Annotated in this window: 50 protein-coding genes (1 of these 50 running past the window's edge); 29 read left to right on the forward strand and 21 right to left on the reverse strand. The window is 68.4% G+C overall.

Annotated elements, in window-relative coordinates; all coding sequences use genetic code 11:
- On the forward strand, positions 1-1,295 hold a 1,295-nt coding region (locus V6D00_02925), incomplete at its 5' end, for a DEAD/DEAH box helicase (protein HEY9898114.1).
- A 24-nt stretch (positions 1,296-1,319) separates the two neighbouring features.
- A complete protein-coding gene (locus tag V6D00_02930; GenBank protein HEY9898115.1) occupies positions 1,320-2,603 on the forward strand; it encodes a S8 family serine peptidase in 1,284 nt (427 codons plus the stop codon).
- Here the strand turns inward: V6D00_02930 and V6D00_02935 are convergent.
- Positions 2,600-3,394, reverse strand: coding sequence for a Cof-type HAD-IIB family hydrolase (locus V6D00_02935; protein HEY9898116.1), 795 nt, complete (start codon positions 3,392-3,394; stop codon positions 2,600-2,602). The two genes, V6D00_02930 and V6D00_02935, sit on opposite strands and share 4 nt — an antisense overlap.
- A gap of 169 nt (positions 3,395-3,563) precedes the next feature.
- Here V6D00_02935 and rapZ point away from each other — a divergent pair, with 169 nt between their 5' ends.
- Genes rapZ through V6D00_02960 form a run of 5 tightly spaced genes read left to right on the forward strand, consistent with a single transcriptional unit; the run spans position 3,564 to position 9,600 of the window.
- The gene (gene rapZ / locus V6D00_02940; GenBank protein HEY9898117.1) at positions 3,564-4,472 is read left to right on the forward strand and encodes an RNase adapter RapZ; all 909 of its coding nucleotides are present in this window, start codon (positions 3,564-3,566) and stop codon (positions 4,470-4,472) included.
- Between the two features lie 7 nt (positions 4,473-4,479).
- Entirely contained in the window at positions 4,480-5,796 is a 1,317-nt protein-coding gene (locus V6D00_02945) for a gluconeogenesis factor YvcK family protein (GenBank protein HEY9898118.1), read from the forward strand.
- Entirely contained in the window at positions 5,793-6,704 is a 912-nt protein-coding gene (gene whiA, locus V6D00_02950) for a DNA-binding protein WhiA (protein ID HEY9898119.1), read from the forward strand. The genes V6D00_02945 and whiA overlap by 4 nt, the downstream gene beginning before the upstream one ends.
- Before the next feature lie 15 nt (positions 6,705-6,719).
- The gene (locus V6D00_02955; protein HEY9898120.1) at positions 6,720-8,168 is read left to right on the forward strand and encodes a tetratricopeptide repeat protein; all 1,449 of its coding nucleotides are present in this window, start codon (positions 6,720-6,722) and stop codon (positions 8,166-8,168) included.
- Positions 8,169-8,175: 7 nt separating this feature from the next.
- Positions 8,176-9,600: a tetratricopeptide repeat protein gene (locus V6D00_02960; protein HEY9898121.1), complete on the forward strand. Its 1,425-nt coding sequence runs from the start codon at positions 8,176-8,178 to the stop codon at positions 9,598-9,600.
- A gap of 4 nt (positions 9,601-9,604) precedes the next feature.
- On the opposite strand, the gene V6D00_02965 is transcribed toward V6D00_02960, so the two are convergent.
- The 6 genes from V6D00_02965 to rpmE all read right to left on the reverse strand — a co-directional run bounded on the left by V6D00_02965 (position 9,605) and on the right by rpmE (position 15,738).
- Positions 9,605-10,351 carry a 16S rRNA (uracil(1498)-N(3))-methyltransferase gene (locus V6D00_02965; GenBank protein HEY9898122.1) on the reverse strand — a complete coding sequence of 249 codons (747 nt, stop codon included), beginning with the start codon at positions 10,349-10,351 and terminating at the stop codon, positions 9,605-9,607.
- Positions 10,352-10,362: 11 nt separating this feature from the next.
- Positions 10,363-11,628, reverse strand: a complete 1,266-nt coding sequence (locus tag V6D00_02970; protein ID HEY9898123.1) for an HD domain-containing phosphohydrolase — start codon at positions 11,626-11,628, stop codon at positions 10,363-10,365.
- Between the two features lie 38 nt (positions 11,629-11,666).
- Complete coding sequence (locus V6D00_02975) at positions 11,667-12,026, reverse strand: hypothetical protein (GenBank protein ID HEY9898124.1); 360 nt, start codon at positions 12,024-12,026, stop codon at positions 11,667-11,669.
- 2 nt (positions 12,027-12,028) lie between these two features.
- Entirely contained in the window at positions 12,029-12,922 is an 894-nt protein-coding gene (gene thyX / locus V6D00_02980) for an FAD-dependent thymidylate synthase (protein HEY9898125.1), read from the reverse strand.
- 91 nt (positions 12,923-13,013) lie between these two features.
- Complete coding sequence (locus tag V6D00_02985) at positions 13,014-15,356, reverse strand: arylsulfatase (GenBank protein ID HEY9898126.1); 2,343 nt, start codon at positions 15,354-15,356, stop codon at positions 13,014-13,016.
- Between the two features lie 175 nt (positions 15,357-15,531).
- Positions 15,532-15,738, reverse strand: a complete 207-nt coding sequence (rpmE, locus tag V6D00_02990) for a 50S ribosomal protein L31 (GenBank protein ID HEY9898127.1) — start codon at positions 15,736-15,738, stop codon at positions 15,532-15,534.
- 284 nt (positions 15,739-16,022) lie between these two features.
- Between rpmE and secA the strand changes: the two genes are divergently transcribed.
- The 10 genes from secA to V6D00_03040 all read left to right on the forward strand — a co-directional run bounded on the left by secA (position 16,023) and on the right by V6D00_03040 (position 26,605).
- A complete protein-coding gene (gene secA / locus V6D00_02995) occupies positions 16,023-18,623 on the forward strand; it encodes a preprotein translocase subunit SecA (GenBank protein HEY9898128.1) in 2,601 nt (866 codons plus the stop codon).
- Positions 18,624-18,708: 85 nt separating this feature from the next.
- Positions 18,709-19,779: a peptide chain release factor 2 gene (gene prfB / locus V6D00_03000; protein ID HEY9898129.1), complete on the forward strand. Its 1,071-nt coding sequence runs from the start codon at positions 18,709-18,711 to the stop codon at positions 19,777-19,779.
- 22 nt (positions 19,780-19,801) lie between these two features.
- The gene (locus V6D00_03005; GenBank protein HEY9898130.1) at positions 19,802-20,824 is read left to right on the forward strand and encodes a PfkB family carbohydrate kinase; all 1,023 of its coding nucleotides are present in this window, start codon (positions 19,802-19,804) and stop codon (positions 20,822-20,824) included.
- A 5-nt stretch (positions 20,825-20,829) separates the two neighbouring features.
- Complete coding sequence (gene rfaE2 / locus V6D00_03010) at positions 20,830-21,300, forward strand: D-glycero-beta-D-manno-heptose 1-phosphate adenylyltransferase (protein ID HEY9898131.1); 471 nt, start codon at positions 20,830-20,832, stop codon at positions 21,298-21,300.
- 33 nt (positions 21,301-21,333) lie between these two features.
- Positions 21,334-21,846: a DUF4330 domain-containing protein gene (locus V6D00_03015; protein HEY9898132.1), complete on the forward strand. Its 513-nt coding sequence runs from the start codon at positions 21,334-21,336 to the stop codon at positions 21,844-21,846.
- Between the two features lie 4 nt (positions 21,847-21,850).
- Positions 21,851-23,299, forward strand: a complete 1,449-nt coding sequence (locus V6D00_03020; GenBank protein HEY9898133.1) for an O-antigen ligase family protein — start codon at positions 21,851-21,853, stop codon at positions 23,297-23,299.
- Positions 23,296-24,396, forward strand: a complete 1,101-nt coding sequence (locus V6D00_03025; protein ID HEY9898134.1) for a glycosyltransferase family 9 protein — start codon at positions 23,296-23,298, stop codon at positions 24,394-24,396. Before V6D00_03020 ends, V6D00_03025 begins: the two co-directional genes overlap by 4 nt.
- The gene (locus V6D00_03030) at positions 24,368-24,889 is read left to right on the forward strand and encodes a DUF3806 domain-containing protein (protein ID HEY9898135.1); all 522 of its coding nucleotides are present in this window, start codon (positions 24,368-24,370) and stop codon (positions 24,887-24,889) included. Before V6D00_03025 ends, V6D00_03030 begins: the two co-directional genes overlap by 29 nt.
- Positions 24,890-24,980: 91 nt before the next feature.
- Positions 24,981-25,115: a hypothetical protein gene (locus V6D00_03035; protein ID HEY9898136.1), complete on the forward strand. Its 135-nt coding sequence runs from the start codon at positions 24,981-24,983 to the stop codon at positions 25,113-25,115.
- Positions 25,116-25,222: 107 nt separating this feature from the next.
- A complete protein-coding gene (locus V6D00_03040) occupies positions 25,223-26,605 on the forward strand; it encodes a phosphodiester glycosidase family protein (GenBank protein ID HEY9898137.1) in 1,383 nt (460 codons plus the stop codon).
- A 57-nt stretch (positions 26,606-26,662) separates the two neighbouring features.
- Here V6D00_03040 and V6D00_03045 read toward each other — a convergent pair whose 3' ends face one another.
- From V6D00_03045 to V6D00_03055, 3 genes are all read right to left on the reverse strand, one after another.
- Complete coding sequence (locus tag V6D00_03045) at positions 26,663-27,349, reverse strand: hypothetical protein (protein HEY9898138.1); 687 nt, start codon at positions 27,347-27,349, stop codon at positions 26,663-26,665.
- Between the two features lie 376 nt (positions 27,350-27,725).
- Complete coding sequence (locus tag V6D00_03050) at positions 27,726-28,118, reverse strand: hypothetical protein (protein ID HEY9898139.1); 393 nt, start codon at positions 28,116-28,118, stop codon at positions 27,726-27,728.
- 105 nt (positions 28,119-28,223) lie between these two features.
- On the reverse strand, positions 28,224-28,835 hold the full coding sequence (locus V6D00_03055) for a hypothetical protein (protein HEY9898140.1): 612 nt from the start codon (positions 28,833-28,835) through the stop codon (positions 28,224-28,226).
- A 278-nt stretch (positions 28,836-29,113) separates the two neighbouring features.
- Here V6D00_03055 and V6D00_03060 point away from each other — a divergent pair, with 278 nt between their 5' ends.
- The 8 genes from V6D00_03060 to V6D00_03095 all read left to right on the forward strand — a co-directional run bounded on the left by V6D00_03060 (position 29,114) and on the right by V6D00_03095 (position 36,086).
- Positions 29,114-29,509 carry a cobalamin B12-binding domain-containing protein gene (locus V6D00_03060; GenBank protein ID HEY9898141.1) on the forward strand — a complete coding sequence of 132 codons (396 nt, stop codon included), beginning with the start codon at positions 29,114-29,116 and terminating at the stop codon, positions 29,507-29,509.
- A gap of 4 nt (positions 29,510-29,513) precedes the next feature.
- On the forward strand, positions 29,514-29,807 hold the full coding sequence (locus V6D00_03065) for a DUF503 domain-containing protein (GenBank protein ID HEY9898142.1): 294 nt from the start codon (positions 29,514-29,516) through the stop codon (positions 29,805-29,807).
- Positions 29,808-29,916: 109 nt separating this feature from the next.
- Complete coding sequence (locus V6D00_03070) at positions 29,917-30,852, forward strand: serine/threonine-protein kinase (GenBank protein ID HEY9898143.1); 936 nt, start codon at positions 29,917-29,919, stop codon at positions 30,850-30,852.
- 46 nt (positions 30,853-30,898) lie between these two features.
- Complete coding sequence (locus V6D00_03075) at positions 30,899-32,155, forward strand: methionine gamma-lyase family protein (GenBank protein ID HEY9898144.1); 1,257 nt, start codon at positions 30,899-30,901, stop codon at positions 32,153-32,155.
- The gene (locus V6D00_03080) at positions 32,152-32,604 is read left to right on the forward strand and encodes an NUDIX hydrolase (protein ID HEY9898145.1); all 453 of its coding nucleotides are present in this window, start codon (positions 32,152-32,154) and stop codon (positions 32,602-32,604) included. The genes V6D00_03075 and V6D00_03080 overlap by 4 nt, the downstream gene beginning before the upstream one ends.
- A gap of 234 nt (positions 32,605-32,838) precedes the next feature.
- Positions 32,839-34,884, forward strand: a complete 2,046-nt coding sequence (locus V6D00_03085) for a methyl-accepting chemotaxis protein (GenBank protein HEY9898146.1) — start codon at positions 32,839-32,841, stop codon at positions 34,882-34,884.
- A gap of 130 nt (positions 34,885-35,014) precedes the next feature.
- Entirely contained in the window at positions 35,015-35,467 is a 453-nt protein-coding gene (locus tag V6D00_03090) for a helix-turn-helix domain-containing protein (protein HEY9898147.1), read from the forward strand.
- Positions 35,468-35,471: 4 nt separating this feature from the next.
- Positions 35,472-36,086, forward strand: a complete 615-nt coding sequence (locus V6D00_03095) for a YceI family protein (GenBank protein ID HEY9898148.1) — start codon at positions 35,472-35,474, stop codon at positions 36,084-36,086.
- Positions 36,087-36,117: 31 nt separating this feature from the next.
- On the opposite strand, the gene V6D00_03100 is transcribed toward V6D00_03095, so the two are convergent.
- The 5 genes from V6D00_03100 to V6D00_03120 are packed head-to-tail and all read right to left on the reverse strand — an operon-like array spanning position 36,118 to position 43,718.
- Complete coding sequence (locus tag V6D00_03100; protein ID HEY9898149.1) at positions 36,118-37,335, reverse strand: MFS transporter; 1,218 nt, start codon at positions 37,333-37,335, stop codon at positions 36,118-36,120.
- Positions 37,319-40,042: an acyl-CoA reductase gene (locus V6D00_03105; protein ID HEY9898150.1), complete on the reverse strand. Its 2,724-nt coding sequence runs from the start codon at positions 40,040-40,042 to the stop codon at positions 37,319-37,321. The genes V6D00_03100 and V6D00_03105 overlap by 17 nt, the downstream gene beginning before the upstream one ends.
- Positions 40,043-40,051: 9 nt before the next feature.
- Positions 40,052-41,188: a hypothetical protein gene (locus V6D00_03110; protein ID HEY9898151.1), complete on the reverse strand. Its 1,137-nt coding sequence runs from the start codon at positions 41,186-41,188 to the stop codon at positions 40,052-40,054.
- 23 nt (positions 41,189-41,211) lie between these two features.
- Complete coding sequence (locus tag V6D00_03115; GenBank protein ID HEY9898152.1) at positions 41,212-42,549, reverse strand: hypothetical protein; 1,338 nt, start codon at positions 42,547-42,549, stop codon at positions 41,212-41,214.
- On the reverse strand, positions 42,546-43,718 hold the full coding sequence (locus V6D00_03120; GenBank protein HEY9898153.1) for a GNAT family N-acetyltransferase: 1,173 nt from the start codon (positions 43,716-43,718) through the stop codon (positions 42,546-42,548). Before V6D00_03120 ends, V6D00_03115 begins: the two co-directional genes overlap by 4 nt.
- A 188-nt stretch (positions 43,719-43,906) precedes the next feature.
- On the opposite strand from V6D00_03120, the gene V6D00_03125 reads away from it, so the two are divergent.
- Positions 43,907-44,965 (forward strand): C39 family peptidase, encoded by a 1,059-nt coding sequence (locus V6D00_03125; GenBank protein HEY9898154.1) that lies wholly within the window; start codon positions 43,907-43,909, stop codon positions 44,963-44,965.
- Between the two features lie 40 nt (positions 44,966-45,005).
- Positions 45,006-49,058: an adenylate/guanylate cyclase domain-containing protein gene (locus V6D00_03130; GenBank protein ID HEY9898155.1), complete on the forward strand. Its 4,053-nt coding sequence runs from the start codon at positions 45,006-45,008 to the stop codon at positions 49,056-49,058.
- Between the two features lie 46 nt (positions 49,059-49,104).
- Here V6D00_03130 and V6D00_03135 read toward each other — a convergent pair whose 3' ends face one another.
- Both V6D00_03135 and V6D00_03140 read right to left on the reverse strand, forming a co-directional pair.
- A complete protein-coding gene (locus V6D00_03135; protein HEY9898156.1) occupies positions 49,105-50,409 on the reverse strand; it encodes a pitrilysin family protein in 1,305 nt (434 codons plus the stop codon).
- On the reverse strand, positions 50,402-51,688 hold the full coding sequence (locus V6D00_03140) for a pitrilysin family protein (protein ID HEY9898157.1): 1,287 nt from the start codon (positions 51,686-51,688) through the stop codon (positions 50,402-50,404). Before V6D00_03140 ends, V6D00_03135 begins: the two co-directional genes overlap by 8 nt.
- A 131-nt stretch (positions 51,689-51,819) precedes the next feature.
- Here V6D00_03140 and V6D00_03145 point away from each other — a divergent pair, with 131 nt between their 5' ends.
- Positions 51,820-52,800 carry a ferritin-like domain-containing protein gene (locus tag V6D00_03145; GenBank protein ID HEY9898158.1) on the forward strand — a complete coding sequence of 327 codons (981 nt, stop codon included), beginning with the start codon at positions 51,820-51,822 and terminating at the stop codon, positions 52,798-52,800.
- Here V6D00_03145 and V6D00_03150 read toward each other — a convergent pair.
- Positions 52,763-53,707 carry a LysR substrate-binding domain-containing protein gene (locus V6D00_03150; GenBank protein HEY9898159.1) on the reverse strand — a complete coding sequence of 315 codons (945 nt, stop codon included), beginning with the start codon at positions 53,705-53,707 and terminating at the stop codon, positions 52,763-52,765. The two genes, V6D00_03145 and V6D00_03150, sit on opposite strands and share 38 nt — an antisense overlap.
- Positions 53,708-53,830: 123 nt before the next feature.
- Here V6D00_03150 and V6D00_03155 point away from each other — a divergent pair, with 123 nt between their 5' ends.
- Positions 53,831-54,760 carry a DMT family transporter gene (locus V6D00_03155; protein ID HEY9898160.1) on the forward strand — a complete coding sequence of 310 codons (930 nt, stop codon included), beginning with the start codon at positions 53,831-53,833 and terminating at the stop codon, positions 54,758-54,760.
- Positions 54,761-54,762: 2 nt separating this feature from the next.
- On the opposite strand, the gene V6D00_03160 is transcribed toward V6D00_03155, so the two are convergent.
- The 3 genes from V6D00_03160 to hppD form a co-directional block, all read right to left on the reverse strand.
- Positions 54,763-55,530, reverse strand: coding sequence for a TrmJ/YjtD family RNA methyltransferase (locus tag V6D00_03160; protein HEY9898161.1), 768 nt, complete (start codon positions 55,528-55,530; stop codon positions 54,763-54,765).
- A 61-nt stretch (positions 55,531-55,591) separates the two neighbouring features.
- Complete coding sequence (gene infA, locus V6D00_03165; GenBank protein HEY9898162.1) at positions 55,592-55,813, reverse strand: translation initiation factor IF-1; 222 nt, start codon at positions 55,811-55,813, stop codon at positions 55,592-55,594.
- A gap of 94 nt (positions 55,814-55,907) precedes the next feature.
- On the reverse strand, positions 55,908-56,834 hold the 3' portion of the coding sequence (gene hppD, locus V6D00_03170; GenBank protein ID HEY9898163.1) for a 4-hydroxyphenylpyruvate dioxygenase. 186 nt of this gene lie beyond the right edge of the window; only the last 927 of its 1,113 coding nucleotides appear in the window; its start codon lies off the right edge, out of view; its stop codon occupies positions 55,908-55,910.

The following is a 56,834-nucleotide window of genomic DNA, read 5'->3' on the forward strand; positions in this document are numbered from 1 at the left end:
TGACCCCATCCCCCCCCGGCTTCGAGACGCTCGGCCTGCGGCCCGAGTTGCTCGCCGGCCTCGCGCGGCTCGGCTTCGAACACCCCACCCCCGTCCAGGCCGCCAGCATCCCGGCCCTGCTCGCGGGCCGCGACGCCGTGATCCAGGCCGAGACCGGCACCGGCAAGACCCTCGCCTACGGACTTCCTCTGCTGAACGCCATCGCCGGCACCCCCCTTCGCCCCCGGGCCATGGTCCTGGTGCCCACCCGCGAGCTCGCCCTGCAGGTGCGCGACGTGCTGCGGGAGGCGGCGCGCAAGTGGCGCCCCTCGATCCACGCGCTGGTCGGCGGCGAGGCCATCGAGCCCCAGTTCAAGGTCATCGAAAAGGGGATCGCCGTGCTGGTGGGGACGCCCGGCCGGGTCCACGACCTGGTGCGCCGCGACGCGCTGATGCTCAAGCACTGCCGCACCGTCGTCCTCGACGAGGCCGACGAGATGCTGCTGCGCGGCTTCAAGCACGACCTGGACGGCATCCTCTCGGCGCTGCCGAGCGATCGCCAGACCATCCTGGTCTCCGCCACGGTCGGCCCCGAGGTCAAGGCCTACGCGGCCTCGACCATGAAGGAGCAGGAAGGCGCCGACCCGGCCATGCCGAGCGCCACGGCCAAGACCCTCACGCACCAGCACGTGGCGGCCCCCAAGGACCAGAAGCTGCCCATCTTGATCCGGCTCTTGCAGGACGAGCCGGGCCAGGCCATCGTCTTCGTCCGGCTCAAGGAGGACACCAAGCGGGTCGCCATGCGCCTGCGCCAGGCGGGGATCGCCGCGGCCTACCTCAGCGGCGATCTGCCGCAGGTCAACCGCAACGAGACCATGGCGCGCTTCCGCGACGGCCTCTACCGGATCCTGGTCGCCACCGACGTGGCCTCGCGCGGGCTCGACATCCCCGAGGTGGACCTGGTGGTCAACTACGCGGTGCCGCCCGACGTGGACCAATACGTTCACCGCGCGGGCCGCTCGGGCCGCGCGGGCAGAGCGGGCCGGGCCGTGACCCTCAGCTACCGCGAGGAGTTCGACGCCCTCAAGCGGCTGCGCGCCGAGTTGCCGCTCGAGCCCCTCAAGGTCGCCCCCGCGCGCAGCGGCACGGGAGAGCCCGTTCGCGCGTGGCGACCTCCCGCCGAGGCGATCGCGCCGAGCGAAAGCCCACAGAGACGCACGAGCGAGAAGCCCGAAAAGCCGCCAAAGGGCAAGATCTCGCGCCACCTGGACTGGCACGAGGACCGGCCCGATCGAAGGGATCGACGCAAGCCCTGAGGCCCCGCGAGCGACAACTCATGCATGAGGATTCGTCGCTCGTTTTTGATCCTTTTGGCTCTCTTGCCGGCAACCGCTGCCTGCCAAGCTCCCCTTGCGGCCACGCTCAGCGTGACCACGGGCGATCGCTTCGGCGGCATGCTGGTGGCCTCGAAGGCGGGAGCACCCCGCGTCAACGTGGGGGTTTCCGGGATGAGCACCGCCCAGGCCGCCGATCTCGGCAAGCGTCACGGGCTCGTGCTGGTGCGCCACCTGGGCGCCCTTGGCCTTGCGACCTACCGCGTGGACGGCGCCGACGCCGACGATCTGCAAGCGCTCTCAAACCAGCCTGGAGTTCGCTACGTCGAGCGGGACGTGGCGGGCCGGGTGAGCGACCCCGCCCCTGATTCTTCCCGGGCGATCCCCAACGATCCGGGCTTCGACGACCAGTGGGACCTGCAGCGCATGAACGTCGCGGACGCCTGGGAGATCCGCGAGGGCGCCTCGGACGCGGTCATCGCCGTGCTCGACACCGGCTGCGACCTGGCGCACCCCGAGCTTTCCCCCAAGCTCGTGAGCGGCCACAACGTCTCGGACCCGTCGCGCGCGCCCCAGGACGACCTTGGGCACGGGACCGCCGTCGCGGGCATCGCGCTGGCTGCCACCCACAACGGCGAGGGGCTCGCGGGGGTGGCCCCCAACGCGCGCCTGATGCCCGTCAAGGTCAACGTGGCGAACAGCGGCGCGGTGCGCGCGGCGGATGCCGCGGCCGGCATCGTCTGGGCGGTCGACCACGGCGCGAGCGTCCTCAACATGAGCCTGGGCTTCACCGAGGGCGAGGACGGCCTGACGTCGAGCGGCCTGCAGGCCCTCAAGGACGCGGTCGGCTACGCGCTCGAGCGCAGCGTGGCGGTGGTGACGGCGGCGGGGAACATCGGGGATCGCCCGGTCAAGACCTATCCCGCCTGCTGGAGCGTCGAGCCGGGCTTCGAGGGCCTGATCGCGGTGGGGGCGCTGGATCGCGACGATCGACGCGCCGGCTACTCCAACTACGGGACGTTCGTGACCGTGACGGCGCCGGCCGACGACGTGCCGGCACTCACCATCGGCGGCTACGGTCGCTTCGGAGGCACCTCGGCGGCCGCTCCCCACGTCAGTGGCCTCCTGGCCCTGCTCATCCACCCCTCGCGCCCGCCATCGGCCAAGACGCTGCGCAAGTGGATCGCCTCGAGCGCGCGCGACCTGGGGGTTACAGGGGTGGATCCCCAGTACGGCGCAGGCTGCGTGGACGCCCTTGCAGCCATCCAGACCAGCACCCGGAAGCCCTAGCTCAAGAGCTCCTCGATCACCCGCGCCACCCCGTCCTCGCGCACGTGGTGGGTGACGCGGTCGGCGACGGCCTTCACCGCGTCGGGGGCGTTGCCCATCGCCACCCCGAGGCCCGCGTACGCGAGCATGTCCAGGTCGTTCATCCCGTCGCCGAAGGCCACGATCTCCTCGCGCGAGACCCCGAGTCGCTCGGCCACGTGCTCCAAGGCGACGCTCTTGCGGATGGTGGGGTTGGCGATCTCGAGGAAGATGGGGATCGACTCGGTGACGTAGAGCCTGTCGCCGAAGCGCTCGCGCAGCGCGGGGACCCACTTCTGGACCTCATCGGCCTTCGCGATGGCGACGATCTTGGTCGGCTCGGCCGTCAGGGCCCCCTCGAGGGAAGGCACCACCTTGGGCACGATCCGCGAGACGCTGGAGTAGAGCTCGGCCTCGGGGCTCATGCGCTCGACGATGAGCTCGTCGTCCACGTACAGGTTGAGGTGGAAGCCCGAGCCCCTGAGAACCTCGATGGTCTCGCGCGCGAGCCCCATCGGAATGGTGCGGTGCCACAGGTCCGCCTCGGTGAGGTGGTCCCGGATCAGCGCCCCCTGGTAGGTGATGAGCGGGGTCTTGACCCCGCAGGCCCGCGCGTAGGGCAAAGTGGCGCGGTACATGCGACCGGTCGCCATCACGAAGTGGACCCCGGCGTCGTGGGCGAGCTGCACGGCGCGCCGGTTGCGCTCGGAGACCTCGAGGTCGCGCCCGATGAACGTCCCATCGAGGTCGGTGGCGATCAGCTTGGGGCGCATGCTCGGGCTCCATTTCGAAAAATCGTGCGGCGGGAATGACGCCAGTCTAGCAGATGGCCGCGGCGCCCGCGCCTCGCACGGGGTTCGGGGGAAAGCGGGGCGCCGTGATATAATCGGAAGCCGCCCCGAGCCAGCGCCGCATTTCCCTTTCGGCAGGAGGTCCCCCGCCATGAGCGCCCGCCAGAACGCCATCTTCATCGTCACGGGCCTGTCCGGGGCGGGCAAGAGCCTCGCCATCCGCTGCTTCGAGGACATGGGCTTCCTCTGCGTGGACAACCTGATCCCGCCCCTGTTGCCCCAGTTCATCGCGCTGACCTACCCGCGCATGCCCCAGATCGCGGTGGTGATGGACTCGCGCGGCGGCAGCTTCCTCGACGAGCTGACGAACGTCCTCGACCAGATCAAGCCCGAGGGCTACCCCACCACGGTGGTCTTCCTCGAGGCCTCCGACAACATCCTCCTGACCCGCTTCAGCGAGACCCGCCGGCGCCACCCCCTGTGGGGCGAGGCCACCCTCGTCGACTCGATCAAGCAGGAGCGCGATCGCCTCGCCGAGATCCGCGCGGCCGCCGACGTCATCATCGACACCTCGGACCTCACCAGCAAGCAGCTCAAGGAGAAGCTCATCGCGAGCTTCATCCAGACCGACCAGGTCGAGGGGTCCATGCAGGTGACGGTCAAGAGCTTCGGCTTCAAGTACGGAGCGCCCATGGACGCGGACCTCGTCTTCGACGTGCGCTTCTTGCCCAACCCCCACTACGACCCGGACCTTCGGCCCTTCACCGGCCTCGACGACAAGGTGCAGGACTTCGTGCTGAGCCACCCGGTCACCCTGGAGTTCCTCGAGCGCTTCATCGACCTGGTCTCGTTCCTGGTGCCCCACTACCGCAAGGAGGGCAAGACCCACCTGGCGATCGCCATCGGCTGCACCGGCGGCCGCCACCGCTCGGTCGCGATCGCCCACTACCTGGCCGACTACCTGCGCCGGGGCGACACCCCGGTGGTCGAGGAGCACCGCGACATCGCGCGGCACCCCGACTACTACGGCGCAGACCAGCAGACCCGCGCGGGCGCCTGAAGCGGCCATGCGACACTGGCTTCGCTGGCTCACCCCGGGCCTGGGCATCAAGCGCTGGATCTCCCTGGCGCTGCTGGGCGTGCTCTTGAGCAACACCGGGGTGATCTTCCTGACCTACTTCGTGCTCATGGAGCTGCGAGGGCGCGAGCCGCGCGTGGCGACCGCCCTCGAGGGGATCGGGCTGTTGGCCCTGGGGGCGGTGATCGCCTTCATCGGGGCCAGGCGCCTCATCCGCGAGGTGGTCCGGGTGCTGCACCCCGCCCCGCCCCGCCTACTCGACGCCTTCCACCGCCAGCGGGTGCGGCGCGGCCCCAAGCTCGTCGCCATCGGCGGCGGCACCGGCCTCTCGACGCTCCTGCGCGGCCTCAAGGCCTACTCCGACAACATCACCGCCATCGTGGCGATGACCGACAACGGCGGCTCCAGCGGGCGCCTGCGCGAGGAGCTTGGGGTGCTGCCGCCCGGCGACCTGCGCCACTGCCTGACGGCGCTGGCGGGCGAGGAGGAGCTGCTCACCAAGCTCTTCGACTATCGCTTCACCGCGGGGACCTCGCTCCTGGGCCACTCGTTCGGCAACCTCTTCCTCACGGCCATGGCCGACATCACGGGCGACCTCGAGCAGGCCATCCGGGCGTCGAGCAGCGTGCTCGCGGTCCGCGGCCAGGTCCTGCCCGCGACCCTCGAGGCCATGGAGCTCATCGCCATCCTCGCGGACGGCGCCGTGGTCCGCGGCGAGCAGGAGATCTCGAGGAGCCCGTCGCCCATCGCCATGATGCGCGCGGAGCCCGAGGCGCCCGCCGCCCTTCCCGAGGCGATCCGGGCCATCCAGGAGGCCGACGCGATCATCATCGGGCCCGGCAGCCTCTACACCAGCCTCGCCCCCAACCTGCTCATCCCCGAGATCGTGGACGCCCTGGTCTCGAGCAAGGCGCCCAGGCTGTACGTCTGCAACGTCATGACCCAGCCCGGAGAGACCGACCACTACGCGGTGTCGGACCACGTCCGCGCCCTGCAGCGCCTGGGGGGCCCCGAGCTCTTCAAGGACGTGCTGGTCAACCGCGATCTGCCCCAGCGCCTCCTCGAGAAGTACGAGGCCCGGGGCCAGCACCCGGTCTCCTTCGACGCGGCCGCCTGCAAGCAGCTGGGCGTCGAGGGCTTCAGCGCCGAGCTGCTGGACGAGGGGGACCTGGTGCGGCACGACCCCGCCGCGCTCGCCAGGGCCATCGTGGAGTGGCTCATCAAGGCCCGAAAGGAGTCGGGCGAGAAGATCCTGCCCTTCCCGACCGAGGCCGAGTGGTCCGCCAAGAGCAAGGGCTGGCTATGAGCGCGCCGACCTTCTCCCAGGACGTGCGCAGCCACCTCGCGCAGGTCGAGACCGACCGGCCCTGCTGCCAGAAGGCGCTGCTGCTGGCCCTGTTGTCGGTGTGCGCCGCCGAGGCCGCCGAGAGTCACCTGATCGTCTCGCTCGAGAACGGCGCCGTGGCCAGGCTCCTGTTCAAGCTCGCCAAGCTGTCGCTCGGGGTCGTCCCCCACCTGCACGACCCCGATCCCTCGCAGCGCGGGGCCCACTACCGGCTGGTGCTCCCCATCCCCGCCGAGGGGCTCGCCGGAGTCATGAGCCTCGACGAGCTGCAGCGCACCATCCGGCGCCGATCCTGCTGCCGCCGCTCCTTTCTGCGCGGGGCCTTTCTCGGGTGCGGCTCGATCGTCAACCCCGAGCGGGCCTACCACCTGGAGTTCACCGCCTCGGGCGAGCTGAGCTCGTGGATCGTCGTGCTGCTCCAGGACGAGGGGGTCAAGGCGGGCCACTACCGCCGCTCGGGTCACACCCACTGGACCGCCTACGTCAAGAAGAGCGAGGACATCGCCACCTTCCTCACGCTGGTGGGGGCGGTGCCCGCCCTCTTGGCCCTCGAGGAGCTGCTCATCAGCCGCGACCTCAAGAACAACGTGCAGCGGGCGGTCAACTGCGAGACCGCGAACCTGGACCGGACCGTCTCGACCGCCCAGGACCAGATCGCCCGCATCGAGTCGCTCGAGAACACCGGCCGCCTCAAGGCCCTGCCCGCCGAGCTCGTCGAGACGGCGACGATCCGGCGCGAGAACCCCTTCGCGAGCCTCGCCCAGCTCGCCGAGCTCCACTCTCCCCCCCTCTCCAAGTCCGCCATCAACCACCGCCTGCGCAGGATCGCCCAGCTGGCCGATGGCGCTGATTCTTCGCAGCACCAGTAGGGTATAAGACGCTCGATGACCAACCAGGAAATTCTCAAAGCCGGCCATGCGGCCTTCGAGGCGGGCGACGACGCGACCGCGATCGCCACGCTCAGCCACGTCACCGCCAAGGACCCTGCGGCCTACGCCCAGGCCCTCCTGCTGCTGGGCCGCGCCTACGCGCGCACCCGGCAGCTGGACCAGGCCCGGATCTGCCTCGAGGAATCCTACAACACCCGCCAGAGCGCACGCACCCTCTATCACCTGGGCGAGTGCCTCTACCAGATGGGCGATCGCGAGGGGGCCGAGTCGTGCCTCTCCAACGCGGCCCAGTCGGACGAGACCCTGACCGACGCCTACATCCTGCTCGGGGTGGTGCGCAAGGAGGCGGGGCGGTACAAGGAAGCGGTTCCCTGCTTCGACAAGGCCCTCAAGAACGACCCCAAGGCGGTGGTCGCGCGCTACCAGATCGCCCAGGTCGCCTTCGAGCTTGGCGACATGCAGCGCGCCGCCGCCCAGGCCCACCTGGTGCTGCAGCACTCGGCGGACTTCGCCCCGGCGCACCTGCTCTTGGCCAACATCACCCTCAAGCTGGGCGACTACCGCCAGGCCGCCGTCGAGTTCTGCCGGGTGCTCGAGCTCAACGGCCCCGACGCCGCGATCTACATGTCGCTGGGGCGCGCCTTCGCGCACCTTCACGACCTGCCCCAGGCCATCCAGGCGTTCGCGGCGTCCATCGAGATGGAGCCCGACAACGAGCTGGCGCTCTCGGCCGTCGCGCGCCTCGCCGAGCGCCACGGCGACAAGGAGACGGCCGGCAAGTACTTCCGGCAGCTCCTGCGCTTCCCCAACTCGGCCCAGCTCGCGGGCGACGCCCTGGTGCGGCTTGGGCTGCCCGCCGAGGCTCCTCCCGCCCCCAAGGCCGAGAAGAAGGGGAAGAAGGGCGCCAAGCCGGGCGCCCAGAGCGCGAGCGCCGCCAAGCCCAAGGGCCCCGCGGTCTCCTTCTCGCCGCCCAAGATGATCGACAGCAAGGCGCTGCCCAAGTCGCTGCCCTCCCAGGCGCCCGGCCGGGTCATCGGCGCGAGCAAGACCGCCCCGCTCGGCAAGACCCCGACCAGCAACTCGGGTCCCTTGCCCCCCCGGCCCCTGCCGCAGCAGGCCCCCCCGACCGCGCCGCTCGACAACCTCTTCGACGGTCTCAACCGCCTCATCGACCGGACCCCGCTCAAGGACGCCATCGACCTCTCGGGCGTCCAGGAGACGGCCAACGCCATGGTCCGCAGCGTGACCGATCGCCTCAACCCGGACGTGGTCAACAAGGTCAAGACCGGGATCCTCGCCAAGCTGCAACCGGGTAACGCCCCTCATCCGCCGAGCCCGAGCGCGCCGACCCGGCCGCAGCAGCCCCCCGCCCGGCCGCCCCAGCAGGGCGGGCCCGGGGCGCCGGCCAAGCCTACGACACCCCGCCCCAAGCCGAAGGGCTAGCTGAGCGATGGCGACCCCAGGTCCGAGCAACCGGGATCTGCTGAAGGCGGCGACCGACGCCTTCCAGGCCCAGGCCTACCCGGAGGCCATCGCGGCCCTCGGCAGGGTCACCGGGGAGGACCCCGCGATCCAGGCCCAGGCGCTCGCCCTCTTGGGTCGCTGCAAGACCCGCACCGGCGCCTTCGACGAGGCGGCGCGGGTCCTGGAGCAGGCCATGGCGCTGACAAGCACCCCCTTGACCCGGTACTACCTGGGCGAGTGCCGCTTCCAGCAGGGGGATCACGAGGCCGCCCTCGAGGAGCTCTCGGCGGCCATCTCGCTCGATCCCACCCTGACCGACGCCTACATCCTGATCGGGACCATCCACCGCGCGAAGGGCCGGTACGACGAGGCCACCAAGGCCCTCAACACGGCCCTGCGCAACGACCCCAAGGCCGTCGCCGCCCGCTTCCAGCTGGCCCAGGCCGCCTACGACGCGGGGGACCTTCAGCGCGCCACCTCGCAAGCCTACCTCATCATCCAGCAGCAGGAGGACTTCGCGCCGGTCCACCTGCTCCTGGGGCACTGCGCCCTGCGGCTCAACGACTTTCGCCAGGCCGCATACGAGTACTGCCGGGTGCTCCAGCTGCAGGATCCGACCCTCGAGGTCTACGAGGGCCTGGGGCGCGCCTTCGCCAACCTGAAGGACTTTCATCAGGCGATCAAGGCCTTCGAGGGGGTGATCGCCATGGCCCCCGACAACGAGATGGCCTACGTGGCGGCCGCGCGCCTGTGCGATCGCCAGGGCGACAAGGAGAAGGCGATCAAGCTGTGGCAGCGCGCCGCGCAGTTCCCCAAGTACGCCCAGCTGGCGAACGAGGCGCTCGCCAAGCTCGGTTCGCAGGCCGCGGGCGGATTGGCGGCGGGATCCACGGCCGGAACCGGCGCCAAGAAGAAGGGCAAGGCCCCAGCCAGGCCCCCGGCCGCACCGGCAATCGACGCGGCCAACCTGCCGCGCGACTTCGAGCCGCCACGCCAGCTCGATCGCAGCACCCTTCCCCAGCGCGCCCCCGCCCACATGCCCACCGCCCCGCTGACGAGCCACGCCGCGGGCACCCTCTCCCTCGCCTCGCGCCAGGCCCCGAAGACCCAGCCCTTCACCGCCCCGCTCAGGCCCGTGCCCCCTCTCCCGCCCGAGCCCCTGACGGTCAAGGAGAAGATCACCAGCGCCCTCGACCAGATGCTGCGCCCGTCCCTCGAGGCGATGGCCTCGCTCATGGCCAGGACGCGAAAGCAGACGACCGACGAGGCTGCGACTGGCGACGGCGCCCACGAGACCATCGCCGCCATGATGGCAAAGCGCGCCGCCGAGCAAGCACCCGCGCCGGAGGCGCCTCCGGCCAGGCCGAAGGCGCCGGGGACCCCGGCGCCCGGAAAGCCGAAACGGCGCTGAGCGATCAGGCCTCGAGCGCGGATCCCACGATGGCCAGGGCCGCAAGGCTCGCCGTCTCGGTTCGCAGGATGCGGGGCCCGAGGGTGACGGCGATCGCCCCGCTCGCGACGAGCGCCTCCCCCTCGGCTGGAGCCAGGCCGCCCTCGGGCCCCACCACCAGCTCGATCGCCGGGTGAGCGCCGTGAAGGGCCATGGCCCTGGCGAGCGGCAGCCTGCCCTCGCGCTCGAGGCAGGCAAGTCGAGTCACGGGACCGTCCTGTGCCCCGGCAAGCCAGGAGCGGAAGGGGACGGGGATCTCCACGGTGGGCACCAGCGCCCGCTCGCATTGCTCGGCCGCCTCCTTGGCGATCGCCTGCCAGCGGCGCACCTTGTCCAGGGCGCGATCGCCCTCGAGCCTCACCACCGATCGCTCGGTCACGACCGGCACGATGCGGCTGACGCCCAGCTCGGTGGCCTTCTGGACGATCCACTCGAACTTGTCGCCCTTGGGCAGGCCCTGCACCAGGGTCACCGGCACGCCCAGCTCGCCGCCGGCGGACTCCTTTCCCGTCACCCGGCACGTCACCGTGCGCTTGTCGATGGCGCTCACCTCGGCGTGGTAGAGCATCCCCCGGCCGTCCAGGGCGTAGAGCGCCTCGCCCTCCTTCATCCGAAGGACGCGTGCGGCGTGGTTGGCGTCCTCGTCCAGCAGGACGAGAGTCTCGCCCAGGAACTGGGCAGGGGGCAGGAAGAAGCGGGGAAGATCGCGCATGGGGGTCCTGTTCAGGGGGCGGGCTTGTGCATGTGGACGATCGAGAGCCGGGGATCCTTGGCCAGGTCGACGAGGTTGCCCTCCAGCTCGATGACCGGCCGCATCAGGTGCGGCCGCGTCACGCGAACGACCCGGGCGATCTGGCCCGTGTTGAGCTCCACGTGGCAGTTGACGGGGTAGGGGACGATGAACTTGACGAAGGCCTGGACGATCCTGGGATCGAAGTGGTTGCCCGCACCGTTGATGATGGCCTGGTAGACCACGTTGGGGGGCAGGCCCTTCTTGTAGGGCCGATCCGAGATGAGGGCGTCGTAGACGTCCACCACCGAGACGATCCGGGCGAACTCGGAGATCCCCGTCGCGCTCAGCTTCATGGGGTAGCCCGAGCCGTCGAACTTCTCGTGGTGCTGGAAGACCACGTTCTTGATGTCGGTGGTCGCCCAGGAGTAGCCCGACAGCAGCATGATGCCGTTGGCCGGGTGGGTGGCCATGATGTTGAACTCCTCCTCGGTCAGCTTGCCCGGCTTGTGCAGGATGCTCTCGGGGATCATGGCCTTGCCCACGTCGTGCAAGAGGGCCCCGATCCCCAGGATGCGCAGGCGCTCGGGCGCGTAGCCCATGGCGGCCCCCACGACCAGCGCGAGGCTCATGACGTTGGAGGAGTGGGAGTAGGTGTACTCGTCGTACACCCGCAGGTCGATCAGGCTGTTGAGCAGCTCCTTGTTGGTGACGATCCGCTGGATGGTCGTCTGCACCGACTGGTCCACGCTCTGGATGTCGATCCGGTTGGACTGCTTGACCTGGTCGTGGAGGTGCTTGATGGTCTGGAGGTTGCGCTCGAGCACCTCGTTGCGGATGGCCTGGGGCTTGAACTGGGTGCCCTTGGCGCTGGCTCTCGGCGCCGGGGCGCCGGTGGGCCCCGCGGCCGGACGCGCCGGCTGGGTGGGCGTGGTCGAGGTGGTCCCGTGGGCGCTGGGCCTGGTGAAGCGCAAGACCGGCGGCTCTTTCGGGGGGGACTTGACCGGCTCGCTCGGCGCGACGGCCTGCGAGAGGACTTCGGCCGCCTCGCCCTTGACCTCGAAATCGGCCCTGGGCCGATCCGCCAGGTCGATGATCCTGATGGCCCTGAGCTCCATCCGCTGAAGAAGGGTGATGTGCTGCTGGGTGAGGGCCGTGCCGCTCGTCCAGATGACCTGCCGCGTGAAGGGATGGCAAACCGGCTCGGCAAGGACCATGCCGGGCGCCAGGTCTTGGGGCATGAGTTTCCGTTCGGTCACGCGGGGCTCCTCACGAGGTCGAGGGGCTCGAACAAGGATTATAGCGTATCCGTCACCTCGAGGTGGATGGGGCCGAACTCGCCGGTGCGCACCCGGAAGGTGAGGTGGTGCTCGCCCGGCTCCAGGGCCTCGCCGCGCACCGAGACCGTGACCGTGACCCCCTTGGCGAAGGGAACCGGGCACGTCTGGCTGATCTCGTGGCCGCCGCGCACCTCGCCTGAAGCCGAGAAGGTCAGGGCCTCGGGGGCGAAGGCCTCACCGCCCACCGCGATCGCGTCGATGGCGACGATGGTCGCGCTCATCATGTGGTTGTGGACGGCGAAGCAGAAGCCCTCGGGGTGGTTGGCGAGGCTGCCCTCGCGATACATCTGCTTGAGCAGGAAGGCTGGGATCTGCACGGCTACAATCCCAGCTTGGCGAGGAGCTCGCGCTTGCGGCTCGCGCCGAGGCGATCGCCGAGGCGCCCCGAGAGCGCGGCGGCGAGCTCCGGGCCGTCGGCGATCCCGAGGGCGTCCGAGAGCACCTCGCGAAGCAAGGAGCGCTCGCCCTTGCTGAGGGTCGCAGCCTCCAGGGTGTGCTCCGCGAAGACCTCGTAGGTCTTGGGCCACAGCAGCCGGATGAGGCGCGCGACCTCGTGGGCGTAGACCCGGATCTCGTGCTGGGCATTGGGGGCCATGCGCAGGTTGAGGAAGTGGAGCCAGTTGCGGAGGTTGGCCTGGGCGCGGAAGCGGGTGTACTGGCTCAGGGGCAGGTTGATCCGGGCCAGCTCGCGGGCCACCCCGGCCTCGAGGTAGCCCTCGTAGTGCGAACGAACCAGGGCCTGGTCCTCGGCGATCGAATCGAGGTAGGCCGTCTTGGCCGCATCGTCCAGGCCCTCGCCCGAGGCCTGCTTGTTGGTCGTCGACTGGCCCTGCACCCGCTCGGTGGAGGGCTGGTAGTAGAGCGCGGGCATCTCGGCGTAGCGGCCCGAGAACTCGTTGAAGCTCTGCGTCCTGTGCCGGTGCCACTCGCGCGCCACGAAGATGGGGACCTGGACCTCGATCTGGAGCACGGCCATCTCGAAGGGGGTGGCGTGGGCGTGGCGCCAGAGGAAGTCGCGGGTGGCCGCGTCCTTGGCCTCGTCAACCCCGGTCGGGTTGCCCGTGCTCATGCGGGCGGCCTCCAGGGGCATCAGGTCGTCACCCAGGTGGGCGACGTAGCGCATGTAGCCATGGTCGAGGACCGGGATCGGCTCGCCTTGGAGGATCTGCTCGGTGGTGGGGATGGGCCGGGCGGCAACGGAATGGTTCGTCATGACTCCATGCTAGCCCCCAAGCGCGGCAAGGGCAAGGCACCCGAACAAAATGGCGCCCCCCGTGAGAGGGGACGCCCGGCCGAGCCGCTGGTCAGTCGCGGCTCATCATCATCGCGAGCTCCTTGTTGAAGTCGCGGTACGTCTCCCCGCTAAGGTCGAAGACCAGCTGCTTGATGACGCCGCCCTTGAACCGGAAGGGGGCGACGTAATCGTCCGAGACGGCCTCGGCCCCCGATCGCCCCACCAGCAAGGCGCCGCCCGAGAGGCCGAACCTGGCCGTCTGGGTCAGGAGCGGGGCCTCGGCGACCTTCCGGTCGTCGATGTAGAGGGCGGCGCTGCCATTGAAGCCGAGGGGATCCTGCTGCTCCATGCGGAACCTCACGCCGAGCCGGGTGGCCTTCAGCGGCACGTCGCTGTCCGAGACCAGCTTCTGGACCCGCTCGCCAAGCCAGTTGAAGGTGTAGCAGAGCTTGCCGTCCTTGACGAAGAGGGTGTGCCCGCCGAAGCGGCTGCCGTCGGCGAACAGGACGCCCTCGGCCTCCGGCGAGGTCAGCCTCACCTCGGCCACGATGTTGTAGGACCGGCCCCGGATGTCGGCGGCGACCGATTCGGGCACCCCCTCGGTGTCCGGGTAGTAGACGAAGGTGCTCCGCGGCTTGGCGATCTCGCGCCTCGCGGTCCCAAGGATCTCGACCGCCGAGCGATCGTCGAGGGGCAGGCCCTTGTACTTGCCCGCCTGCATGAACCAGAGGTTCTTCAGCTGCTCCAGCTTCTCGGGCATCTGCGCGGCCAGGTCCCTCATCTGGTTGCGGTCCTGGGCCAGGTTGAAGAGCTCCCAGCGGTCGGCCTCGAAGTGGCCCCAGCCCGAGGGCGTGGGCGGGTGAACGGTGCTCGCGTGCCAGCCCTGGTACCAGACGCCCCGCGTGCCGAGCATGGTGTAGAACTGGACCAGCTTGGCGCCGGGCGCCTTGGCATCGTCGAAGGTCTCCTTGAAGCTCGTACCCTCGATCGGGGCCTGGGTGTAACCCTTGACCGCATCGGGCGGGGTGATGCCCAGGCATTCGTAAAGGGTGGGCACGAGGTCGATCGCATGGATGTACTGGTCGCGCAGCTCGCCCCGCGCCTTGATCCCCTTGGGCCACGAGACGATGCAGGCGTCCGCCGAGCCGCCCTCGTAGCTCGCGTAGCGCTTGAACATCTTGAAGGGGGTGTTGAAGGCCATGGCCCAGCCGGTCGGGTAGTGGTTGTAGGTCGCCTCGCTCCCCAGCACGTCCAGGTCCTTCATGTTCGCTTCGATCCGGTCGGGGATCCCGTTGAAGAACTTGTTCTCGTTGACCGAGCCGTTGGGGCCGCCCTCACCGCTCGCTCCGTTGTCCGAGACCACCACGACGATGGTGTTGTCGAGCTGGTTCGACTCCTGGAGGTAGTCCAGCAAGCGCCCAATCTCGTGGTCGGTGTAGGACAGGTAGCCCGCGTACACCTCGGCCATCCGGCAGAAGAGCTTCTTCTCTTCCGCGCTGAGCGACTCCCAGGGGCGCACCGTGTCGCCCTCGGGCCAGGGCTGGCCCTCGGGCCCCTTCACGTCGGCGAAGGGATTGATCGCCGGCAGCTCGGTGCTCTCGGGCACGATCCCCCGCTTCTTCTGGTTGGCCAGCACGATCTTGCGGTACTCCTCGTACCCCATGTCGAACTTGCCCGCGTACCTGTCCGCCCAGTCCTTCCAGACCTGGTGGGGCGCATGGGCGCACCCGGGGCAGAAGTACATCATCCATGGCTTCTCTGGCGCGATGACCTTGGCGTCGCGAACGAAGCGGATCGCCTTGTCCACCACGTCCCTGCTGAAGTGGTAGCCCTCCTGAGGGCTGTACGGCGGCTCGACGGGGTGGTTGTCGTAGACCAGATCGGGGTACCACTGATCGGTCTCGCCGCCGAGGAAGCCGTAGAAGCGCTCGAAGCCGCGCCCCAGCGGCCAGCGGACCTTGGTGCCCGCCATGTTGCACTCTTCGTCCGGGGTCAGGTGCCACTTCCCGAGGGCGTAGGTGTTGTAGCCCCGCTCCAGCAGCACCTCCGAGATGAAGGCGTTCTCGAAGGGGATGTGGCCGTTCGAGCCCGGGAAGCCGCTGGCCCCCTCCGTGATGCAGGCCATGCCGTTGCTGGTGGCGTTGCGGCCGGTCAAGAGGCACGATCGGGTCGGCGAGCACAGGGCCGTGGTGTGGAACTGGGTGTAGGTCAGGCCGTTCTCGGCGATGCGCTTGAGGTTCGGCATCTCGATCAAGCCGCCGTACATCTCGAGCGCCCCGAAGCCCGTGTCGTCCAGCACGATGTAGAGCACGTTCGGCGCCTCGTCGGGGGCCCTCGGGGGCGCGAACGCGCTCCAGTCCGCAGCGGAATCTCGGACGTCCAGGGCAATCCGACCCTTGAAATCTCTCGGCATCTCCCAGCCTCCTGAAATCGTTCAACGCGACGCGCCCACCCTAGCATCCGGGCCGGGGGCCTCAAAGGCCCTAGCGAGACCCAGCCGCCTTCGGCATCCCCGTCCTGAAGCGGCACCCACGAACAAAAGCGGCCCCCTTTCGGGGACCGCCGAGGAACGGTTTTGTTGGCCGCTCTTACTTGGTGGTGAGGTTGTACTTCTTCATGAAGCGCTCGACACGGCCCTCGGTGTCGACGATCTTCTGGGTGCCGGTGAAGAAGGGGTGGCAGGCCGAGCAGATTTCGGTGCGGATTTCCTTCTTGGTCGAACCGGTCTTGAACTGGTTGCCGCAGACGCAGGTGACGTTGATCTCGTTGTACTGGGGGTGGATGTCGGCTTTCATGGTCTCTCCAACTGGGCTAAGGCCCCGGTATCCGCAAGAAGGGACACCATCGAACCTGGTGGGCCGCTCGGCGGGACGACCCGGCACAAAACGCCGATAAACGGGTCCATAAAAATGGACTCCCATTCTAACACCCGCCCGTGACGCGGGTCAACGGCTTCGGAGGCGCGCTTGTGATATAATGCGGTTTCTGGAAAAATGACGCGAGGCCCGTGCCACGTCACGGCCTCGGCCCCCGGGCTTCGGCCCCCACCGCTAAGACGAACTGAGGTAGCAAGACTCCCATGATGAAGCTGCTGGGCAAAATGCTGGGCGACGCCAACGAGCGCAAGATCAAGGCCGTGCGGCCCCTCTTGTTCAAGATCAACAGCCTCGAAGAGGAGATCGCCAAGCTCAGCGACGAGGACCTGCGGGGCAAGACCATCGAGTTCCGCCAGCGGCTCGCCAACGGTGCCCCCCTCGACAGCCTCCTGCCCGAAGCCTTCGCCACCGTCCGCGAAGCCGGCAAGCGCGTGCTCGGGATGCGCCACTTCGACGTCCAGATGATCGGCGGCATCATCCTCCACAAGGGCCAGATCGCCGAGATGCGCACCGGCGAGGGCAAGACCCTGGTCTCGACGCTTCCGGCCTACCTCAACGCGCTGCCCGGCAAGGGCGTCCACGTCGTCACCGTCAACGACTACCTCGCCAAGCGCGACAGCGAGTGGATGGGCCAGCTGCACCGCTTCCTCGGCCTCGAGGTCGGCCTCATCCAGCACCACCTCTACCCCCACCAGCGCCGCATGGCCTACGGGGCGGACATCACCTACGCCACCAACAACGAGCTGGGCTTCGACTACCTGCGCGACAACATGGCCAGCACCATCGAGGACTGCGTGCAGCGCAAGCTCCACTACGCCATCGTGGACGAGGTCGACTCGATCCTGATCGACGAGGCCCGCACCCCGCTCATCATCTCGGGCCAGCTCGAGCAGTCGGCGGACCTCTACGAGAAGCTCGCCCGCATCGCCCCCAAGCTCAAGCGCGAGGTGGACTACACCCTCGACGAGAAGGCCAAGAACGTCATCCTGACCGAGGACGGCATCACCCACGCCGAGAAGCTCATCGGGGTGCGAGACCTGTACGACGCCAACAACCCCGAGCTCGCCCACCAGGTGATAAACGCCCTCAAGGCCCGCGAGATCTACCTGCGCGATCGCGAGTACGTGGTCCGGGTCAACCCCGAGAACGGCGAGCAGGAGGTCGTGATCGTCGACGAGTTCACCGGCCGCCTGATGGTCGGCCGCCGCTACTCCGACGGCCTGCACCAGTCCATCGAGGCCAAGGAAGGCGTGCCGGTCCAGGACGAGACCCAGACCCTCGCCACCATCACCTTCCAGAACTACTTCCGCATGTACGACAAGCTCTCGGGCATGACGGGCACCGCGGCCACCGAGGAGGCCGAGTTCGGCAAGATCTACAACCTCGAGGTCTCGATCATCCCGACCAACCGTCAGGTCCAGCGCAAGGACCTCTCGGACGTCGTCTACAAGACCGTCAACGCCAAGTTCAACGCGGTGGCCGACGAGATCGCCGAGATGCACAAGACCGGCCGCCCGACGCTCGTCGGCACCGTGTCGATCGAGAAGAGCGAGTTCCTCTCGAGCATCCTCAAGGAGCGGGGCCTGCCCCACAGCGTCCTGAACGCCAAGTTCCACGAGCAGGAGGCCAGGATCGTCGCCCAGGCCGGCCGCGCGGGCGGCATCACCATCGCCACGAACATGGCGGGCCGCGGCACCGACATCATCCTCGGCGGCAACCCCGAGGGGCTGACCGGCGATCTCCTGGTCGAAGCCGGCTACGCGGACCCGACCGAGGCGCCCGCCGAGGCGGTCCTCAGGGCTCGCGAAGAGGCGAGCCGCGTCTGCGCCGACGAGAAGGCCCGGGTCATCGCGGCGGGCGGCCTTCACATCATCGGGACCGAGCGCCACGAGAGCCGCCGCATCGACAACCAGCTGCGCGGCCGCGCGGGCCGCCAGGGCGACCCCGGCACCACCCGCTTCTTCCTGTCGCTCGAGGACGACCTCATGCGCCTGTTCGGCGGCGATCGCATCTCCAAGATGATGGATCGCCTCAACGTCCCCGAGGAGGAGGCCATCGAGCACGGCCTGGTCACCCGCGCCATCGAGGGCGCCCAGCGCAAGGTCGAGGTCTACCACTTCAACATCCGCAAGCAGGTCCTCGAGTACGACGACGTCATGAACAAGCAGCGCGAGATCATCTACGCCGAGCGGCGCAAGGTGCTCGAGGGCGCCGACATGCGCGCCAACGTCGTCGGGATGATCAAGCGCGTCGTCTCGGACCTGTGCGACCAGTTCACCAATCCCCAGCTCCAGCGCGACGAGTGGGACGTCCAGGGCCTCATGCAGGGCATGGCCGACTACATGCCCCTGCTCGGCGGCATCCCCGCCTCCGAGATCGACGCGCTGGTGAGCCCGGAAGCCATCAAGCAGCACCTGACGGAGGCGGCGATCGCGGCCTACGAGGCCAAGGAAGCCACCATGGAGCCCGACATGCTGCGCCAGATCGAGCGGATGCTCCTCTTGCGGGTCTTCGACCAGAAGTGGATCGAGCACCTGCACGACATCGACGCCCTGCGCGACGGCATCGGCCTGAGGGCCTACGGCCAGAAGGACCCGCTCCAGGAGTACAAGCGCGAGGCCTACGAGCTGTTCCAGAACCTGCTCGGCGCCATCCAGCACGACATCGTCCGCCAGGCGTTCCACGTCCAGGTGGTCTACGACATGCCGCAGAGCGCGCCCATGCCCATCCACAACATGGTCCTTCAGGGCCCGGACGGCGTCGAAGCCTACGATCCGGCCGCTGAAGAGAGCAAGAACGCCTAGAATCCAGGGAGAAAACAAGTGACGCTTCAAGAATGCCGGAACGAGCTGGAGCAGCTCAGCAGCCGAATCGCCGAAGCAAGGAGGCATCTTTGACCCGGACCGACTGAAGAGCCGGATGAAGGGTCTCGAGGCCGAGGCGGCCTCGCCCGACTTCTGGGGAGATGCCAAGACCGCGCAAGCGACCATGCAGACGCTCAACATGATCCGCAGCCAGGTCGAGCGCCTCTCGCTCTGGGAGACGCTCAGCTCGGATCTCTCGGTCCTCATCGAGATGGGGATCGAGGAGGGCGACCTCTCGGTCCTGCCCGAGATCGAGCAGGGCCTTGCGCGCATCCGCAGCACCCTGGGCGACTGGGAGATGGAGCAGATGCTCGGCGGCGAATACGACCAGGCGCCCGCCATCGTCTCGATCAACGCCGGAGCCGGCGGCACCGACTCCCAGGACTGGGCCCAGATGCTTTTGCGCATGTACACCCGCTGGGCCGAGTCCAAGGGCTACAAGGTCGAGCTGGTCGATCTGTCCGAGGGCGAAGAAGCGGGTATCAAGAGCGCGACCGTCATCATGACGGGCCCCTACGCCTACGGCCGCATGTCGGCCGAGAAGGGGGTCCATCGCCTGGTGCGCATCTCGCCCTTCAACTCCAACGGCAAGCGCCAGACCTCGTTCGCCGCCCTCGAGATCACCCCCGAGCTCGCCGACCAGGCCACCGACGTCGAGATCAACCCGGTCGACCTCAAGATCGACACCTTCCGCTCGGGCGGCGCCGGCGGCCAGAACGTCAACAAGGTCGAGACGGCCGTCCGCATCACCCACCTGCCCTCGGGGATCGTGGTGGCCTGCCAGAACGAGCGCAGCCAGCACCAGAACCGCGAGACCGCCATGCGCATCCTCAAGGCCAAGCTCTACGAGCGCATGCTCGCCGAGCAGGCCAAGCGGCTGGCCGACATCAGGGGCGGCTACAGCGAGGCGTCATGGGGCAACCAGATCCGCTCCTACGTCTTCCACCCCTACCAGATGGTCAAGGACCACCGGACGGGGTACGAGGTGGGACAGGTGCAGGGCGTCATGGACGGGGACCTCGACGGCTTCATCGAGGCGTACCTGCGCGCCAAGGCGAGCGGCCAGTGGGCGACCGCCGTCGGCGTCGAAGAGTAATCAGGAAAGAAAACCAACAGGCATGCTCAACTCCGACACCCTCCAGCGTCTCACCCGGTCCTTCGCGACCACCCGGGTGCTCGTGGTCGGCGATCTGATCGCCGACGAGTTCCTCACGGGCCAGGTCGGCCGGATCTCGCGCGAGGCCCCGGTCCTCATCCTCTACCACCAGCACACCGACGTGGTGCCGGGCGGAGCGGCCAACGCCGCGGCCAACATGGCGAGCCTCGGCGGCCAGGTCGAGGTGATCGGCCTCTTCGGCGACGACCCCTCGGGCGTCTCGCTGCGCCAGGCCTTCGAGGATCGCGGGATCGACGCCATGCACGTGGTGATCGATCCGAGCCGCCCCACCACCACCAAGACCCGCATCTCGGCCTCCAGCCAGCAGTCGGTCACCCAGCAGATCGTCCGGGTCGACCGCGAGAGCCGCGAGCCCATCGACGCCGAAATCGAGGCCCGGGTCATCGCGGCGCTGGAGGAGCGGATCCCCCACGTGGACGGAGTGCTCGTCTCCGAGTACGGCAACGGCCTCTTCACCCCGAAGGTGATCGAGCGGACCCTCGAGCTGTGCCGCGCGCACGGCAAGCTCGTGACGGTCGACGCCCAGTGCGACCTGCGCCTCTTCAAGGGGGTCCACGCGCTCACCCCCAACCAGCCCGAGGCCGAGGCGGTCGTGGGCTTCCCCATCACCGACGAGGCGAGCCTGCGCCGGGCCGGCCAGCTCCTGCTGGACGAGACGGGCGCGCGGTACGTGCTCATCACCCGGGGCGCCAACGGCATCGCCCTGTTCGACGCGGACGGCACCCTGCATCAGGTCCCGGCCTTCAACCGCCACGAGGTCTTCGACGTGACCGGGGCGGGGGACACGGTCGTGGGGACCCTCACCCTCGCCTTGGCGGGCGGCGCCTCGGCGCTGGAGGCGACCATCCTCGCCAACCTCGCGGCCTCCATCGTCGTGCGTCGCTTCGGGACCGCCACCACCTCGGTCACCGAGCTGATGGAGACCTGGAGCAAGAATCCCCCCGAAGCCCTGACGCTGGGCTGACGCGCATGAACGTCTACACCATCGACACCATCGCCCCCGCGGTCGCGGACTGGCAGGCGCAAGGCGGCCGCACCGTCTTCACCAACGGCTGCTTCGATCTCATGCACGTGGGCCACGTGCGGTACCTGCAAGCGGCCCGTGCTCTGGGCGATCGCCTCGTGGTCGGCCTCAACTCCGATCGCTCGGTTCGCGAGCTGAAGGGTCCCGCCCGCCCCATCCTCCCCGAGGCGGAGCGGGCCGAGCTGCTCGCGGCCCTCGGCTGCGTCGATGCGGTCGTCGTGTTCGACGAGCGCACCGCGGATGCGGCCATCCAGGCCGTGCGCCCCGCGCTCTACGCCAAGGGCGGCGACTACGAGCCGGACACCATTCCCGAGACGCCGCTGGTGCGCAGCCTCGGCGGCGAGGTCGTGGTGCTGCCCTTCGTCGAGGGCCGATCGACCACCTCGCTCATCGCCCGCATCAAGGCGCAGGGCTGAGCCGGAAAAGCTCAACCAAGAAAGGATCACTCAGTGTTAGACCAGCAGGGACGAGTTTTCGGGAAGGTCAACCTCATCGATCTGTCGATCGTCGTGGTCGTGGCCCTCTTCATCCTGGGCGCGGGGCTCGCGCGCACCGGCAACGCCGGGGTGAACCAGCAGCTCAAGGGCGAGGCCACCGCCGAGTTCGACCTCTTCATCCGGGGTGGCATCTCGGATCCGGCCATGTTCAAGGCCGGCGACAAGACCTTCATCACCATCCGCAACCAGCCCTACGCGCCCCTGACCATCCGCAAGGTCAAGGTCACCCCGCGCACCGTCACCGTGCCCGCTGCCGGCGGCGTGAAGGCCTACCCGGACCCCTCGGAGCCCTACAGCAAGGACGTGCTCTTGACCCTGCGCGAGACGGCGCAGCTGACCGACGACGCGATCGTGCTGGGCGGCAACAAGATCAAGGTCGGCGTCCCCATCGACATCGAGGGCCGGCTGTACCGCCTGCGCGGCTCGATCGTCGACGTCCGCCTCGTCGATCAGCCGAAGCTCTGAAGCCATGCACGCCCACTCCGATAGCGGGGCCCTCGGGGCCTCGACGCGCGGGGCGCGCCAGGGGCGCGGCCTGAGCGCCGCGCTCGGCCTCGTCACCATCCAGGAGGCCTGGCAGGCGCGCGTGAGTCAGAGCCTGCCGTACCGGGCGATCGCCTCGGCCCGCGCGGCCCTGTACGAACGCCTGGCTCCTCTTGCTGCCACCTCGCTCGCCGTCAAGCTCGCGCCGTTGCTCTCGCTGGCTTCCGCGTGCCTGCTCTTGCTGGCCTCGCCCTACGTCGGCACGGGCCTCAACGCCCTGATGGTGCTCCTGGCCTTCGGGACCTTCCTGTTCCAGTGGATCGTGGAGAAGCCCGTCGCCAAGGAAGCTGACGGCCTCGACCTTCCCTTCCTGGCCTTCCTGGCCGCCTCGATCGTCGCGGTCGGCTTCTCGCCGTACCTGCTGCTGAGCGTCAAGGGCCTCGCCAAGATGCTCGTCTTCTGGATGAGCTTCTTGGCCTTCCGGGGCGCGCTGCGGCGCGGTGAGCGCGGCTGGCTGCCCCTCTTCGGCGCCCTCTTCGTCGCGGCCTTCGCCCAGTCCCTCTACGGGATCTACCAGTGGAAGATCCAGGTCGCGCCCCTGGCCCTCTGGGACGACGCCGAGGCCGAGGTCAAGCTGACCCGCGTCTACGGCACCCTGGGCAACCCCAACCTGCTCTCGGGCTACCTGATCCCCATCATCCCGTTCGCCGTGGCCGCCGCCGTGACGTGGAAGGCGTGGGGCTTGCGCCTGCTGGCCATCGGCACCGCCCTGACGGCACCCGTCTGCCTCTACTTCACCTACTCGCGCGGGGCCTACCTGGGCATGGTGGGCGAGGCGATGGTCTTCGGCGCGCTGGGCCTCGCGGCCCTGTGGCCCGCCATCCGGCGCCGCCCGTGGCTCTTGGCGGTGCTCGCGGGGATCCTCGCCCTCGGGGCGGTCGCGGCCGTGGTCGTCTACCACCACTCGCCGGCCATGCAGGAGCGCCTGCTCTCCATCACCGCCACGCGCACCCACTCGTCCAACTCGTTCCGCATGAACGTCTGGGACGGGGTGATCCGGATGATCAAGGACTCCTGGTGGTTCGGGATCGGGCTGGGCAACGACGCCTTCCGCAAGGTCTACGCCCTGTACATGGTCAGCGGCTTCGAGGCACTCGGGGCCTACAACATCTTCCTCGAGGAGATGGTCGAGAAGGGCATCCTTGGCCTCCTGGCCTTCGTGGCCCTGGTCGGCGGTGCGATCTTCCGGGCCCTCCACCACTTCAAGCACGGCGTGAGCCGCCCGTGGGCGGTGGCCGCGATCGCGGCGCTGGTCGGCCTGATGATCCACGGCATGGTCGACACCGTCTTCTATCGCCCGAGCGTCCAGATCCTCTTCTGGCTGACCCTCGCCGTCGTCATCCACCTTCCCCACCGAATTGAGGGGGCCGCATGACCAAGATTCCCGTCGATTCCCGCATCCAGCGCATCCTCGTCGTCAACTTCGGCGGCATCGGGGACGAGATCCTCTTCTTCCCCGTGATCCAGAGCCTGCGCGAGGCCTACCCCCACGCCAGGCTGAGCGCCCTGGTCGAGCCCCGCTGCAAGGGGATCATGGCCTTCAACCCGGCCATCGACGAGGTGCTCACCCTCGACGTGAAGGGCAAGCCCAGTCTCGGCGAGCTCCTCAAGGTGGTGGGCGAATTGCGCTCGCGCGGCTTCGATCTGGCCATCGGCTCGGGCCGCTCGCCCGTCATGCCCGTGATCCTGCTCCTGAGCGGGGCCAAGTACCGCGCGGGCTACGACGCCAACCGCCTCTCCTGGACCCTCACCGAGAAGGCCGTTTGCAACCCCCAGCAGTACGCCGCCGAGATGTACTACGACCTGATCCGCCGCTGGATCCCCATCCCCTTCCGGCTGCCCCAGGCGGCCCTGACCCAGCCGGACCGCGAGTGGGCCAAGGCCTTTCTGGCCGAGCACGGGGTCCAGCAAGGCGACCAGGTGGTCGTGCTTCACCCCGGCACCAGCAAGCTCTCGGTCCAGAAGAAGTTCATCAAGAGCTGGGACGCGGACCGCTGGGCGGATCTCGCCGCGCGCCTTCAGGCCGAGGGGGTCAAGGTGGTGCTCGCCGGCGGGCCCGACGACGAGGAGACCATCGAGCGGATCAAGGGCGTGCTCAAGACCCAGCCGATTGAGGCCTTCGGCAAGACCAGGGGCCTCGGACAGCTCGCCGCTCTCATCTCCCAGGCCTCGATCCTGGTCTGCGTCGATTCGGCCCCCCTTCACCTGGGCGTGGCGGTCGGCACCCCCACCGTCGGCATCTTCGGGCCGACCGATCCGGCGAAGCTGATGCCCTCGGGCACGGTCCACCAGGCGATCCACGTCGACGGCCTCGCCTGCCGCCCCTGCCTGTGGGATCGCCGGGCCACCACGTGCGACGAGCTGTCGTGCCTCAAGAATCTCGGAGTCGAGGCGGTCGAAGCCGCCGTTTGGCGGGTGATGCCCGCAAGGAACCAAGCGAATCATGGAACCATCAACGCCCCTGAACACTAGATCGACCGACGCCGAGCGCGAGGCGCTCGCGAAGCTGCCCACCTACCTCGTGGACGCCGACGCCGATGCGCGCTACACGCCGGGCGAGCGCGAGGGGGAGGACTGGCAGGCCCGGGTGGACGCGCTCGCCGACGAGGCCGAGGACACCCTGTCCCAGATCGAGAACGCCTTCGAGTCGCCCCTCCACCAGACCGAGGACGACCTGGAGGTGCTCGACCAGGTGATCACCGAGGGCTGGGGGCAGGAGCTGCCCCCCGAGGAGGAGCTCGCCACCATCGCCCTGGAGTGGGGCACCTACCTGGGGGACCTGATCCTCAAGAACCTGGGCGGCGCCTGGGTCATCCGGCAGGAGAGCGAGCATCTGAGCATCCGCTTCGGACGCCTCGAGACCCAGTTCTTCCCGGTGCATGCGGTGCTGAGGCGCTTCGCCCTCGGCCAGGAGGCCACCCTCGAGTCCACTTACGCAGGCCTGGTCGCGGCGCTCACCGACTGATCGGACGCAATTGACAAGCGAGCGCCTACGGTCCATCGTGAATCAAGTGCCTCCCCTGCACCCGTGCAGGCTTTCGAAAGGTAGTCGAACCATGTCGGAACAAGAAACGAAGGACACCGCCCCCGCCGCCGACGAAGGGGTGATCCCGGACGAAGCCCTCGAAGAGGTCGCCGGCGGCATCTTTGCCATCGATGCCAAGAGACGCAACAAGCTCCGCCTGCCCTAAGCATCACCAAGAGGTTGCCTGGGGGCCGTCCTGAGACGGCCCCCAGGCCTATTAAGGGCAGCTTGTACGGGTATAGTGAGGCATCCCTCGCCACTTGGATACCGCCGTTGAGACACCTTCGCACGCTCATGCTCGCCATCGCCCTCGGACTGGCCGCCCCCCAGGCGGCCGGCGCCGAGACGTGGAAGACCGTGGCCTCCGACGCGGGGGTCTGGTTCAAGGTGAACCTCCACCACCCGCACCTCGTGCGCAAGGTACCGCTGGTGGACGGCATGCGCTGGGACATCGAGGTCTCGAACAGCGTCCGGAACCACGTGGTCAAGGAGCTGACCTCGGGCCCGCTCGCGAGCGTGACCATCGACCAGAACAAGCGCTACGTCCGGATCGTGGCCCGCTGGCGCTTCCCCTACGCCATGACCCCCAAGCTCAGCCGCGATCGCTTCGAGCTGTTCATCCCCTACACCATCACCCGCACCAGCACGGTGGACCTGGCCGAGGGGCTGAGCTTCAAGCGCATGAACCGCTGGACCATGGCCGGGCCCGTCTCGGTCAACGTGGTGCACGCCGACCTCAGGCGCTACGGCCTGCGCCCCCAGCTCGCCCGCTCTGGCCAGGGCTTCTCGGTCGAGCCGGTCTCGGCGATCGCGAACCGCTCCAAGGCGCTGGCTGCGATCAACGGGTCGTTCTTCGCCCCGAAGGGCGGCGCGCCCATCGGCCTCTTGATGCTCGACGGCCAGATCGTCAGCTCCAGCTACTTCAACCGCTCGGTGTTCGGGGTGCGCTACGACGGCACCTGCTTCATCAACAACGCCAGGCTGAAGGCCGCCATCGGGCTCGGGGACAGCCGCGTCTTCGTCGCCAACGGGGTCAACCGCCCGGCCTCGCGCAACCAGATCATCCTCTACACCTCGCACTGGGGCAAGCGCACCCGCACCGTCCCGGACCCGAGCCGCCGCGAGTTCATGATAGCCGCCGACGGCACCATCACCGCCGCCAACACCGGCAACTCCGAGATCCCGAAGGACGGCTTCGTGGTCTCGGGGCAGGGCAGCGCCCTGCGCGCCATGGTCGAGCAGTTCAAGGTAGGCCAGCGCGCCGTCGTCTACCCCCGCCTCTCGGACGAGTGGCAGGGGGTCAAGTCCGCCATCGGCGGCGGACCGACCCTTGTCTCGGGCGGCCAGGTCAAGGTCACGGCCCGCGAGGAGCGCTTCGGCCCCGAGATCGCGCGCGGGCGCGCGCCCCGCACCGCGATCGCCTACCTCGGGGGCACCTCGGTCGCCATGGTCACGGTGGACGGTCGCCAGAAGCACAGCGTCGGAATGACCCTGTACGAGCTCGCGCGCCTGTTGCGCGAGCTGGGCGCCCACGACGCCATCAACCTCGACGGCGGCGGCTCGACGGCCATGGTGGTGCGAGGCAAGCTGGTCAACCGCCCGTCGGACGGCACCGAGCGCTCGGTCAACAACGCCCTGATCGTCACCAGGCCCTGATCAGGCGAATCGCCCCGCCATCACGAGATGGCGGGGCGATTCGCTTCGAACGTGGCGCTAGTACTGCCGCTGCTGGCCGTACGCGGTCTGTTGCTGGCCGGCCATGCCCTGCTGACCCTGCTGTTGCTGGCCCTGCTGCCAGCCCTGCTGACCTTGCTGGCCCTGCTGCCAGCCCTGCTGACCTTGCTGCCCCTGCTGCCAGCCCTGCTGACCTTGCTGATAGCCCTGCTGCATCCCGGCCTGGTCGCCCATCTGGTAGCCGGTGCCGTAACCAACACCGGCACCGTAGCCGAGGCCGGCGCCGTAGTAGGGCGCGTAGCCGTACGGGTAGTAGTTTCCGCCGTAGGGGGCGTAGTACGGGGTGTAGTAGTAAGGGTACGAATAGTAGCTGTAGTACGGGTAGTAGTAGTCCCCGTAGCTGAAGTAGGGGTAATAGTAGCCGCCGAGGTTGTAGTAGGAGAAGTTCCGTCCTCCCCACCAGCCCCGACCGCCCCAGCCACGGCCGCCCCAACCACGGCCGCCACGCCAGCCGCCGCCACCGCCACGAATGCCCCCGCGCCCGCCGCCCCGGAAGCCGCCGCCGCCGCCGCGACCGCGCTGCTGGACCGAGTAGCCACCGTTCAGCGCCTCGTCGATCGGGTTGTCCATGATCTTGTCCATCGGGATCTGGACCAGCTGATCCGCCTTCAGCCGCGCCGGCAGCTTGATCGCCTGGATCGGCGACGCGGCGGAATCAGCAGCCACCCCGAGGCCCTCCGCCGGCGCGCTGGGGGTAGTCTGATCGGGAGCGGTGGCGGGCGTCTGGGCGCAGCCCAGCGTTCCCGCCAAGAGTCCTACCGTCGTCCAAGACAAAAGCCTTGTGTTCGCCATGGGGGTCGACCTCCTGTCGCCAACGTGCCTCCGACCGCCTTCGCTATGGTGGTCCTCCGGCATTGCCTGCAACCATAAGCTCAATCGGTCGGAATGAAACCGGGTAATACCCCTGAAGATTGCGCTCGCTTACAGGAGAGCAAGAGCAAGGCCCCGCTCTCGTGAGATGACGCCCTCATGGGAGGACTCCCCCCAAACGGACGCCCGCTCGGCGCGATGCGCCGGGCGGGCGAGAATGCCAAGCGAAGGTTTAACCGGCTGGAGCAACATGCGCCGAGGCGCTGGCCGCCTCGGCCTGCTCTCTGGGCTCCTTCTCCACTTCCGGCGAAATGGGTGGGCCGTACGCGTAAATGCCGGAGTAGGGGTAGTAGGCCCCGTAGTAGAAGGGGTACCGGTAGCCGCTCCGGAAGATCACGTCGTTGCGGAAACCCGGCGGCCCGATCTCCTGCCAGTCGCGCAGCACCTGCAGGAGCCCCCCCTCGACGCGCGAGCGCCGGCCGCTGCGCTGCTGAACCGCGAACGCGAGGGGCGCGGCTTGCCGCGGCGCGCGAACGGCCTCGGAAGCGACGGGCGGGGCCGCGACCGGCTGGACGCAGCCGAGGATGGCGAGGGCGGCGAGCGCCAATGAGCTCTCTCGAAGCATGGAGCGGCAGGCCTCCTGTTCAAGCTGAAGATGCCGGCTTCCCGACAACGCGAGAGCAGACCCGATACGCGGTATCGGGTCTGCAACCAGGAAATGAGCGCGCGACTAGCAGCCGCCGCAACCGGCGGCGTATCCGCCGTATCCGCCGAATCCGTAAGTCGATGGGGGAAGCGAACCCGGGATGTAGGTGCTGCGCAGGGCTTCGACGGCCAGGGCCGAGGGCAAGCCGAGCGTGGTCACGCAACTGGCGCAGGCGCCGGCGTAGGGGGTCATGACGTTGGTGTAGGCGTTGTAGGCGTAGGGATAGTAGCTGCCGCCCCACGAGTAGGGATAGTAGTTGCCACCGTCCAGGTAGTACGGGTAGTAGTAGTTGCCGAAGCCGTATCCGAGGCCGCTCCCGCCGAAGAAGAAGGCATTCCGGCCCCCGAACCGACCGCCGGTGAAGCGACCGCGGAAGCCACGACCGCCGAAACCACGGCCGCCGCCACGGATGCCGCCACCGCCGCGGATGCCGCCACCGCCACCCCGACCACCGCGCTGCTGGATCGCGTAATCCTTGTCAACGGTGACCTGGTCGGCCGGAATGACGGGCAGTTGCGTGACCTTGGAGGGCTCGGCCTGGCTCGGGGCCACCGTGTTGGGGGTAGACTGGGCACAGCCCGCGGTCGCGGCCAACAGTCCCATCAGAACCACCGACGAGAATTTTGAAAGTCGCATAGGAAGGAGGTCCTCCTTTTCCCGTACAGCGGGCGATCGCCGCGCACTCCGCGATCGCACCTCGCACGTTCGACCTTAAGCCCCTGCGCCTCGAAAGGGACGCGTCACAATCCCTAAGGTTTGCGCAGGATGCGCTCGCTTAAAGCAGAGCAAGTGCAGGGGGTCGCCATCGTGTAAAGTGAGATGCAGCGCTTCTCGACGGCCCGAGCTATAATAAAGGGAACCCCGCGACCCATGCTCGAGGGGTGTCCACAACAGGAGGCCAGCAAAACCCAATGATGGAACGGAAGATTCGGGTGCTCATCGGCAAGCCCGGCCTGGACGGCCACGATCGCGGCGCCAAGGTCGTGGCGCGCGCCCTGCGCGACGCCGGGATGGAGGTCATCTACACCGGCCTGCACCAGACCCCGCAGGAGATCGTCAGCGTCGCCATCCAGGAGGACGTGGACGTGGTCGGCCTCAGCCTGCTGTCGGGCGCTCACCTGACGCTGGTGCCCGCCATCTGCGACCTCTTGCGCGAGCAGGGGGCCTCGGACATGACGGTGATGGTCGGCGGGATCATCCCCGATGCCGACGTCGAGCCGCTCAAGGCCGCCGGCGCCCACGCGGTGTTCGGCCCGGGCACCCCGACCGAGACCATCGTCGGCTTCATCGCCGCTCGCGCCGGGGCCTAGGCCGATGATCGTCGCGACGGCTCTGCTCAGGCTGCACCTGCCCCAGGCGCACTCCCTCAAGGACAAGCGCCGCGTCGTCAAGTCGATCCTCACCCGCCTGCACAACGAGTACGCCGTCAGCGCCTCCGAGGTGGAGGACCAGGACCTCTGGCAGGTCGCGACCCTGGGCATCGCCTACGTGAGCAACGACGCGAGCCACGCCAACTCGGTGGTCTCCAAGGCCGTGGCCTTCGTCGAGACCGGCCACTGGGAGACCTGGCTGTCCGGCTACGAGCTGGAGATCCTCCACGTCTTCTAGGCCACCCTTTCAAGCGGCCCTTTCCCGAACGAGATTGGCGAAGGCTTCCTTCCCTCCTCTCCCTCCTCTCGCTACGATGCCGATGAGCGAGCGAGAGGAGGAACTTCGGATGCAACCTTTCGATCCCAGGATCCTGCCCCCCCATCGGCCTCGGGCCGACGGCCCCTTCGTTCCGGCGTTCGCAGCCCAGGCGCAGGCACCGGGCTTCGCGGCCGCGAGCCTCGACTTCCATCCCTACCTGCCGCTCCCGGCGGGCACCCTCTTGGCCCGGCGCTTCGAGATCACCGAGGCACTCGGGGAAGGGCACTGCGGCTACGTCTACCTGGTGCGCGATCGCGCCGCCCAGAACGCCCTGCGGGCCCTCAAGACCTTCGACCCCCGGCGCGGCGAGGCCAAGGACGCCGAGCTCTTCCGGCGCGAAGCCAGGCTCCTGAAGCGCCTCGACCACCCCCGGATCCCCAAGGGCTACGACCTGTGCGATCACCGGGGGATGCTCTGCGCCTGCGTGGCCTTCGTCCAGGGGGAGGACCTGCTCGCCCACGTCCAGCAGCACGGCCCCATGCCCGAGCGCGAGGCCCAGATCGTCATGCGCCAGGTCCTCGAGAGCCTCATCTACCTGCATGGCCAGAAGCCGGCCGTGCTGCACCGCGACCTCAAGCCGGAGAACCTGATCCGGGATCAAGCGGGCACGATCCACCTGATCGACTTCGGCTCGGCCTCCGACCGCCCCCAGGACAAGCAGGGGGTTGCCCTCGAGGCGCTCACCACCCTGCACACCATGGGCTATGCCGCCCCGGAGCAAGCCCTGGGGCTCGAGGCGTACCCGGCAAGCGACCTCTACAGTCTGGCCGCCACCGTGCTCTACCTGCTCACGGGCAAGAACCCCCTGGTGCTCTACAACGGCATGGAGGGGCGCCTCGCGTGGAAGGTCCCGCTCAGCGGCGGTTTCGACGCCCTGCTCTCGGAAATGCTCGCCTTGCCGGCCAAGGCGCGGGTCCAATCGGCTCGAGAGGCCCTCGCCCGCCTCGATGGCTTCACGATATAATGGGGATCGCGCCCCATCCGACGTCGCAAAGGAGCACCCCGACCCCATGGCCACCCTCTCCCAGGCCCCGGCAACCGAGCTGATCGCCCGAGCAGAACAGGACCTCGCCCCGGTGTGGGCCGAGATCGAGCGCATCCGGCACCACAACCAGCGCAAGGTCCTGAAGGCGTTCATCGACCACAAGATCGGCGAGCAGCACTTCGCCGGCACCACCGGCTACGGCCACGGGGACCTCGGCCGCGAGGCGATGGAGGGGGTCTTCGCCCAGGCCATCGGGGCCGAGGCCGCGCTCGTGCGCACCCAGTTCGCCTCGGGGACCCACGCGATCGCAGTGGCCCTCTTCGGCGCCCTCAAGCCCGGCGACGAGCTGCTCTACGTCACGGGCCACCCCTACGACACCCTCGAAGAGGTGATCGGCACCCGCGCCCCGGGCCAGGGCTCGCTGATGGAGTGGGGGGTCCTCTACCGGGAGCACGACCTGCTGCCCGACGGCAGGGTGGACCTCGAGGGCCTCGTCGGCGCCCTTCGCCCCGAGACCCGGGTGATCGCCATCCAGCGCTCGCGCGGCTACGCCTGGCGACCCTCGGTCACCGTCTCCGAGATCGGCGCGATCATCGCCCGGGTCAAGGCCGTTCGCCCGGACGTGGTGGTCTTCGTGGACAACTGCTACGGCGAGTTCACCGAGGAGCTGGAGCCCTGCGACGTGGGGGCGGACCTCGTGGCGGGCAGCCTGATCAAGAATCCGGGCGGCGGGATCGTGCCCATGGGCGGCTACGTGGCCGGGCGCGAGGACCTGGTCGAGCGCGCCGCCTGCCGCCTCATCGCGCCCGGCATCGGCCGCGACGGCGGGGCGAGCCTCGACTACAACCGCCTCCTGTTCCAGGGCCTCTTCATCGCCCCCAACGTGGTCGGCGAGGCCCTCAAGGCCGCCACCCTCGCAAGCCGCCTCTTTGCCTCGCTCGGCTTCGACGTGGATCCGCAGCCCGAGGCCAAGCGCACCGACATCATCCAGTCGATCCGCCTGGGGACGCCCGAGCTGCTCGTGGCCTTCTGCCGCGGCATCCAGGAGTCCTCGCCCGTCCACGCCTACGTCCAGCCCATCCCCGACGTGGTGCCCGGCTACGAGGACAACGTGGTGATGGCGGGCGGCACCTTCATCGAGGGCTCGACCATCGAGCTTTCGGCCGACGGGCCGCTGCGCGAGCCCTACGTCGCCTACTACCAGGGAGGCCTGACTTACTCCCACGCCCGGATCGCGCTCGAGCAGTGCCTCGAGAAGATGCGCTCGGCGGTGCGCGCATGAGCCACCCCAAGGCCCCGCGGATCCGCGTCTGCACCGTCCTGCCCCAGGACGACCACCTCCTGATGGTCCGTCACCGCAAGGGTGACAAGTCCTACTGGATGCTGCCCGGCGGGGGCCTCGACTTCGGCGAGTCCTTCGAGCAGTGCGCCATCCGCGAGATCAAGGAGGAGACCGGCCTCGACATCGCGATCGAGCGCATGCTCTACCTTTCCGAGGCCATCTGCCCGCGCGGCAGCCGGCACGTCGTCAACATCTACCTGCTGGGGCGGATCGAGGGCGGCGTCATCGCCGTGCCCGAAGAGGACGTCATCGACGCCGTCGCGTTCATCCCGGTCGCGGGCCTGAACGAGGTCACCCTCTACCCCGCGATCGCCTCCGAGCTCCAGGCGGCCCACGCCGCGGGCTACACCGGCGCCATCCTCAACCTCGGCTCCATGTGGACGGACTGAGCCCGGGCACTTTCCACGCATCGCGAGCCCCCGGAGCCCCACGGCTCCGGGGGCTCGTCTCGTCTCGGGAGCGACCCCCACGCAAGGCTCACGGCGTGGCAGGAAGCAGCCTTCTTAAATAAGTGTTATCATTTTTTACCAAACTTTTTGAAGTATTTCTCATTCCGGATTGGTAAATCACGTCGCAAATCCGCTAGCCATGCGGCTTAAGCCGGCACAACGTAAGGAGAGAACATGAGACTGACGGTGGGGAAAAAGCTGATCGGCAGCTTCCTGGCGATCGCGCTGCTGGTTCTGATCTCGGGGATCGTCACCATCACCCAGTTGCAGAGCGTGAACCGGACGATGAACGAGCTGACCGGGAGCTGGTTGCCGGCGACCGCTGCGGCGGGCAAGATCGACACCAACATCTCCAACCTCCAGCGCCTGCTGAACCGACACCTCTTCGAGACGAACCCCGACGCCCTCGAAAAGGTCGAGCAGGAAATCGTCCAGCGCCGAGGGCTGGTGACCCAGGCCTTCGATCGCTACCGCCCGACCCTCTCGCAACCGGCGGATCGCGCGCTCTTCTCGCGCATCGAAGCGGAATACGGCGCTTACCTGGTCCTGCTGGATCGGACCCTCCAGATCAGCCAGACGGGCAACAAGGCCGAGGCGGTGCGCCACGCCCAGGCAAAGACCATCCCCCACTACCAGGGGATCAAGGACGAGGTCAACCAGCTGATCGTCGCCAACGAGCAAGGCGTGCTCGGTGCCTCGCAGCACGCCGAGGAGGTGCTGAAGGCCTCCCGGCAAAACAGCCTTTGGGCCATCGCGCTGGTCATGGTGATCGGCATGGCCCTCGGGCTGTGGCACTCGCGTCAGATCACCGTCAGCGTCAAGCGCATCGGGGATGCCGCCGAGGGGATCTCGCGCGGCGAGCTGGACCAGCGGCTGGACGTGACGAGCCACGACGAGTTCGGCGACATGGCGCGCACCTTCACGCGGATGACCGCCTATCTCGAGGAAGTGGCCTCGGTGGCCGAGGGGATGAGCCACGGCGACTTCACCCGCACCGTCACCCCCAAGAGCGAGCGCGACCAGTTCGGGGTCGCCATCTCCAAGATGATCGCGAACCTGCGCACCATCGTCGGGCGGGTCCGCGCCGCTTCGGAGTCCGTCGGGACCGGGGCCGAGCAGCTCAGCGGCTCGAGCTCCGAGCTGAGCGCGACGGTCTCGCAGCAGGCGGCGAGCTCCGAGGAGACCTCCGCCACCATCGTGGAGATGACCGCAAGCATCCGCGCGGTGGACCAGAGCGCCCAGGTGGTGCTCGAGAAGGTCAAGCAGCTGGAAGGCGAGTCTCACCAGCTCGGCGACGCCGTCAGCGAGACGAGCAGGGCGATCGCCGAGCTCGCGGCGAGCATCCAGCAAGTCGCCGGCAACGTCGCCCATGCAAGCCAGGTCTCCGATCGTGCCGCCAAGGCCGCGAACGACGGCGAATCGGCCGTCGCCCAGACCATCGGGGGGATCACCACCGTCGCCGACACCATGACGGCGATCCAGAACTCCGTTCGGCACCTGCAAGAGCGCTCGGGGGAGATCGGCCGCATCATCGAGGTGATCGACGACATCGCCGAGCAGACCAATCTCCTGGCGCTCAACGCCGCCATCGAGGCGGCGCGCGCCGGCGAGGCGGGCCGCGGCTTCGCGGTGGTCGCCGACGAGGTGCGCAAGCTCGCAGAGCGCTGCGCCCATGCCACCCAGGAGATCGGCACGCTCATCAAGGGGGTGCAGGCGGAAACCAAGCAAGCCGCCGAGGTGAGCCTCCAGGGGAGCGAGCAGGCAAAAGAGGGGGTCGAGCTGGCCACGGTCACCGGTGACGTCCTGCGCCAGCTCAAGGCCGCGGCGGGCGAGGTGAACGCGCTCATGCGCCAGGTCGCGAGCGCCACGGACGAGCAGACCCGCGCCAGCGCGCAGATCGTCGCGAGCGCCGAGCAGATGGGGGGCATCAACCGCCACCTGGGCGATGCCGTCGCCGAGATGAACCAGGCCACCCAGACCGTGACCTACGCGACGGGCGAGCAGCGCACGGGCTGCGCGCAGGTGGTCGCGGCCGTGGAGCAGCAGAGCCGCAGCGCACAGGAATCTGCGGCCGCCACCGAGCAGGTCGCCCGGACCGCCGACGACCTCAAGCTACAAGCCACGAGGCTCCAAGAGGCGATGGCCTTCTTCAAGACCGGTCAAGCCGAGCGGTTCCTGGAGATCGGGATCGCGCGCAGCGCCGAACGGCTCCTCACCTAACCCTCGCCAAGCAAAGCGGCCCCCTTGCTCAACCGGCAGGGGGCCGCTTTGCTTGGCGAAGACCTTATTGACAACTGGCTTCCATTAATGAAAACTAGTTGTCAATACAGCCCCGACTTGGAGGATCCCCATGACAAGCCCCGCCGCCTTGACCCAGGTCACGCTCGCCATCTTCCGGGCGAATGGTCGCCTGCTCGAAGCAGGCGATGCGCTCGTGGCCCCGCTGAACCTCACCAGCGCGCGGTGGCAGGTACTGGGCGCGGTCGCCCTCTCCTCGGGGGCTCTGAGCGCGCCGCAGATAGCGGCGGCGATGGGCGTGACCCGCCAGGGGGCGCAAAAGCAGCTCAACCTCCTCGTGAAGGACGGGCTGCTCGTCCAGCGCAAGAATCCCCTTCACGCGCGCTCGCCACTCTACGCCCTCTCCGCGCGGGGGGCTCAGACCTACGATGCAGCGGAGAAGCTCTGGATGAAACGGGCTGAGGACCTGGCCGCGGACCTGCCCAGCGAGGCGCTGCAGGCGACCTTACACGTTCTCGAGGCGATCGTCGAGCGGCTACATCGTCCCACCCCTGCAAAGGAGTAACCGAATGAAACGTTCCTTCATCCAGGCCCTCGGCATCGCTTGTGCCCTGTTCGGGCTCTTCGGCCCGAAAGGTCTTCCCGCCTCGGCGGCGCCCTTCGAGCGCCGCTTCGCCATAGAAGAGGGGAGCCAGGTGTCGTACCACGTGACCGCGAAGATCGTCGGGCTCATCGACGACGCCATCGCGGGCGCCAATCGCAGGGTGAAGGGCGAGATCGTCCTGGTTGCTCCCAACCAGGCCACTTGCTGGGCGCAAGCCGACGCGAGCGACTTCGACTCGGGCCTGAGGGTGCGCGACGAGCACGTCGCGGAGATCCTCGGCGTCCCGCGGACCCCCTCGATCCGGTTCGTCCTCGATCGACTGGAGGGTTTCGACGCCGGGCGCGAAAAGGGCCGGGTCACCGCGACGGGAACGCTCAGCGTCCGAGGACGAGATCACGCGCTGCGGATGCCCCTCGACTATCAGGTGAGCGGTGACAGGGTGCGGATCCAAGGGGAGGCGCCGCTGCGCTTCTCGGATTTCGGAATCGAGCCGCCGGTGGTCGGCCTGGTGTTCAAGCGGGCACCCGACGCCCTCACGATCCGGGTGTCGCTGATTGCGCGGGAAGTCGAAGCGAAGTAGCTCAAAAGCGCCGAACGAGGCGCCGGCCGAATCACGCGGCCGGTGCCTCGCTCATGGTTTCGAAGCCGCGAACGCCCGGCAGCAGAGGCAGCAGCGCCCCCACCAGGGCGAGCATCACCCCGGATGCGGTGAAGATGGCGCTTGGCGGCACGCGGGCCGCGAGGACCCCGACCAGCGCGTATGACGCCGGCATCACCCCCAGGACCACCGCGGTGAGCAGGCCCATGAAGCGCCCCATCTGCTCGACGGGCACGGCGCGCTGGAAGGCCGCGAGCGTCACGATGTTGAGCGCGCTCAGGGCGGCCCCCAGGATGAAGAGCCCCCCGAGGAAGCCTACGAACTGAGGCATAAGCCCCATCAGGGCGAGACACGCCCCTTGCAGCACGAACGACCCCGCGATGAGCGCGATCTTCCGCCCCACGTCGCCACGCTTCACCAGGACCAGCGCCGCTGCGATCATGCCGACGCCGAGCGCCCCCTCTAGCATGCCGAGCCCGCTCGCCCCCGCCCGGAAGACATCCCTGGCAAAGACCGGCAGCAGGACGGGGATGGGCGCCAGGAAGAGGTTCGCCACCGCGAAGGCCCCGAGCAGCGAGGCGATCGCGGGGCGCTCCGAAAGGGTCCGGGCGCCTCCTTTGAGGGTCTCCCAGTACGACTCTCCCTGCGGCGGCACGACGTGCGAGCGCCGGCTCATCGCCATCAGGGCGACGCCCGACACCGTGAAGGTCGCCGCGTTCAAGAGGAACGCCGAGGGCGCCCCGGTCGCGGCCACCAGAAGACCGCCAAGGGCGGGCCCCAGGATGGCGGCCATCTGGGTGGTCAGCTCCAAAGCCGAGTTGGCCTTGAGCAGCGCGTCCTGCTCGACCACCTCCGGCACGATGGCGAGCCCCGCCGGGGTGAAGGCCGCCCCGATGCAGGAGAGCAGGACCGCCAGGAAGAACAGGAGCGGCAGGGGCAGCAGGTGGAAGTAGGCGAGGGCGGCCATCCCCGTCACCAAAATGGCGCGCGCCCAGTCGCAGGCGAGCATGAGCCGGCGCCGGTCCATGCGATCCGCGAGCGCGCCGGCGAAGGGGCCGACCACGATCATCGGCAGGCTGGTCGCCACCATGAGGGCGCCGGTCATGGCCGCCGAGCCGGTGGTGTCGAGCACCCACCAGACCATGGCGAGCTGGTGGACGCGATCGCCGAACTGGGAGGCCGCCTGCCCGAACCAGAGCAGGCGAAAGTCGCGGCTAAACGGCGCCGGCATCGCGGTCCCTGTCCTCCTGGCGCTGGTCGGCCCGGCCGGGCTTGACCAGCCGCTGGTCGATGATCCGCTTGACCTTGCCGGTGCGTTCCAGGCGCGGCAGGCCGCCGGCAGGCAGGACCTCGAACCTGAGATCCGCGAGCAGGCCGTTGGCGAGCGCCTCGCCGAGCAGCGGGATCTTCCGAGAGACCCCGGTCGCCAGCAGGCCCTGAAGCAGGGAGACGTCGATGGCAGGATCCTCGCCCACCAGCTCGGCCCGCACCACCAGGTGGTCCTGGTGGCCTTCGAGCTTCGCCTCGAGCTGGATCATGGAGCTGAGGCCCTCGACGGTGCTCGCGGCCTGCTGGAAGTCGGCGTAGGGGAAGACGTGGCCCGCGACGATCACCACGTCGTCGCTGCGCCCGAGCAGCTCCAGGCGCGGCATGGAGCGACCGCAGGGGCAGTCGCCTTCGACCCAGCGGCCGAGATCCCCTATCTTGTACCGGATGAGCGGCATGATTCGCCGGTTGAGGTTGGTCACGACCACCTCGCCGAAGCCGCCCGGGCCTGCCGGCTCGCGGGTGCGCCGGTCGATCAGCTCCACGTACTGGTGGTCGGCGTGGATGTGGTGCTCGGCCCCCTTCGAGTGGGGACACTGGAAGCCGATGGGGCCCGCGTCCACCGTGCCGTAGCCGATCGAGCCGATGACCTCGACGCCGAAGGTGCGCTTCAGGTACTCCTGCTCGCTCGGGTAGAGGTGCTCGCCGGTGTAGAAGACCTTGCGGATCCGGATCCCCTCGGGGTCGGCCTTGATGGCGTCGAAGACCCGCAAGAGCCAGGACGGCAGGCCCATCAGGGTGTCGATGCCGTAGGCCCTCAGGAAGTAGGGGATCTGCTCGGGCGGCACCGAGCTGGTGAAGGGGAAGCTGTTGCAGCCGACGATCTCGAGAGCCCGGTTGACCGAGAGGAACGAGCCGTAGAGGCCCCCCGAGTAGAAGAGGTTGGCCACGCGATCGCCCCGGCGCAGACCCACCGCGTAGGCCCCGCGCGCCGCGCGCGCCATGTCGTCCTCGTAGTCCTCGAACGAGAAGACCGAGAGCTTGGGCGAGGCGCTCGACCCGCCGCTGCGCAGGAAATGGCCGCCCATGGGGGCTTGGGTGAACAGGCCCTCGCCGACGGGCGGGGTGTGCAGGGCCACGTCGTCCCGCTCCATCAGGGGCACCTTCGCCCAGTCCTCGGGCGACGCGACTCGGATGCCCTCGAGCCGATCCCGGTGGTACGGCGCCCGGGGCGCGAGCTCGGAGACGAGGCGCAGGCGGCGGCCGAAGGAGAGGGCGTCCAGCTCCTCGGGCCCCAGCCACTCGGCGCCGTCGAAGCGATCGTTCGCCTCGCTGAAGCCGATGGAGACCCACTTGACCAGCTCGTTTAGGGCGATCAGGCCGTCGTGCGGCTCGCCCGGCGTCCCGCCGCTCATCTCGGCGAGCGGAGTCACGCGCAGGACCCCCGCGGCCAGGAGCCTGTCGGCGATCCCGAAAAGGCGCTCGGGCGGAATCGAGACGCCCGCCGTCTGGAGGGAGTCGCCGTAGGGCGCGAGGTGAGCGGGCAGCTCGGAAAGATCGTTCAGGCGCTTGACGTAGAGGGTGCGGAACAAGGGCGAGAGCTTGAAGGCGGGGTCCTTCTCGACGATGACGGTCCAGTGGGGGGCGTTGCCCGGCGTGTACAGCTCGGCGGTGCCCATGGCCGCGTCGAAGCGCGCCATCTCGCGCTCCTTGGTCACCTCGGCGCGCTCCTGCATGGTGAGCGGGCCCTGCGGCAGCTCGCGCTGCACGGTGGAGAGGGCGTCCTGCAGGCTTGCGACGAAGGCCCGGGTGGGCGCGCCGTCCTCGGTGGGGTCCTCGAGGTAGAGGACCTGAGGACTTGAGCAGGCGTTCTGGTCCCAGAGGGCGAGCGAGCGCGCCATGTCCATGGCCACCTCGGGGTGGAGGAGGCGCTCCTTGGCGATCGCGGCGAACGAGACCTTGGGGCCGTACTCGACCAGGTGGGCCTTGAGCGAGAGGCCCTCGCGGTACTCGCGGACCACCTCTTCGCCGCCCCACACCACGATCCCGTCGCAGTGCTGCTGGAAGACCTTGTGGAGCCGGCTCTTGCCGCCTGACCACGAGAGGATGGCGATCGAGTCGGCTACCGCTCCGTCAGGATCGCACTCCTTGAGGGATCGGGCGAAGAGCAAGGGGAAGAGGGGCGCCTTGCTCGCGGCCTTGAGGAGGTTCACGTTCTTGGTGATGACCCCCTCGATCATGCTGAGGATGCCGCCCGTGAAGACGTTTCCGCTCGAGACGTGCAGGACCACCCCGCGCGGGACCGCCCGCTTGAAGGCCGCCCCGTTGCCCCCTTGCCACATGTCCAGGGCGTCCAGCGAGCCGAGTTCAAGGCGGATCTTGGGCTCGAGGTAGGCGCGCGAGAGCGCCATCTTGAGGCTACCGAGCTCCTGGGCGACCATCTCGCTCGAGAAGCCGATCTGCTCGGGGATGCGCCGCATGACCTCCTGGCAGCCGGCATAGGCGGGATCCGCCCAGAGCCTGGCCGCGCGGTCGAACACGCTCAGGATGCGGTCGATTGGAACGCGCGAAAGGCGCTCCTTGCGCTCCTGGGCCTCGACCAGGATGTCGCGCACCGTCTGTTCGGTGAGCTCACCTTTCAGCGTTCGCCCGAAAACGTAGTGTTCACGCATCGCAGTCCCCTACTTCAAAAGCTGGCTGGCCGAGATGGCGCAGCCCTTGTTCTTGCGCGTCCCGGCCCGCCCGATGATCGTCACGGTCGGCATCGAGCGCCCGCACGGGCAGTCCCCCTGAAGAGTGGCCAGATCGCTGGTCAGCAAGGACATGGCGGGCATCGCGAGGTTGTAGGGCGTCACCAGGTTCAAGAAGCCCACCTCTCCATACGGCAGCACCTCGAGCGTCTCGACGTCCCGCACGTAGGCCCTGGCGAAGGTCGGCACGTGGAACCGATGGTGTTCGCACTGGAGATAGGGCACCCCGTGCTCGACCATGCCGTAGCCGTCGCGCACGTTTCCTGCCGGGATCCCCAGGTATTCCTCGACCTCGGCCACGAAGGCCTCGGGCTCGATGCGCTCACTTTCCGACTTCTTCCACCCGCCGCCGGTCAGGACGTAGGAGTCGGGCCCGAGGTCGAGCTTGGGCATGTTCAGCTCGCGCATCCGCGACACGATCCGGTGCAGGAAGGCGGGAAATCCCAGGATCCGCACCGGCGCGCCCTCTTCGGCGTAGGCTTGCAGCACTTCGAGGGCCTCGGCCTCGCGGAAGGCGAAGGCCTGGGTCGCCTCGTCCCAGCGCAGGGCGTGATACGAGCGCTTCTTCGGCGCGTACTTGGTGATGTTCGAGTCGGTGTAGGCCGTCCCCACGTTCTTGGCCTCGCTCGGGTCGTAGGCGAAGATCAGGTAGTTGGTCAAAAGGTCCTGCCGCACCAGCCCCATGGCCTCGTGGGCCAGATCCACCATGCCGAGCCCGCGCGCGAGCGACGCCGCGTCGAAGAAGATCTGGCTCTTCTGGCCCCCGGTGCCGCTGGAAGTGAGGTTGAGCGCGATTTGATCCTTCTCGATGGACAGCAGCTCGTACTTCTTGAAGACGTTCACGAAGACGTGCGGCACCCTCGGCACGTCTTCGATGGTCTCGAGGTCCGAAAGGGAGAAGCCTTGCTGCCGGCAAAGCTCGGCGTAGGGGCCGTGATGCGCCAGGTGCCACTCGAGCGCCTCGGCGAGCGCCGCGACGAAGGCCGCGTCGTGCGCGGGGCTTTCGTCGTAGATGCCCGAGAGGGCCATGTAGCGGTCAAGGGCGGGGGTGTCGGTCAAGGTCGGCATGGATTCCCTCGCTAGCGGCCTCTTCAGGAAGAGGCGAGTCCGTTCAAGCTGCGATCGAGTGTGCGTTTCACCTTGCCCGTGACGGGCACCCGCGGGATCTCGCCCAGGTCGAAGACGGACACCCCCAGATCGAGCACGTGGCCGGTCTGGATCAGCTTGGCGAGATCCGGCTTGTGACGCAGGACGGCAGCGCGCAGGCGCCAGGCGAGATCCGCGCGATCGCCCGTGTAGCCCGGCCGCGCCTCGACCTTGACCGTCAGGCGGTCCTTCATCAGGTCCCGCTCCTTGACCAGCTGAACGTTGGTGGTCAGCTCGCTCAGCTCGGCGACCGCCCGGATCACCTCGTCGTAGGCCACCGTCGCGATCCCGATCCGCAGGTCGTCGTTGCGGCCCAAGAGCTCGAAGCGCGGGAAGGTCCGGCCGCAGGGGCAGGGCCCCGGCACCATCCGGGCCATGTCGCCCACCGCGTAGCGGATGGTCGGCATCAAGAAGCGATCGAGCTCGGTCACGAGCACGAGGCCCTCCTCGCCCTCGCTCACCGGCTGGTAGGTCACGGGGTCGACCACCTCGAAATAGACGTGGTCCGAGTGGACGTGGTGGACGGCCCCCTCTGCGTGGGGGCACTGGAAGCCGATGAGGCCCGTGTCCACCGTCGCGTAGCCGCCGGAGGCGACGACCTTGAGGTTGGGCAGGCGATCGTGAAGCCAGGTGCGCTCCTCGACGTAGAGGTGCTCGCCGCCGTAGAAGATCTTCTCGATCCTGGGCAGGACCTCGTCGGGCAGCTTCTGGACCACCTCGAGCACCCACGAGGGGATGCCCATCAGGGTGTTGATGGCGAAGCGACCCATGTTCTGCGAGACCGTCTCGACCGGCGCGTTGCCCGTGAAGGGGAAGTTGACGCAGTTCATCTCCTCGAGCACCCGGTTGATGAACACGAAGGACGAGTAAAGGCTGCCCGCGACGAAGAGGTTGCCCACCCAGTCGGTGGAGCGCAGGCCGGCGGCCCCGTAGGTGCGCTTGAACAGATCGGTCACGTGCCGGAACTCGTCGTAGCTGAAGGCCGAGAACTTGGGGCTGCCCGTGGTGCCGCCGCTGCGCAGGACGTAGGCACCAGCCAAAGGCGCGGTCAACAGCGCGTCGCTGACCGGCGGCGAGTTCTGGACGAGCAGCTCCTTGGTCAGGACCGGGATGGCCTCCGGGGTCCAGGCCCCGTCGAGATCGATCCCCTTCAGGTGGTCGCGGTAGAAAGGAGAGCTCGCGCGCGAGAGCGCGAGCAGCGCCGCGAGCTTCTTTCGCTGCAGGCCCGAGAGCACCTCCGGGGCGAGGGTCTCGACGCCCTCGAGCGGGATGTCCGCGATCAAACCAGCGCCTCGCCTTCGTCCTGCGGATCGGCGAAGTGCATCTTGACCACCAGGTTGCGGTACTCGGTGTTCTGGAGGTAGACGTCGAGGAACTGGCGATCGCGCGGGGTCATCTGGACGTTCGAGAAGTTGAGGGGCAGGGTCGAGCGCGCGAAGACCAGGTAATCCCGCCGCTCGCCCTCGTGCTCGTCCATGCTGGGGAAGTAGGCGCAGGGCAGGAACTGAGCGGCGAGCGCCGCGCGCTGGATCTCCGGCTCGTAGGCGTCCACCAGGATCTCCAGGTACTCAACGCCCACCTTTCGGGCAGCGTCGAACACGGCACCGAGCGCGATCTTGAGGTCGGCCACGCTCGCTTTGAGGCCGACCATCACCCCGTGGCCGTCCTTGCCCTCGTAGTTGACGTAGGCCCGCACCGCACCGTCCTCGGTCTGCAGGAGGAAGTTGGGGGTGTGGAAGGGGTAGAAGTCGAAGAGCAGCTCGCCTGCCGCCTGGGAAGCCTCGTAAGCCTGCTTGACGGCGTCCCCGCGCACGATCCGCAGGCGCGGCACGTCGCGCTGAGGCATGATCTCCGAGGGCTCCAGGTTGAACGTGTGCCGGATGATCCGGTAGAAGCCCTCGACCTCGGGGATCAGCTTGGGCAGGCGCTTGCGCTTGGCGAAGGCCTGCGGGTGGAAGATGGCGTTGAGGCCGTGGGTCTCGTAATCGGCCAGACGGTGAACGTTGGGGAAGATCCCGAGGCTGACGAAGCCCAGCTTCTTGAGGAGCTTGCTCGGGCCGATGCTCGCGGTGCGGGTGGTGGCGTAGATGACGTCCACCAGGCGATCGCGGTGCATCAGGGCGTTGATGCCGCTCTGGATGGTCACGTACATCAGCTCGTGGCGGCGGAAGTCGGGGTGCACCACGGCCGCGTAGACCTTGCCGTTGCGCTGGCCGGGGTCCACGTCGAAGATGACCGAGCCCACCACCCGGCCCTCGCAGATGTTGATCAGCCAGTAGCAGTTGGGATCCAGCAGGGCGCGATCGCGGTCCTCCTCGCGGTTGACCACGTCGAGGGTGTACGCCCCCTGGTAAACATCGTCGTAGAGCGCGAAGATCGCCTGGCTGTCGTCGGGGGTCGCCCGGCGCATCTCGACTTCGCGGCCGTCCTCTAGGGGAATCATCCGTTCCATGTCACCATTTTACCCAAGGCTGCATGCTTGTACCAGTCACGGCGCTGCAAGTCCCCCATTTTACCCAAGGCTGAATGGTTGTACCAGTCGGCGCGAGGGAGAGTGACATGCGGGGTATAAGTTGTTTGATCGCTCCATGTCCCGTACCCTCATGGGGGACCCGATCGCCTGCTTCAGAAGGACCCCGCATGCACCGTCGCTGGACCCGAGCACTCATCATCGCCGCCGCCGTGGCCCTGCCCGCGTGCGTCTACGTGCCCGCGAGCAGCTACCTTCCGATGGCGGGCACCTCCTGGAACACCGCCCAGGATGCCGAGAACGCGGCGAGCCTCTCGGTAAGCCTCAAGCTCGATGCCATCAAGACCGCCTCCGCGTTCCAGGACGGCACCTACTGGCAGACCAACCAGGTCTCGGTCTCCGTGCTGCGCGATCACATGCTCCTGGACCACAAGGCCTTCGCGATTGGCGCGCTGAGCGCCGACAAGCTCAAGCTCAGCTTCGAGAACCTAAGCGAGGGATCCGTCCAGGTCGTCGTGGAGGTCCACGCTCCCGGCGGTGCCCTGATCGCGGAGGGAAGCGAGGAGATCACCCTTCGCGCCGGCCGCAAGCGCTCGATCACCCTCGCGGTCGTCCCCACCCGGGCTGAGCCCGACGACGACTTCGGGGGCGAGGATCCCCTCGCCCCGCCGCGTCCCTTGGCCCACGCGGACCCCAACGACTTCTTCCTGAGCCAGATGTTCGACGCCCGGTGGAACCCCGGCGCGCCCGCCTGGAGCCAGAACTGCGGCCCTGCGAGCCTCGCGATGGTGCTCAAGGCCTACGACATGATCCCGCCGCTCATCGGCACGCCCGAGGACCCGCAGGAGTTCATCCTCAAGACCCGCCGCGCCATGATGGGCAACGAGGTCGACGCCCTGTCGAGCCTCGAGGACCTGGAGCGCGGCGCGGAGAACCTCGGGTTGAAGCACGAGCGGACCTACGGCCTCGAGAGCGTCCGCACCGCCGTGATGCTCGGAAAGCCCGTCATCGTCGCCGGCAACCCCGTCGCCTACGGCGGCCGGTTCGGCAGCGACCGGTACTCCCCTTTCGACGGGGGCCACTTCGTGCTCGTCACCGGCATGACCGGCTCGCAGGTCTACCTGAACGATCCCCTCTCCCGGCAGGGCAACATCGCCGTCACCGTCGGCGAGTTCCAGCGCTACATGGGCTATCAGGACTGGAACGTGGGAATGACGGCCTACCGCTAACGCCCGACTCGCTCCATCCCCGGCCACCAAGGACAGCGGAATGCCCACCCCCACCTCGTCTCTCGCCAGCTATCTTCCCGCCCTCATCACCGAGCGCTACCTCGCCGACCCGGCCCCCCTCTCCGGACCCAGGCGCGAGCGTCGCGAGGGGGCCGTGCTGTTCGCGGACATCTCGGGCTTCACCGCCCTGACCGAGCGGCTCTCGCTCCAGGGGCCGGCGGGCCTCGAGGAGCTGACCCGGATCCTCAACACCTACTTCGGGCGCTTCATCGATCTGGTCTACGCCCACGGTGGGGATGTCCTGAAGTTCGCGGGCGACGCCCTGCTCGCGATCTGGCCGCTCGATGCCGCAGGCGAGCCCCCCTCGACCCTCGTCCATCGCGCCCTCCAGTGCGGGCTCGACCTTCTGGGGCTGCAAGGAGACGTCCGGCTGCGCAGGGTCGCGCCCCTGACCCTGCGGGTCGCGGTGGGCGCGGGCGAGGTCACCCTCTCGGATCTCGGAGGCGCCTTCGACCGCTATGAGCTGCTGGTCACGGGCTCCGCCGTCGAGGAGATCGGCCGGGTCGCCCCGGACGTCGAGCCCGGCGAGCTGGCCCTGACCCCGAGCGCCTGGGCGCACGCCCAGGCGTGCGAGGGCATGCCCCTGCCTTCCGGCGGCGTCCGGCTGGACGGCTTGCATGCGACCCTCGAGCCGCGGCCGGCGACGCCACCCGCGTCGTCGCCGCAGAGCGAGGCGGCGCTATCGGCCTACGTGCCGGGCGCGGTGAAGGCCCGCCTGGCCGCCGGCCAAGCCCGATGGCTCTCGGAGCAAAGACAGGCGACCATCCTGTTCGTGAAGCTCCCCGGCATGGACCGGGCCCCGCTGGCGCACTCCCAGGCCGTGATGGCGGCCATGCAGGGCGCCCTTTACCGCTTCGAGGGCAGCATCAACAAGCTCAACGTGGATGAGAAGGGGGTCACCCTGCTCGCTGCGCTGGGGCTTCCGCCCCTGGCGCACGGCGACGATGCCGTCCGGGGAATCCGGGCGGCCATGGCCCTGCAGGAGGGCCTCGCCGAGCTGGGAGTCGAGGCCGGGGTCGGGGTGGCGACCGGCCGGGTCTTCTGCGGCGAGCTCGGCAACGACCGCCGGCGCGAGTACACCGTCCTGGGGGACGCGGTAAACCTCGCGGCGCGCCTCATGCAGGCGGTGGGGGTCGGGATCTGGTGCGACGCGGCCACCCAGCAGGCCGCACGATCCCAGCTGCGCTTCGAGGCCATGCCCCCGGTCAAGGTCAAGGGAAAGCAGGATCTCATCTCCGTCTTCAAGCCGCTCGGGGAAGCGGACCTGGCGCAAGCCGAGCCCGCTGGCCGCATGATCGGGCGCGCCGCCGAGCGCGCCCTGCTCACGGCGCGCCTCGACGGCGCGATCGAGGCGAACCGGGGCGCCATCGTGCTGCTCGAGGGCGAGGCTGGAATGGGCAAGTCCCGTCTGGTCGGTGAGTTCGTCAGAGAGGCGCGCTCGCGAAAGGTCCCGGTCCACCTCGGCCGCACCGACGCCATCGAGCGCGGGGTCCCCTACCTGGCCTGGGCGCCAGTCCTCGCCACCCTGCTCTTTCCCGGCCAGGCACCGGCCGACCGCGACGCCCTGCGCGACCTTGTGCTCGCCAGGGCCGAGACGGATCCGGCCTTTTCCCGCCTTGCCCCGCTGGCGGGGGCCGTCCTCCAGCTTGAGCTAGCGGACAACGCGCACACCGCCGCGATGGACGCGAAGGTGCGCGCCGACAACACCCACGCGCTGTTCCTGAACCTGCTCGGCGAAGCCGCGAAGCGCGCGCCGCTGGTCGTGGTCCTCGAGGATGCCCACTGGATGGACTCGGCGTCGTGGGCCCTGACGGCCCTCTGCGCCGAGCGCATCCCTTCGATGATCCTGCTGCTGACCACCCGTCCGCTCGGCATGGCCGCTTGCAGCGAATTCACGCACTTGCAGAAGCGCCCCCACGCGCTGGAGCTCTTGCTGAGCGGCCTCACCTTCGAGGAGACCGCAAGCCTGGTACAGGAAAGGCTCGGCGCGGCGGCGGTGCCCGAGGCAGCCGTTCGCCTGATCCACGAGCGGGCGGAGGGGAACCCCTTCTTCAGCGAGGAGCTGGCCCTGGCCCTCTGCGAGTCGGATCAGCTCGTGGTCGAGGGCGGGGTCTGCCGCCAGTGCTCGAGCCCCGAAGGGGCACACCAGCTCATGCTGCCGGGCACCATCGAGGGAACGATCACCAGCCGCCTCGACCGTCTCACCCCCGAGCAGCAGGCGATGCTCAAGGTGGCGAGCGTGATCGGCCGGTCATTCACCCTGAGCATGATCCATGCGCTCTGCCCCGCGGGGATTTCGCGCGAGAAGGTGGTCGAAGCCCTGGAGCAGATCAGGCTCAGGGGCCTGATCACCCTGGAGACGGCGGATCCCGAACCCGGCTACTATTTCCGCCACGCCATCACCTGCGAGGTCGTCTACCGGCAGATGCTGCTCTCGCAGCGGCAGCCCCTGCACCGGGCCGTCGCCGAGTGGTACGAGGCCGAGGGCAACGCGGCACCCGACGCGCTCCTCGCGCACCACTGGAACCTGGCCGGAAGCCCCGACAAGGCGATCACCTACCTCATGAAGGCCGGTGAAGCGGCCTGTCAGGGCAACGCCAACCAGGAGGCGATCGCGAGCTTCGAGGAGGCCATGCGCCTGCTTCCGCCCGAGCAGACCGATCGCCGGGCCCGCTGCGAAGGCCTGCTGGCGCGCGCATGCCTCGCGCTCGGGCGGTTCGAGGATTGCCAGGCCCACGCGGAGCGCTCCATGCAACTGGCGAACAGGCCCATCCCCGCGACGAGCGCCGGGCTGTGGCTGGGCGCCGCATCGGCGGCCTGGCGCCAGCTCCTCTACCGCGCAGGGATCGCGAAGGCCGACCCGACCCTGAGCTTCGAAGCGAGCCAACGGCTGCGCGACCAGGGCCTCGTAGGCGAGGCCCTGGCGGAGGCCCTCTTCTACGGGAGCGACCCGAAGCGGCAGATCTACGCCACCCTGAGCGCGGTCAACCTGGCGGAGCGAAGCGGATCCGCCTCGTCGCTGGCGCGAGGGTACGCCGGTCTGACCACGGTGGTGGGCTCATTCTCGCTGCACGGCCTCGCCGAGCATTACCTTCGCCTGGCGCAGGACCGGGCCGGGGACAGCGGGGATCCCGCCACCCGTTGCCGGGTGATGGCCCTTGGCGGCCTCTATCTGCGGATGGCAGGGCGGCTCAAAGAGGCGCTCACCTGCTTGCAGGAAGCCGCCCTCCTGAGCGAGGCCCTCGGCGATCGCAGGCAGCAGGGCATGTGCCTCATGGTCATGGCCAACATCCACGGGTCCACGGGCGACTACGAGGAGGCGCTGGCCCTGTACGAGGCCGTGTTCGCGGAGGCGCAGCGCTACGGGGACGTCCAGCAACCGGCCGAGGCCCTGATCGCTCAGGGGATGTGCCTGGCACGCCTCGGTCGCGTCCCTGAGGCGCTCGACTGCCTGCAAGGGGTGCCGCCCTTGCTCGAGAACTGTCAGGATCCGACCCTCTCGATCGACTTCCGGAGCGTGCTGGCCCTTGCGACCCTGCGTGCCGGCCGGAGCGAGGAAGCCCAGGATCTCGCCCTCTCCACGCTGGGGCAAGTCCTCTCTGCCGCGCCGGGCACCTACAACTTCATGCAGACGTATCGCAGCCTGTCCGAGGTGATCCTCGCGCTGGTCGAGGAGTCGTCGGCGCCGCCGGGCGAGCTCGTTCAGGCCGTCCACGACATGGCCCGGCTGCTCCACCCCGTCGCCGCCATGCAGCGGACCAATCGCCCCTTCGCCATGATCCTGATCGGCCGATCGGAGTGGCAAGCAGGGCGCCGCAAGCATGCGCAGAAGCTCTGGCGCCTGGCCCTCAGGCTGGCCACGCGTGCGCAGAACTCCTATGCGATGGGGCTTGCGCACCTGGAGCTGGGGCGGCACCTGCCTTCAGGCAAGCGAGCCCGGGCCAAGCACCTGCGGTGCGCCTGCGATCGCCTGCGCCTCTCCGAGGCCGAGGTGACCTCGCCCGGCCTCGCCCTGACGCCCCCTTCGAAATGACAAGGCGGCCCCTAAAAAGGGACCGCCTTGCCATTTCGAGAACCGCTTAGGCGGCGACCGCCTCCTTGACCTCGCTCGGCTTCACCAGCGACACGGTCATCGCCACCTCGTCGAAGAGTTCTTCGAGACGCTGCATGCCGTCAGCCACCGAGATGCCCTCCATGATCGTCGGCACCTGGAACAGGTCCGCATCCTGGAAGAGGTACTGGGTGAACTCGTACGAGAGGTGCTCGGGCGAGTTGAAGACCCTGAGGAACTCGCCGATCTTGCGGTTGCGCGTCCGGTTGAACGCGGCCTCCGAGACGCCATCGCGCTTGGCCTTGCCGATGCCCGCCTTGAGGCGCTCGATGAGCTGCTCGGGCGCTTCGGTCTCGCCGCCCACGTAGGCGAAGCTGAAGCCCGGCGACGACTCGTAGTCGAAGCTGAAGCTCGGGTCGATGAGCCCCGCGTCGTCCAGCTCCTGGTACAGGTCCGAGCTCTTGCCGAACACCGTGTCCATCAGGATGCGGGTCGTCAGGTCGCGGCGCACCAGCTCGTGGCCCGTCAGCCCGACCTCGCGCTCCTTGAAGCCAAGCATGCACAGGGGCTTGGCGATGGGCATGGAAAGCTCGCTGTAGGGGCTCGCGATCGTGGCGGGCTCTTCGGGGTAGTGGCGCTCGATGACCGCCTGGGCGACGAAGTCCTTGGCGGCCTGGTTGTCACGGATGAGCTGCATGAGGCGCTCGGCGTCGAAGTCTCCGACCACCACCAGCACCATGTTTGTAGGATGATAAAACGTCTTGTAGCACTTCATCAGGCTCTCGACGTCGATCCGGTAGATCGAGTCGATGGTGCCGGCGATGTCGATGCGGGCCGGATGGACGTGGAAGAGGTTCTCCATCAGGGCCCGGTAGGCGCGCCAGTAGGCCTGGTCGTCGTACATCCGGATCTCCTGCTCGATGATCCCCTTCTCCTTGGCGACGTTCTCGTCGTTCAGGTAGGGGCTCTGCACGAAGTCGAGCAGGGTGTTGAGGTTGGCATCGACCTCTGCGGTGGCGGAGAACAGGTAGCTGGTGCGGGTGTGGCTGGTGAAGGCGTTGGCGGCGGCCCCCTGCATGGCGAACTTCATGAAGACGTCGCCGTCGGGCTCCTCGAACAGCTTGTGCTCCAGGAAGTGGGCGATGCCGTCCACCACCTTGATCTCGGGCTGGCCCTCGACGTTGAAGTGGTTGTCGATGGAGCCGTAGCGGGTGGTGAACATGCCGTAGGTCTTGGCGTAGCCGGGCTTGGGCACCAGGTAGACCGTCAGGCCGTTGGGCAGGACCTCGAAGTAGGTCGTCTCCTTGAAGGTGTCGTAGGTGGTCTTAAGCATGGGTGGCCTCCACGGTTTCCTTGTCCCTGAGGAAGTAGACGGTGTCGAGCGAGACCTGACGGGCCATGGCCTGGAGGTCCTCGACCGTGACCTTCTCGACGGCTTCTAGCAGCTCGGCAATCTCGCGCGGCGCGTGCTCGACGCCCTGGACCAGGGCGAAGTGGGCGAGCTGGCCCGGCGAGTCGGCCATCTCGCGGTAGTCGTTGGCGATCATGGCCTTGGTCTGGAGCAGCTCGTCCTCGCCGACGTCGCCGCTGGCGATCGCCGCGAGCTGCTCGTGGATGATGGCGGTGGCCTGCTCGAAGTTCTCGATGTTGATCCCCGCCTGGATCATGAGCAGGCCCTTGTGAGAGTCGAAGCGCGAGAACGCCGAGTAGGCGAGGCTCGCCTTCTCGCGGACGTTGACGAAGAGCTTGGAATGGGCGTAGCCGCCGAGCACCCCGTTGTAGACCGTGAAGCGCGCGTAATCCGGCGAGGAGAAGGTCACCGGCGTGCGGAAGCCCATCACCAGCTGGCCCTGGTTGACGTCGAAGCGATCGACGACCTCGCGCGGGGCCCCTGCGGCGCCCTTCACGACGGTAGGCGGCAGCTCCGAAACCGCGCGGCCGGGGATGGCGAGGGCCGCGCGCAGCATGGCCGTCACCGCGTCGGGGTCCACGTCGCCCACCACGAACACGTCGATGGGGCTGGTGCGCAGCCACTGCCGGTAGTGGGCGTGAAGGCGCGCGGCGTCGATGCCCGCAAGGTCCTCGAGGCGCCCGTACGAGAAGAGTCGGTAGTCCTCGTCGGCGCACATGGCCGCCACGCAGCGGATGGCCGCGTAGCGGCCCTTGTTGTTGAAGAGGCCCTCGATGCGCTTGCGCAGGGCCTCCTTCTCGAGCTCGACGGCCGTCGAGCGGAAGACTCCGCCGTCGAGGGCCGGATCGAGCAGCACCTCGGCGAGGAGCTTGATCCCCTCTTCGAGCAGGGCCGGGGCGTGGCTCAGGAACTTCTCGTTGGGGACCTCGAGCTCGAACTGGGCGACCTGCCGCTCGCCGATCTTGAACATCGTCGCGTCGAGCGAGGCGCCGTACAGGTCGTCGAGACGCTCTTGCAGGCCCTTGACCGTCGGGGTGGAGCGCGTGCCGCGCTCGAGGACCGCGGGAATCAGGGCGTTCAGGGTCACCGTCTCGGGCCGAAGCGGAGAGAGGATGTCGACCACGACGGTGGTCGTCTTGAACTTGGGCGTGGGCAGGACGTGGATGCGAAGGCCGTCGGCCTCGCTGGTTCGAAACTTCATCTCCATCCTTTGCTCCCTTCTTTGAGGCATCCCATGGTAGCAGACCCTCGGGGATCCGAGAAACGCCCGCCAATTGCCTTCAAGATGCGTTACAATTACATGGTCACTCCTTGCACGAGGGAGCACGCACCATGGACGCCAAGATCAGCGATCCCCAGCAAATCATCGCCCTGTTCAACCACAACGTGGGCCTCGAGCACGGGGCGATCTACCAGTACCTCCAGCACGCCTACGCCATCGGCGACGTCGGCGTCGGCGCCGAGATCATCACCATCGCCCGGGCCGAGATGCGCCACATGAAGTACTTCGCGGGGATCATCGCCGAGCTGGGCGGGGTGGTCACGCTCAAGCGCCCCGAGGTCCGGGTGCAGGCCGCCACGATCCGCGAGATCATGGCGCTGGGAGTGGCCGCCGAGGCCGACGCGATCCGGGACTACACCTCGCAGCTCGATCGCATCGACCATTCGGGCGCGCTGCGCGTGCTCGAGCGCGTCATCCTCGACGAGCAGCTTCATGAGGAGCAGTGGGGCACCTTCGACGCCGAGGTCTCGGAGCTCGCACTCCAGGCCAGCTACCCGAGCCCCGGGCCGATCAAGGACCCCACGCTCGTCGCCATCCTGAACGAGGCCTTCGAGGAGGCCTACAACGAGGTGCTCGTCTACCTGCGCCACTTCTTCCAGAGCAGCGACTGGGAGGCCAAGGACTTCCTGTTCGAGAACGGGGTCTGGAAGATGCGGCAGATGGGCCTGATGGCCGACGAGATCCACGAGAACGGCGCCGATCCTGGCTTCCCCTGGCGCCCCGTACCGATCGAGGGCGCCCTCTCCGATCGGATCTCCCAGGCCATCGCGATCGAGCAGGCGAGCGTCAACCGCTACCGGCGGCTCGCGGGCTGTCCCGTGCCGCACGAGGTGCGCAGCCTCCTCCAGAACGCCCTGGGCCAGTCGGTCTTCGCGCAAGGGCAGATGGAGCTGCTCAGGGACCTGAACGCCCAGGAGGCCTTCTCCGAGCCGGGCTACGTCCCGCTCCAGGAGGAAGAGCGGGTGCCCGTGATCCCCGCCCCAAGCCCCAGCTTCACGGTCGGAAGCCTTCTGGAGAAGCCGTCTCCTTGAAGCCGGCGAGGGGAGCGGCCAGCAATCGATCGATTTCGCCGTGAATCGCGCCGATCAGCGCGCGCGTCGCGGCGCACTGATGGCGATCGCGGTGGGTGAGCAGGGCGAAGGTCTCACGGGGCGTGGGATCCACGAGCCGCACGCACGCCATCTTGCTGGTGTCCTGGATGCTCCGCAGGTACATCTTGGGCAGCAGCGTCACCCCAAGCCCCTGCTCGATCGTGGCCTTCAGGCCTTCGAGCGAAGCGACCTCGAGCGATCGCCTGGGCGCGATGCCCATTGAAGCAAATGCCTGGTCGACGATCTTGCGGCAGGTCATGTCCTTCGAGAGGGCCAAGGGAACGTTCGCGAGCTCCGCGAGCGGCAAGCTCTCTCGCCCGGCGAGCGGATGGTCGCGCGGCACCACCAGGACCAGCTCCTCCTCGAAAAGCGGCGTGACGTCGAGGAAGGCCGACTCTTGGGGAGCGTAGGCGAGCCCGATGTGGAAGGTGTTGTCCTGCAAGCCCTGGTAGATGACCTGGGAGGGCGCGCTCTCGATGACCAGGTCGACGTCGGGATAGGCGCGCATGAAGCGCGCGGCCACCGCGGGCATCAGGTAGGCGCTCGGAGAGCTCATGGCGCCCACGACGAGGCGCCCACGCGTCAAGCCGCGGTACTCCAGCATCATGAGCCTGATCTGGTCCACCTCAGCCAGAATGGCCTGCGCACGACGCAACAGATCCTCGCCTGCCGGCGTCAGGTGAACCTGTCGCCCCAGGCGCTGGATCAGCGGCACACCGCACTCCCGCTCGAGCTCCTGGATCTGCTTGCTCAGGTTCGGCTGGGAAACGTTCTCGTACGCCGCCGCGCGGGTGAAGTGCCGCTCGCGGGCCAAGGTCACGAAGTATTCGAGTCGTCGCAGTTCCATCGGCAATCCTTCCCCTCAAGTCATAACCACGAGGAATGATAACAAGAAAAACAATTCATTGGAACTTGGTATCGATCATCCCTAGAGTGAGGAAGTCGTTCCTCTCTTCAAAAGGAAATTGCGATGCCAACAGCGCTCCAGCGTCACCCGTTCCTCACCCTTTCCCTGTTCCTGGTGCCAACCGCTGTCTGGGGGGTGCTCTTCTCGGTGGGCAAGCTGCTTTCCGCCGAGTTGCCGCCCTTCACGGCCACCCTGGCGCGATACGGCGTCGCGGCCCTCGTGCTCGTGCCGCTCGCCTGGCGAGATCTGCGCGCGCTCAAGCTCCGCGAAGTGCCCTTCCTGATCCTGCTCGGCGGCCTTGGCGGCATCCTTTTCAACGGGTTCGTCTTCGTTGGGCTTCGGATGGCTCCGGCGGGCGACGCGGTTCTCGCACCGGCGACCGTCCCGCTGATCACCACCCTCATGAGCTCCCTCTGGCTCGGCCTTCGCCCCGGCCGCGAAAGGATCGCGTCGCTCGGCGTTTCGGTGCTCGGGCTGGGGGTGGTCTTGTCCTCGGCGCTGAATGCCCAGGCCGGGATCGCCCGCGGGGTCGGCGACCTGATGCACCTTGGCGCCGCGGTCGCCTGGAGCGCCTACCTCTTGCTCAATGCGCGCGTCGCCTCGCGCTACGCTCCGCGGCTGCTCGCAGCCATGACTGCGCTCGTCGGCGGGCTCGGCGCTCTACCCATCGCCTGGCTAGAAGGCGGGCTGCCCCGCTTCGCGAGCCTTTCCCTCGCAGGCTGGCTCGAGGTCGGCTACCTCTCGCTGATTGGCAGCGTGGTGGCGTTCATGCTCTGGGGCGCGGGCATCCGCCAGATGGGAGCGGCCAAGGCGGCGACCTTCATGAACCTGGTCCCCCTCTGGGGCCTCGCGGGCTCGATCGCCATCCTCCACGAATCCCTCGGGTGGATGCAGCTGGCCGGCATCATCCTGGTCCTGCTGGGGGTCTTCGGTGGCAGCCTCCCCACGCGCGTGCGACCGGTCCCGATGAACAAGCGGGCCACCGCCGCCTGAGGTTATTCCTGACGATCAGGCGACCCCAGGTGCCTCGTGACACCGGCAAGGCGATGGGCGAGGCCTCTAAAGACCGAGGCCTCGTCCTCGGCGAGGATTGCGCGCGACAGGACGCGACGCAGCATCGCCTCCTTCTTGGAGCGGTTGTGGTCCTTGAAGAAGCCGCCCTCCCGAAGGAGCTCGGCCAGGTCCGTGGCGACGCGCGCGACCTCGGCCTCGAGGGCGATCGCCGTCAGCGGCTCTCCTGCCGTCTGCACCGCCTCCTCCGAGGCCTGGAACCACTCGTAGGCGATCACCATCAGGGCCTGGGCGAGGTTCAAGGAGGTGTCGGGCCGGGCCGCCGGGATGCGCACGATCTGGTGGCACCGGCGCAGCTCCTCTTTCGAGAGGCCGTTCTTCTCGTTGCCGAAGACCAGGGCCACCTGGCCGCCGCCCGCCGCGTGGACCGCGGCCAGGCGCGCGGCCTCGCGCGGGGTGAGCGAGGTCATGCCGTCGTAGAGCGCGCGGGTGGTCCCGATGACGAGGCTCGTCCCCGCGATGGCCTCGTCCAGGGTCGGGACGACCTCGGCCGCCTCCAGGATCTCCTGGGACATGATCGCGAGCTTTCGGGCGTTGTCGTGGGTGGGCAGGACCGGCCCCGGATCCGCAACGACGAGGCGCGAGAGGCCGCAGTTCTTCATGGCGCGCGCCGCCGCCCCGAGGTTCTCGGGGAAGAAAGGGTGCATCATGACCACGCGGGTCGAGAGGAGCAGAGAGGGCGACGGCTGCATGGCGGTCGCCCTCATCGACGTCGGTTCATCAAGAGGTCTCCTGGGCCTCGTCGAGGCCTGATCAGGTACGCAGACGGAACGTGATCCGGCCCCGGCTGAGATCGTAGGGACTCAGCTCGACCTTGACCTTGTCGCCGGGAAGCACCTTGATGAAGTGCTTGCGCATCTTGCCCGCCAGGTGGGCGAGCACCGTGTGACCGTTCGGAAGGTTGACCCGGAACATGGCGTTGGGCAGTGCCTCCAGCACGGTCCCCTCCAGCTCGATCATGTCTTCCTTGAGCATCCTTATTCCCCCCTTCGTCCCGCCTCGGCGGTTGATGCTCCTCGATTATAGCGCGTCCGGCGCCACCAAGCAGCGCCGGACGCGGGGCGGGGGGTTACAGGTTGCCGCGCAGGGCCTGCTCGCGCTCGATCGACTCGAAGAGGGCCTTGAAGTTGCCCTTGCCGAAGCTCTCGGAGCCCATGCGCTGGATGATCTCGAAGAAGACGGTGGGGCGATCCTCGAGGGGCTTGGTGAAGAGCTGGAGCATGTATCCCTTGTCGTCCTTGTCCACCAGGATGTCGAGGGCCTGGAGGGCGGCGAGGTCCTCGTTGATGGGGCCCGTGCGATCGAGGAGGCCCTCGTAGTAGCTCGCGGGGGTGCCGAGGAACTCGACGCCGTTGGCCTTGAGGGCGGCGACAGTGGTGAGGATGTCCTTGGTGATCAGGGCCAGGTGCTGGACGCCGGGCGCGCCGTAGGAGTCGATGTACTCCTCGATCTGGGACTTCTTCTTGCCCTCGGCGGGCTCGTTGAGGGGGAACTTGACCCGCTCGTTGTCGTTGGCGACGACCACCGAGCGCAGCGCCGAGTACTCGGTGCTGATGTCCTTGTCGTCGAAGTTGGCGAAGTGGTGGAAGCCGAACACCCGCTGGTAGAACGCGACCCAGGTGTTCATCTCGTTCCAGCCCACGTTACCCACCACGTGGTCGATGTAAGAGAGCCCGACCGGAGCGCAGCCCAGGCCCTTGCGCGGCGCGAAGCCGGGCAGGAAGCCCCCCGCGTAGTCGGCGCGCTCGACGAAGGTGTGGATCGTCTCGCCGTAGGTCGCGACGCTCGCGAGCACGACGCGACCGCTCGCGTCCGAGCGCTCGGCGGGCTCCATCACGCTCCTGGCGCCGCGGGCGATCGCCTGGTTGTAGGCGAGGCAGGCGTTGTTGACGCCGATGGCGACGTCCTTGACGCCGTCCCCGTGGGCCTTGACGTGCTCGGAGACCGGGTGATCGGGGGTGAGCGCCGTGGTCAGGACGAAGCGGATCTTGTCCTG

Origin of the sequence: Pantanalinema sp., from assembly GCA_036704125.1 — a bacterium.
GTDB lineage: Bacteria > Cyanobacteriota > Sericytochromatia > S15B-MN24 > UBA4093 > JAGIBK01.

What these genes read in the sequence shown, in the direction of transcription:
- V6D00_02935 (HEY9898116.1), bottom strand. Translation starts at nt 3,394, where the DNA reads ATGCGCCCCAAGCTGATCGCCACCGACCTCGATGGGACGTTCATCGGG.
- V6D00_02960 (HEY9898121.1), top strand. Translation starts at nt 8,176, where the DNA reads ATGGCGACCCCAGGTCCGAGCAACCGGGATCTGCTGAAGGCGGCGACC.
- V6D00_03155 (HEY9898160.1), top strand. Translation starts at nt 53,831, where the DNA reads ATGCCAACAGCGCTCCAGCGTCACCCGTTCCTCACCCTTTCCCTGTTC.
- V6D00_02965 (HEY9898122.1), bottom strand. Translation starts at nt 10,351, where the DNA reads ATGCGCGATCTTCCCCGCTTCTTCCTGCCCCCTGCCCAGTTCCTGGGC.
- V6D00_03085 (HEY9898146.1), top strand. Translation starts at nt 32,839, where the DNA reads ATGAGACTGACGGTGGGGAAAAAGCTGATCGGCAGCTTCCTGGCGATC.
- V6D00_02985 (HEY9898126.1), bottom strand. Translation starts at nt 15,356, where the DNA reads ATGCCGAGAGATTTCAAGGGTCGGATTGCCCTGGACGTCCGAGATTCC.
- V6D00_03120 (HEY9898153.1), bottom strand. Translation starts at nt 43,718, where the DNA reads ATGGAACGGATGATTCCCCTAGAGGACGGCCGCGAAGTCGAGATGCGC.
- V6D00_03145 (HEY9898158.1), top strand. Translation starts at nt 51,820, where the DNA reads ATGGACGCCAAGATCAGCGATCCCCAGCAAATCATCGCCCTGTTCAAC.
- V6D00_03055 (HEY9898140.1), bottom strand. Translation starts at nt 28,835, where the DNA reads ATGCGACTTTCAAAATTCTCGTCGGTGGTTCTGATGGGACTGTTGGCC.
- V6D00_03075 (HEY9898144.1), top strand. Translation starts at nt 30,899, where the DNA reads ATGGCCACCCTCTCCCAGGCCCCGGCAACCGAGCTGATCGCCCGAGCA.
- V6D00_03100 (HEY9898149.1), bottom strand. Translation starts at nt 37,335, where the DNA reads ATGCCGGCGCCGTTTAGCCGCGACTTTCGCCTGCTCTGGTTCGGGCAG.
- V6D00_03035 (HEY9898136.1), top strand. Translation starts at nt 24,981, where the DNA reads ATGTCGGAACAAGAAACGAAGGACACCGCCCCCGCCGCCGACGAAGGG.
- secA (HEY9898128.1), top strand. Translation starts at nt 16,023, where the DNA reads ATGATGAAGCTGCTGGGCAAAATGCTGGGCGACGCCAACGAGCGCAAG.
- V6D00_03095 (HEY9898148.1), top strand. Translation starts at nt 35,472, where the DNA reads ATGAAACGTTCCTTCATCCAGGCCCTCGGCATCGCTTGTGCCCTGTTC.
- V6D00_02955 (HEY9898120.1), top strand. Translation starts at nt 6,720, where the DNA reads ATGACCAACCAGGAAATTCTCAAAGCCGGCCATGCGGCCTTCGAGGCG.
- V6D00_03105 (HEY9898150.1), bottom strand. Translation starts at nt 40,042, where the DNA reads ATGCGTGAACACTACGTTTTCGGGCGAACGCTGAAAGGTGAGCTCACC.
- rapZ (HEY9898117.1), top strand. Translation starts at nt 3,564, where the DNA reads ATGAGCGCCCGCCAGAACGCCATCTTCATCGTCACGGGCCTGTCCGGG.
- V6D00_03130 (HEY9898155.1), top strand. Translation starts at nt 45,006, where the DNA reads ATGCCCACCCCCACCTCGTCTCTCGCCAGCTATCTTCCCGCCCTCATC.
- V6D00_03125 (HEY9898154.1), top strand. Translation starts at nt 43,907, where the DNA reads ATGCACCGTCGCTGGACCCGAGCACTCATCATCGCCGCCGCCGTGGCC.
- V6D00_03025 (HEY9898134.1), top strand. Translation starts at nt 23,296, where the DNA reads ATGACCAAGATTCCCGTCGATTCCCGCATCCAGCGCATCCTCGTCGTC.
- whiA (HEY9898119.1), top strand. Translation starts at nt 5,793, where the DNA reads ATGAGCGCGCCGACCTTCTCCCAGGACGTGCGCAGCCACCTCGCGCAG.
- V6D00_03080 (HEY9898145.1), top strand. Translation starts at nt 32,152, where the DNA reads ATGAGCCACCCCAAGGCCCCGCGGATCCGCGTCTGCACCGTCCTGCCC.
- V6D00_03150 (HEY9898159.1), bottom strand. Translation starts at nt 53,707, where the DNA reads ATGGAACTGCGACGACTCGAATACTTCGTGACCTTGGCCCGCGAGCGG.
- V6D00_03110 (HEY9898151.1), bottom strand. Translation starts at nt 41,188, where the DNA reads ATGCCGACCTTGACCGACACCCCCGCCCTTGACCGCTACATGGCCCTC.
- V6D00_03135 (HEY9898156.1), bottom strand. Translation starts at nt 50,409, where the DNA reads ATGCTTAAGACCACCTACGACACCTTCAAGGAGACGACCTACTTCGAG.
- rpmE (HEY9898127.1), bottom strand. Translation starts at nt 15,738, where the DNA reads ATGAAAGCCGACATCCACCCCCAGTACAACGAGATCAACGTCACCTGC.
- V6D00_03005 (HEY9898130.1), top strand. Translation starts at nt 19,802, where the DNA reads ATGCTCAACTCCGACACCCTCCAGCGTCTCACCCGGTCCTTCGCGACC.
- V6D00_03030 (HEY9898135.1), top strand. Translation starts at nt 24,368, where the DNA reads ATGGAACCATCAACGCCCCTGAACACTAGATCGACCGACGCCGAGCGC.
- infA (HEY9898162.1), bottom strand. Translation starts at nt 55,813, where the DNA reads ATGCTCAAGGAAGACATGATCGAGCTGGAGGGGACCGTGCTGGAGGCA.
- V6D00_03050 (HEY9898139.1), bottom strand. Translation starts at nt 28,118, where the DNA reads ATGCTTCGAGAGAGCTCATTGGCGCTCGCCGCCCTCGCCATCCTCGGC.
- V6D00_03140 (HEY9898157.1), bottom strand. Translation starts at nt 51,688, where the DNA reads ATGAAGTTTCGAACCAGCGAGGCCGACGGCCTTCGCATCCACGTCCTG.
- V6D00_03070 (HEY9898143.1), top strand. Translation starts at nt 29,917, where the DNA reads ATGCAACCTTTCGATCCCAGGATCCTGCCCCCCCATCGGCCTCGGGCC.
- thyX (HEY9898125.1), bottom strand. Translation starts at nt 12,922, where the DNA reads ATGACGAACCATTCCGTTGCCGCCCGGCCCATCCCCACCACCGAGCAG.
- V6D00_03090 (HEY9898147.1), top strand. Translation starts at nt 35,015, where the DNA reads ATGACAAGCCCCGCCGCCTTGACCCAGGTCACGCTCGCCATCTTCCGG.
- V6D00_02945 (HEY9898118.1), top strand. Translation starts at nt 4,480, where the DNA reads ATGCGACACTGGCTTCGCTGGCTCACCCCGGGCCTGGGCATCAAGCGC.
- V6D00_03065 (HEY9898142.1), top strand. Translation starts at nt 29,514, where the DNA reads ATGATCGTCGCGACGGCTCTGCTCAGGCTGCACCTGCCCCAGGCGCAC.
- V6D00_03160 (HEY9898161.1), bottom strand. Translation starts at nt 55,530, where the DNA reads ATGCAGCCGTCGCCCTCTCTGCTCCTCTCGACCCGCGTGGTCATGATG.
- V6D00_02930 (HEY9898115.1), top strand. Translation starts at nt 1,320, where the DNA reads ATGAGGATTCGTCGCTCGTTTTTGATCCTTTTGGCTCTCTTGCCGGCA.
- V6D00_03060 (HEY9898141.1), top strand. Translation starts at nt 29,114, where the DNA reads ATGGAACGGAAGATTCGGGTGCTCATCGGCAAGCCCGGCCTGGACGGC.
- rfaE2 (HEY9898131.1), top strand. Translation starts at nt 20,830, where the DNA reads ATGAACGTCTACACCATCGACACCATCGCCCCCGCGGTCGCGGACTGG.
- V6D00_03020 (HEY9898133.1), top strand. Translation starts at nt 21,851, where the DNA reads ATGCACGCCCACTCCGATAGCGGGGCCCTCGGGGCCTCGACGCGCGGG.